This window comes from Pollutimonas bauzanensis, assembly GCF_900129885.1.
In the GTDB taxonomy this organism is placed as follows: Bacteria; Pseudomonadota; Gammaproteobacteria; order Burkholderiales; family Burkholderiaceae_B; genus Pollutimonas; species Pollutimonas bauzanensis.
On record NZ_FQXE01000008.1, the window covers coordinates 83,141 to 140,603 of the forward strand.

The following is a 57,463-nucleotide window of genomic DNA, read 5'->3' on the forward strand; positions in this document are numbered from 1 at the left end:
AGCGGTGTTCACTGCCGTGCAGGCAGTTAAGAAAAAGAACGCGGCCAAGGCGAACATCAAGACGACGTTCACTGCCGTGCAGGCAGTTAAGAAACATTCGGCGTCGATGTTCTCGTACAAGGCAACGTTCACTGCCGTGCAGGCAGTTAAGAAAAGGAACATCGCGGCGCGCAGCGGCGAAACGATGTTCACTGCCGTGCAGGCAGTTAAGAAAATTGGTAGGCAGCAGCGGCCCGAACTATTTCAGTTCACTGCCGTGCAGGCAGTTAAGAAAAGACCCCGTGCCTGTGTGGCGACATTGAGACTGTTCACTGCCGTGCAGGCAGTTAAGAAATTTCGCATTGAGTCACGCTCCTTTCGGGCTTCGTTCACTGCCGTGCAGGCAGTTAAGAAAATCGCCGCGGGACCATGGGGAATGGTTGGCTGGTTCACTGCCGTGCAGGCAGTTAAGAAACAGGCAAGTGGGCGGTCAAAAAACACCGAAATGTTCACTGCCGTGCAGGCAGTTAAGAAACGGATGACCTCTTGCGCGTCGGCGCACCGGCCGTTCACTGCCGTGCAGGCAGTTAAGAAAGAGGAAGATCGCCGCCAGATCGCACGGGATGAAGTTCACTGCCGTGCAGGCAGTTAAGAAAGCCGAGCGGTTGCCGGTGTTGCTGGCCGCCGAGTTCACTGCCGTGCAGGCAGTTAAGAAACTTAAACCATTCCTCAAACGCAGCACGGTCATGTTCACTGCCGTGCAGGCAGTTAAGAAAGGCGGCCTGACATCATGCGCAACTCGCCATCTTGTTCACTGCCGTGCAGGCAGTTAAGAAAAATACCGCAGTAGCTCAAGGAGACAGCTATGTGTTCACTGCCGTGCAGGCAGTTAAGAAAGGGGCGCGCTGGCAGACCGGTGGGGGAATCAAGTTCACTGCCGTGCAGGCAGTTAAGAAAATAAATTCGCATATACCCCTAAGGTATTCCGAGTTCACTGCCGTGCAGGCAGTTAAGAAACCCCAAACGGGGCTATTGTTGTTTTATATTTTGTTCACTGCCGTGCAGGCAGTTAAGAAATATGAAGAGTATAAGGCGGCACACGAAAGAATGTTCACTGCCGTGCAGGCAGTTAAGAAATCGTGGAAGAGCTTTATCTGCGCAAACATCGTGTTCACTGCCGTGCAGGCAGTTAAGAAAATCCCAAACTGTTCGCCCTGGCAGCGCCAGCAGTTCACTGCCGTGCAGGCAGTTAAGAAAGTTCATCTTGTCGCCGTAGCCGGCCAGCGTTTGTTCACTGCCGTGCAGGCAGTTAAGAAAGTTTGTCGACCGGATCGCAGAGCATGCGCTTTGTTCACTGCCGTGCAGGCAGTTAAGAAAACAAGCAATTCGGTGGTCAGCTCGGCTTACTTGTTCACTGCCGTGCAGGCAGTTAAGAAAAGTACAAGGAGCTAAACATGGACACGAATCAAGTTCACTGCCGTGCAGGCAGTTAAGAAAAGAACGGCGTGCGAGTTGGCGCGATTGGTGGAGTTCACTGCCGTGCAGGCAGTTAAGAAAGGATCGTTGCTTGCACAAGTGCTAGTTTCATCGTTCACTGCCGTGCAGGCAGTTAAGAAAATGTCATTCAAGGACGCGGCCCGAATCGCTATGTTCACTGCCGTGCAGGCAGTTAAGAAATTTCGGCAAGGGGGACAAGGGCGACCAGGGAAGTTCACTGCCGTGCAGGCAGTTAAGAAAACGGGGCGTTCGTGTTGCTGACGTGGTGACGTGTTCACTGCCGTGCAGGCAGTTAAGAAATTCCGTGATGCCCAGGGCGGCGCTCACAAACTGTTCACTGCCGTGCAGGCAGTTAAGAAAGACAGCGAACCGCGCGTGATGGAGTCGGCCAAGTTCACTGCCGTGCAGGCAGTTAAGAAATGATTCAGCGCGCGCACCAAAGCGGAATTGTTGTTCACTGCCGTGCAGGCAGTTAAGAAAATCTTGAGATTTCCAATCATCGTCTTCTGGCCGTTCACTGCCGTGCAGGCAGTTAAGAAAATATCTCGCGGCCAAGAAAAGACGAGCCAAGAGTTCACTGCCGTGCAGGCAGTTAAGAAAATTCGGTATGTGCTTTGGAGCGATCACGAGGAGTTCACTGCCGTGCAGGCAGTTAAGAAATCCCTGCTGGCCGGCCGAATGCGCCCGATGCTGTTCACTGCCGTGCAGGCAGTTAAGAAATCGAACACCGGCGACCAATCGGCGGCCTCGAAGTTCACTGCCGTGCAGGCAGTTAAGAAATTGGTGGGGGGTAAGCTGGGGTTATTCCTTTTGTTCACTGCCGTGCAGGCAGTTAAGAAATCGAACACCGGCGACCGCTCGGCGGCCTCGAAGTTCACTGCCGTGCAGGCAGTTAAGAAAATCAGGGGTGTAGACGCCGTTCACCATATTGCGTTCACTGCCGTGCAGGCAGTTAAGAAATAGATTCAAATAATCGCTGGAACCCTTCGCTAGTTCACTGCCGTGCAGGCAGTTAAGAAAGAGCGGCGCGTATGGTGCAGCGATTGCGAAACGTTCACTGCCGTGCAGGCAGTTAAGAAACGCTAGCGGCGCAGCTGGGCGCGATCAGTTCGGTTCACTGCCGTGCAGGCAGTTAAGAAAAATCGAGGTCGCATTGTCCAGGCTCGCCGTCGGTTCACTGCCGTGCAGGCAGTTAAGAAATGGGTGGAGGGTCGCCCCATCCGACGTATAGTGTTCACTGCCGTGCAGGCAGTTAAGAAATATGGCCTTATACGGGATTCCTTGCTCATCAAGTTCACTGCCGTGCAGGCAGTTAAGAAATTGCGCAGCGCACTGCAAGCCGCAGTTGATTGGTTCACTGCCGTGCAGGCAGTTAAGAAAAACTGCAATATTTCCCGTTGAGACGGGAGGAAGTTCACTGCCGTGCAGGCAGTTAAGAAACAAGGAAACGAAATGGAACCAACCAGCAGCACGTTCACTGCCGTGCAGGCAGTTAAGAAAAGATCCAGCCGCCTCCAATCTTGACTAGATATGTTCACTGCCGTGCAGGCAGTTAAGAAAGCTATGCTGGGCGTCAGCCGCAGCATGTTGTAGTTCACTGCCGTGCAGGCAGTTAAGAAATCGCCGACTGCATTACAAACCAGAGGGTCACGGTTCACTGCCGTGCAGGCAGTTAAGAAAGCCGGCTCGACTCGCGATGTCGCAGGGTTTTATGTTCACTGCCGTGCAGGCAGTTAAGAAAGTCCAGGCGCAGCGTGCGGTCATATTCATTGCGTTCACTGCCGTGCAGGCAGTTAAGAAATCAAAGGCCATCAGCGAAGCCATGCCGCAGGGGTTCACTGCCGTGCAGGCAGTTAAGAAAATCACGCACCCGCACTTTGGGCCGGATCCGGTGTTCACTGCCGTGCAGGCAGTTAAGAAAATGTCCTGGGTGCAGGACGCCTCGTTGTCCTTGTTCACTGCCGTGCAGGCAGTTAAGAAAACACCAGGCCCGTGCCTGCGACGCAATCGTCTGTTCACTGCCGTGCAGGTAGTTAAGAAAGGATGGCGTCAGCCGAACTACTACAGTGAACAGTTCACTGCCGTGCAGGCAGTTAAGAAAGAAGTGGAAATGCCCCGATATAATGGCCTAGGGTTCACTGCCGTGCAGGCAGCTAAGAAAATTGGATGACCCACATGCCCAGACCCGCGCTTTCGACAATAGACGTGCAACTGATCCGCGCCGCGGATCTCAAGCCCGTGCCATGGAAAAATGGCTCGGGCATTACACGCGAGATCGCGGCGCAGCCTCCGGGGGCCGCGTTCGACGCGTTCTCGTGGCGCGTCAGCATGGCGGATGTCGCCCAGGCGGGCCCCTTCTCGGTGTTTGAGGGAATCGACCGCATCATTGTCGTCAGGCGGGGCGGCGCCATGGTGATGAACAATACCGCCACCGGGGCAAGGCACATCCTGCGCCCGGGCGAGCCGCTGCGCTTCCCCGGGGAAGCATCGATCGAGGCCGAGCTTCCCGACGGACCCATCCAGGACTTCAACCTTATGTGGCGGCGCGGGCGCGCCGCCGGCCGACTGGATGTCCGCAGGAGCGGCCAGCGGCTGAGCCTGGACCAGGGCAGCGCCGTGCTGCATTGCGCAGAAGGCGCGTACCGCATCGCGGCCCCGGACGCCGGCATCGCCTATGTGCTGGAAGAAGGCGACAGCTTGCGGCTCACGCTGCCCGAGGCCGCCACGCTCGGCCTGGGCATAGAACCGCTACAGGAAGGCGCGATTTTGCTTGATTGCCGCATCGGCGCCGCAAGCGCGGCGGCGGGGCGCTTGTCTATATAATAGAAACCTTTACCGTGAACGATATGCACCATACTATGACGACGGTGCCTCATGGACCCGCATGAAGCGTTTTTCGATGCGCTCGCCAGCCAATACTGGGCCGCAGCCGACGACATGATCGCTCCGGCCCTGCAGGAAAGCCTGTACCGGGCATGCCGGCAGGAATGGGACGCCAGCCATTTCCACGAAGCGCGCATCGGGCGCCAGCACAGTTCATCGCTTGCTCCCGCCATCCGCGGCGATTCCATCTGCTGGCTCTCGCCCGGCCAGGCCAGCCCGGCGGCTGACAATTTCCTGCTCTGGGCCGACGCGCTGCGGCTGGACCTGAACCGCCAGTTCTATGCCGGCCTCAATAGCGCGGAATTTCACTTCGCCCGGTATTCCGAAGGCCGCGGCTACAAGAAACACCTGGACCAGCACCAGAACAATCCACAGCGGCGCATCTCGCTGGTGCTGTATCTGAACCGGCAATGGGCGAGCGCGGACGGCGGCGAACTCTGCCTGTACTCGCCCGACGACAGCGGCCGGGAAATCCAGCGCATCCTGCCGCAGCCCGGACGGCTGGTGCTGTTTCGCAGCGACCTGATACCGCATGAAGTGCTGCCTTGCGGGCAAGCCAGGTGGAGCCTGACGGGCTGGTTCCGCAATGACCGGCCCTGAGGCCGGCCGCGCCGTGGAAAGGCGAGGTTGCGCTATGCGCTATGGCTTCCCGGACTGATGCCAGTCAATGGCGGCCAGCGCCAGGGCGTCGATGGAGTCGCTGATCGTCACGCCCAGTTGCGCGCGCAAGGCATGCGGCACGGCCAGGGGGAGTTCGGTGCAGCCGAAAACAATGGCGTCGGCGCCACGGTCCTGCAGCAGCCTTGCGCAATCCACGGCGGGCGCGTAGGCCTGGTCGATGCGGTTGGCCTTGACATGCAGGATGGAAGGAGTGCAGAAACGCTCGAGTTCGTCGTCGGCCGGCGTTATGCAGTCATAGCCCTGCTCGCGCAGGGCCTGCTGGTACAGCCCCAGCTTCAAGGTGACCGCCGTGCCCATCAGGCCGATACGGCCGCGGTCTATGCCATGGCGGCGCAAATCGGCTATCACCGCCTGCACGATATGCAGCAGCCTCACTCCGGCCGCGGCGGCCAGCTCTTCATACCAGAGATGCGCCGTGTTGCAGGGAATGGCAATGGCCTTGGCCCCGAGGCGCTCCAGCTGGCCCAGGCCATGCGCCATCCAGGGGAAGGGATCCGCGCCCTGTTTCATGTAGCCCGCCGGCCGGTCCGGCACGCGCGGGTCGCTCCATAGAATGGCGGGAATATGCTGCTGCTCGGTCCCGGCCGGCGTCAGGGCCGTCAGGCGAGCCATGAAGGCGGCTCCCGCCATCGGGCCCATGCCGCCCAGCACGCCCAGGAAACGGCCGTCGAATTCGCCCTGCTTCATGGCTGCGCTCAGTGGTGGAGAATCTTGGACAGGAACAACTGGGCGCGTTCGGAACGGGCTTCCAGGTTGCCGAAGAATTCTTCATTCGTGCAGTCTTCGACTATCCTGCCGACGTCCATGAAGATGACCCGGTCGGCCACCTTGCGCGCGAAGCCCATTTCATGCGTGACGACCATCATGGTCATGCCCTCGCTGGCCAGGTCCACCATGACGTCGAGCACTTCATTGACCATTTCCGGGTCCAGCGCCGAGGTGGGCTCGTCGAACAGCATGGCGATGGGGTCCATGGCGAGCGCCCGGGCGATGGCCACGCGCTGCTGCTGGCCGCCGGACAACTGCCCGGGGAATTTGTCCTGGTGCGCGCGCAGGCCGACGCGGTCCAGAAGGCTCGCGGCCCGGGCCGCGGCTTCGCCCTGGCTGCGCCCCAGCACCTTCACCTGGGCCAGCACCAGGTTCTGGGTTACGGACAAGTGCGGGAACAGCTCGAAGCTCTGGAAGACCATGCCTATGCGGGCGCGCAGCTTGGGCAGATCCGTATCGCGCGCGCCCACCGAAATGCCGTCCACGATGATTTCCCCTTTCTGGAAGGGCTCCAGGCCATTGACGGTCTTGATCAGGGTGGACTTGCCCGAGCCGGACGGCCCGCAAACCACCACCACTTCGCCATGGGCGATCCGGGTGCTGCAGTCATCCAGCACTTGCGTAGCCCCGTACCATTTGCTGACGTGCTTGATTTCTATCATTTCAATTCCAACATTTCAATTCAAACCACCGGTCCGGCCGTTAGCGCGCTATGCGCGTGCGCTGCTGCAGGTAGCGCACAAAAAGCGATGCGCCATAGCTGATGATGAAATACACCACGGCAACGAATAAATACATTTCAATCAGGCGTCCATCGCGCTGGGCCACTTTGGTGGCGGCGCCCAGGAAATCGGTGAGCGAGAGCACATAGACCAGCGAAGTGTCCTGGAACAGCACGATGGTCTGCGTCAGCAGGATGGGGGTCATGTTGCGGAAGGCCTGCGGCAGGACCACATTGCCCATTACCTGCCAATAAGTCAGGCCCAGCGCCGAGCCGGCCGCCACCTGGCCGCGCGGCACCGACTGTATGCCCGCCCGCATGATCTCGCAGAAATACGCCGCCTCGAACAGGGTGAACGTGATCAGGGCCGAGGTGAAGCCGCCCACCGATACCGGCCGGCTGGCGCCGGTAATCCATGCGCCTATGTAGGGCACCAGGAAATAGAACCAGAAAATGACCAGGATCAGCGGCAGGGCGCGCAGCAGGTTCACGTAGAGCCCGGCCACCGCGGCCAGCGGCCGTATGCCCGACAGCCGGCACATCGCCAGCAGGGTGCCCAGTATCAGGCCGCCTGTCGCCGACATGGCCGTCAGCTGCAGGGTGAACACCATCCCGTCGCGGAACAGGTAGACCCAGGACCGTTCGATGACATTGAAGTCGAAGCCGTTCATAGCGTGATCTCGGGGGCGGCGGACGCCGCGGCGATGAAGCCGGGCACGGCCAGCCGCCGTTCCAGCATGCCCATGCCGTAGACGACCACCAGGTTGAGGATCAGGTAGAACAGGGTCGCCATGGCAAAGGTTTCGAAGACCTGGAAGCTGAATTCCTGCATGGAGCGCGCGGCGCCGACCAGCTCGAACAAGCCTATGGTGAAGGCGACGGACGTATTCTTGATGAGGTTCAAAAGCTCCGAGGTCAAGGGCGGCAGGATGATGCGGAACGAGGTAGGCAGCAGCACATAGCGGTATACCTGATGCGGCTTGAGGCCCAGCGCGGTGGCCGCCATCTGCTGCCCGACCGGCAGGGACTCGATGCCGGCCCGCACCTGTTCGGCCACCCGCGAAGAGGTGTAGAACCCCAGGCACAGCACGGCGGGAATGAAAATCCCCCAGGGCGGGGCGACATCCTTGATGGCGTCCCCGATCGCGCTGGGCACGAGTTCGGGGATGACGAAATACCACAAGAACATCTGCACCAGCAGCGGCACATTGCGGAACAGCTCGACATAGGCGGTGCCCAGCCGCCTGGCCCAAGGAAGATTGGTGGTTCTGGCGACCCCGACGGCTGTGCCGAAAGACAAAGCCAGCGCCCATGACAAGGCGGCGGTTCCAACAGTCCAGGCCAGGCCGTAGAGCAAGGTGTCCAGATAGGTGCCGCCGCCCGGCGCCTGATTGAAAAAGACGAGCCAGTTCCAGTTGTAATTCATGCGTATGACTACTTACTTATAGTCGTTTGGATCAGGCGAATCGGTGGGGTGGGCAACCACGCGCTTGAGCTGGTCGCTCATGGGCCAGTTGAGATTGACGTTCTTGGGCGGCACGGGCGACTCGAACCATTTCTTGTACATCGTGGCGAGCGTGCCGTCCTTCATCATGGCGATGATCGCATCGTCCACGACCTTCTTGAACTCGGGGTCGTCCTTGGGTTCCATGATCGCATAGGGCTCGACGGTGTAGGCCTTCTTGCTGATCGCCCAATCGGCGGGGTTGCGCGAGGTGGCCACCAGGCCCGCCAGCAGGATGTCGTCCATGAAGAAGGCCGCGGCGCGGCCGTTGTTGACGGTCAGGAAGGCCTCGGCATGGTCTTTGGTGGGGATGATTTTCATGCCCAGCTTCTGTTCATCGTTGGCGTCGGTAAGCCACCTGATATTGCTGGTCCCGGCGGTGGAGACGACGGTCTTGCCTTTCAGGTCGGCGAGATCGTTGTAGCCCGCCGATTTCTTCGATACGAAACGGGTCGCCGTGACGAAAGTCGTCGGCGCGAAGGTCACCTGGGCCTGGCGCTCCTGATTGTTGGTCGACGAGCCGCAGTTCAAGTCCACCGTGCCATTGGCCAATAGGGGAATGCGGGTGGATGAAGTCACCGGCACCAGCTTGACATTGATTTTGTCCATGCCCAGCTTGGCTTTCACCGCCTCGATGACGCGGTAGCAGATGTCCATGGAGTAGCCGATGGGCTTCTGGCTGTCGTCCAGGTAGGAAAACGGAATGGAGGTATCCCGGTGGCCCAGCGCGATTTCGCCGCTGGACTTGATTTTGTCCAGCCTGCCGTCGGCATGCACAGGGGCGATGACGGCCAGCGCCAATGCCGCGCAACAGAAAATTACGGATTTCTTCATAGCTGAACTCCTTGGTGGGTTAGTGTCCTGTTTGGCTAATTCGAGTGCACGAACTAACCAAACAGGACACTAGGGAAACGAGTCTACCGTGTCATGACAGATGATAAAGCGTTTCTTCCAGAAAGAAACCAACGCATTTTCTCGTTTTCCCTGATAAGGCCGGAAGACGGGGCTGGAATCAAGCCTGACCTGAAAGCGCCTGCCGATAGCCGAACAGGCCCACCGACCCGCCGGTATGGATGAACACGACGTTCTCGCCCTTCTTGAAATGGCCCGAACGGATCAGGTCGATGAGCCCGGCCATGCCCTTGCCGGAATATACCGGGTCGAGCAGTATCGCCTCCAGGCCGGCGGTAAGGCGCAGGGCTTCCAGCATGGAGTCAGTGGGCACGCCGTAGCCGGCCCCGACGTAATCCGAATTGGCCACGACGTCCGCGCGCTCCACCGATGCGGCGGGCAGGCCCATGTAGTCGACGGTGGCCTGCACCAGCTTCCAGACGTTTTCTTCCTGCTGCTGCCTGGCGGCGCGCACGCTGACGCCGTAAACGGGTATGCCGCTATTGCTGGCGCGCAGGCCCACCACCAGCCCCGCCTGGGTGCCGGTGCTGCCGGTGGCGTGCACCACATGGTCTATGCGCACGCCCGTTTCGAAAGACTGGTTCAACAATTCCTGCGCGCAGCCGACATAGCCCAGCGCGCCGACGGGATTGGAGCCTCCGCCGGGAATGACATAAGGCTTGTGGCCGGCGCCGCGCAGTTCGGCGGCCAGGTCTTCCATTGCCTGCTGCATATTGCTGCCCGCCGGCAGGCGCGCCACGATCTCGCCGCCCATCAGGCGATCCAGCAGCACGTTGCCGGATTCTTCGTATTCTTCGTTGGCGCCGGCGACCCGCTGCTCGAGCAGGATTTTGCATTTCAGGCCCAGGCGCGCCGCCGCGGCCACCGTCTGGCGAGCGTGGTTCGACTGGACCGCGCCCTGGGTGATCAAGGTGTCGGCCCCCTGCTCCAGCGCCTGCGCCGCCAGGAATTCGAGCTTGCGGGTCTTGTTGCCGCCCGAGGCCAGCCCGGTGCAGTCATCGCGCTTGATGTAGAGATTCGGGCCGTCCAGATGCCTGGTGAGATTGGGCATGAATTCGAGCGGCGTCGGGAAATGGCCCAGGCGGATGCGGGGAAAGGCGGCAAGATGCATAGTGATGGTTCGACTCCAAGCTTGGGGAAAATTCCGTTATCGTACCGGCGGCCGCGCCCTTTGCCTACCATTACATTATTGGAAGCTTATGCAGCGCCGGCCCGGACGGGCGGCCTTATGATTTCAGGGACTTGTCCAGCCATTGCAAGGCGCGCGACCAGCCGTCCTTGGCCGCGTCGGCCCGGTAGCTGGGGCGGTAATCGGCGTGAAAGGCATGCCCGGCGTCCGGATAGACCACAAAGGTGGAATCCTGCGACGCGTCATCGCCCTTGGCCAGGGCCTGCTTCATGGCATCGATGGAATCTTGCGTGATGCCCGCGTCCTGTCCGCCGTACAGCCCCAGCACGGGGCCGTTCAGCTTGGTGGCGATATCGATGGGCTGGGTCGGATGCAAGGGGTCGGCATTGCCCACCAGCCGGCCGTACCAGGCCACCCCGGCCTTGACCTTGGGGTTGTGCGCGGTGTACAGCCAGACTATCCGGCCGCCCCAGCAAAAGCCGGTGATGCCCAGGCGCTCGGCATTGCCGCCATTCTGGGCCGCCCAGGCCACCGTTGCGTCCAGGTCGCCCAGCACCTGCGCATCGGGCACCTTGTTCACCACTTCGCTTATCAGCCGCGAAACCTCGGTATACCGGGAGGGGTCCCCCTGCCGCGAATAGAGTTCGGGCGCAATCGCCATATAGCCTTCCTTGGCCAGGCGGCGGCAGACATCCCTGATGTATTCATGCACGCCGAAGATTTCCTGGATGACCAGGACGACCGGCAGCCCGGTCTTGCCATCGGGCGCCGCCCGGTATGCCGGAACGCTGCCATCGGCCACCGGCACCTTGATTTCACCCACTACCAGGCCCTTCGCATCGGTCTTGATGGCGGTTTGCGCGGCGACCGGGCCCGCGGCCAGGGCAAAGCCGCCGGCCAGGGAGGTCACGATGAAGTCCCGCCTGCTCAGGGCTAGCGGCGGCAACAGGCTGTCAAAATCGGTATCGGGCGAACGGCTCATGGGGATCCCCTTCAAAAAGAAAGCCGGCACACGCGCAGGGGCGGGGCCGGCATATGGCTAGGACTCGGATTTGTGTTCGGGCTTGCCTTTGCGCTTGGTGGAAGCCAGATCGTCGAGTTCTTTTTCGCTCATGGATTTGTACATGGACTTCGATGGGCCCTTGAGCTCGCCCACCTTCGTTTCTCCGCGCTTGGCCGACAGGGCGGCGCCCGCCGCTTTTTGCTGGGCCTGGGATTTTGCTGGCATGATGAACCTCCTGGCATTGGATCCTGGAATGTCTACGGTCTCATTATTCCTGTGCATGGCCGGCATTTCAACCCGCCAGACAGAGAAAATAACACGTAAGCATATGCCATGCCCGGCCAGGCCGGAAAACTTGTGCGCGCACGGCGGCCGCGCTAGGCTTTCAGCGCCTCCCGGACGCCCTGTTCCTGCGCGATGCGCAAGGCGATGTGCGCGAGCGCTTCCTCGACCCGGTCGACAAGAATCAGGCACAGGTCGCCCTCCTCCAATTGCCCGAGAGCCGTGTCTATCGCCAGGAACTCGCCGCGCACATCCTGTATCCGCGTGGTCCGCTGCGCATGGGCCAGGCCCTCGCGCAGCAGGGCCACCACTTCGCCGTCGCCGCGGCCGCGCTGGCACATGTCCTGGTACAGGATCACATCGTCGAAGGCGTCGCCCAGGATCTCGGTCTGGCGGCGTATATCCACGTCGCGCCTGTCGCCGGCCCCGCTGATGACCACCGAACGCCTGGCGGCGGGCATGGTGTCTATCGCCTGCACCAGGGCCAGGATGGCGTCGGGGTTATGGCCGTAGTCCGCGATCAGGGTCGCGCCGCGGTAGGAAAATACGTTGAAGCGGCCAGGCGCCGTTTCGGCATCGCTCACAAAGGAAGCCAGGCCGGCCTGCACGCAGTCCCAGTCCAGTCCCAGCGCCCATGCGGCGCCCAGGGCCGCCATGGTGTTTTCGACCTGGAAGCCGATGGCGCCATTGCGGGTCAGGGGAATGGCGTCCAGGGCGAAACGCCGCTCGAAGCCGCCTTGCGCCAGGACAATGGCGCCATCCTCGACGCACACCACGGGGCGGCCCTGGGCGCGATGCGTCGCCAGCACCGGATGATTGCGGTCGCTGGAAAAGAAGGTGACGGCGCCGGGACAGTTCTCGGCCATGGCGGCAACGATGGGATCGGCCGCGTTCAGCACGGCGACCCCGTCGGCGGCCACGTTCTCCACAATCACGCGCTTGACGATGGCCAGGTCCTCGACGGTGCTGATATAGCTCAGGCCCAGATGATCGCCCATGCCCACATTGGTCACGACGGCGACGTTGCAGCGGTCGAAGCCCAGTCCTTCGCGCAATATGCCGCCCCGGGCGGTTTCGAACACCGCAGCGTCCACATCCGGGTGCAGCAGCACGTTGCGCGCGCTGCGCGGGCCGCTGCAGTCGCCGGTATCGATGCGCTGGCTGCCGATATAGACGCCATCGGAATTGGTCATGCCCACGCGCCGGCCGCTGCCGGCGATCAGGTGGGCGATCAGGCGCACGGTGGTGGTCTTGCCATTGGTGCCGGCTACCGCCACCAGCGGGATGCGGCCGTTCTCGCCTTCGGCGAACATGTCGTTGACGATCGCTTCGCCGACATCGCGGCCCTTGCCGAAAGACGGGCTCAAATGCATGCGCAGCCCGGGCGCGGCGTTGATCTCGACGACGCAGCCGCCTTGCTTGTCCAGCGGCTCGTAGACATTGTCGCTGACCAGGTCCAGGCCGCAGACGTCCAGACCGACCATCTGGGCGGCGGCGACCGCGCCAGCCGCCAGTTCCGGGTGCACGTGATCGGTAACGTCGGTTGCCGTGCCGCCGGTGCTCAGGTTGGCGTTATTGCGCAGGGTCACCAGAGCGCCTTTCTCGGGGATGGAGCCGGCGGCATATCCCTGCGTGGCCATGGTGGCCAGCGCGATATCGTCCAGCTTTATCCTGGTCAGCAAAGTGCCATGGCCTTCGCCGCGCTGCGGATCGGCATTGATCAATTCGACCAGTTGCGCAATGCTGCGCTCCCCGTCGCCCGTGACTTGAGGCGGGTCGCGCCGCGCCGCGGCGACCAGCTTGTCGCCCACCACCAGCAGGCGAAAGTCGTGGCCCGGGAAGTAGCGCTCCACGATGACGTCCGAACCGCGGGCTTCAGCTCCCGCATAGGCGGCCAACACCTGCTCGCGGCCCTGCACGTTGACCGCCACGCCCTTGCCCTGGTTGCCGTCGCGCGGCTTGATCACCACGGGACCGCCGATCTCGCAAGCGGCGGCCCAGGCATCCTCGGCGCTGCTCACGCAGCGCCCGTCGGGCACCGGCACGCCGGCCGCCGCGAGCAGGGTCTTGGTCAATTCCTTGTCCTGCGCGATCGCCTCGGCGATCGCGCCGCTGCGGTCGGTCTCGGCGGCTTGGATGCGGCGCTGCTTGCTGCCCCAGCCGAATTGCACCAGGCTGCCCCGCGTCAGCCGCCGGTAGGGAATATCGCGCTTGAGCGCCGCCTGCACGATGGCTCCCGTGCTGGGGCCCAGGCGCTCGTCCTCGTTGAGCGCGCGCAGCCGCGCCAGCGCGCCGGCCACATCGAAAGGCAGGTCCTGCATGGCGGCCAGGCATAGCGCCTCGGCCAGTTCGAAGGCCAGCCGGCCCACGGCTTCCTCGCTGTATTCGATGACGACTTGATAAACGCCCGGATCTATCGTCAGCGAAGTGCGGCTGTAGGTCAGCAGGCAGCCCACCCTGGTCTGCAGGCACAAGGCGGCGGACGCCAGGGCATGCGCAATCGAATTGGGCTGTTCCTGGCCGGGCGGCTTGAGGATATCGATATCGGGAAAGCGGGCGCGCATGCGGGTTTCAAAGGCGTCCATGTCGCCGATGACGCACTCCGCCTCGGTGCAAGCCACGATGGCTTCAATGACGGTTTGGCGGCACCAGAGATTGGGGCCGCGCAGGGCTCTTACACGTGAAACTTCCATCAGCCAGACTTCCTTATTGCCACAAATGCCGCTAGGGCCGGGTTTTGATCTTGTCGGCGGCGCAGGCGTCAGGCCGGCGCTTCCAATGCCGTCGGCGCACTTTCCGGGAGAAAGCCGACGGACTCGGCCTCAAAGGCTTCTATGCCGGCGCGGATCAGCTCGGCGCCTATGCCCAGCGCCCAGGCCGCGGCCACTGCGGCCAGCACATTCTGGATCTGGAAGGCCAGCAGCCCGGCATTGGTCAGGGGCACGGAGGAGGTCTTGGAGAGCAGAATTTCATCCGGCCCGTGGGCGAGGACGATGTGTTCCTGGCGCACGAAGACAGCGCGGCCGCCCTGGTCCCGGTGCTGGCCAATAACGGCCGAGGCCGCATCCATTCCGAAGAAAATGACTTCGCCGTCGCACAGAGGCGCCATGTCGGCGACCGCCTGGTCGTCCGCATTGAGAACCGCCACGCCGCCCGGCAGCACCACGTCGACCTGGGTGCGCAAGACCTTGGCGACGTGTTCGGCGTCTTGAACGTAGTATTCCGGGAAAGCCTGCGCCGGGTCCAGGTTGGTGACCACGCCCACCTGGCAGCGGTCGTAGGCCAGGCCTTCGCTCAGGATGCTGCGGCAGCCGTTTTCAATGACCGCCGCATGCACGGCGCGGTTGAGCAGCACGCGGCGCCCCGCGGCCCAGTTGGCGCCATCGGTCTTCTGCACGTGCCGGCGCGCGAAAAAGAGCCCGGCGCCGCAGGCCAGGCCGGTGTACAGGCCGCTCAGCTGCAGCAGGTTCGCGACCAGGCAGGCGACCGTGGTCTTGCCTTTGCTGCCGCTGATCCCGACGATGGGGATATGCCCGGTGTCGCCATCGGGAAACAGATGGTCGACGATGGCCCGGCCCACAGGGCGCGGCTCGCCGGCGGCCGGCTTCAAGTGCATCAGCAGGCCCGGCCCGGCATTGACTTCGACGATCGCGCCGCGCTGGCCCGCCAGGGGCTGCGCAATGTCCTCGGCGACCAGATCGACGCCAGCAATGTCCAGGCCCACCACTCTGGCGGCCAGCGCCACGGTCGCCGCCACGCTCGGGTGCACCATATCGGTCACATCGATCGAGACATTGCCATTGCGCTGGATCAGGACCCGCCTGCCCGCGGCGGGAATCGAATCGGGCAGCAGGTTCTGGCGCCTGAGCTCCAGCATGGCAGCCGAATCCAGGCGTATGAAGTTCAGCGGGTGGTCTTCGTCGCGCCCGCGCCGCGGGTCGGAATTCAACTGGCTTTCTATCAGGGCCTGCACCGTGCTGGCGCCGTCGCCCACCACTGTGGCGGCATCGCCGCGCGCCGCCGCCACCATGCGGTCGCCCACCACCAGCAGGCGATGCTCGTCGCCGCGGATAAAGCGCTCGACCACTACGCCGCTGCCTTCGTCGACGGCGATGGCGTAGGCCGTTTCGATTTCGGCCCGGGTCATCAGGTTGGTGAAGACGCCGCGCCCATGGTTGCCATCGCAGGGCTTGACCACCACCGGCAGCCCGATGGCCTCGGCCGCCTCCCAGGCTTCATCCACGGTTTCCACCAGGCGCCCCTCGGGCACCGGCACGCCGCAAGCCTGCAGCAGGCTTTTGGTCAGGTCCTTGTCGCGGGAGATGCTTTCGGCGATTGCGCTGGTGCGGTCGGTTTCCGCCGTCCAGATGCGGCGCTGGCGCGCGCCATAGCCCAGCTGCACCAGGTTGGCTTCGCTCAGGCGTATGGTCGGAATGTCGCGGTCATCGGCGGCATCCACGATGCACGCGGTGCTGGGCCCCAGGCGCAAATCGTCGGTAAGCTCGCGCAATTGCTCGATGGCGCCCGCCACGTCGAACGGCCGGTCTTCGATCGCCGCCATGACCAGATCGCGCGCCGCGTAGAGCGCCGCCTTGGTCACCGGTTCATGCCAGGCGCGCACTATCACCTTGTACACGCCGCGCACCGGGGTCTCGCGCGCGCGGCCCAATCCGCCGGGCATGCCCGCCAGGTTCTGCAATTCAAGGGTGACGTGTTCCAGGATGTGGGCCGGCCAAGTCCCTTGCCGCAGGCGCTGCAAGAAACCGCCGCGCTCGCCCACGCTGCAGCGGTGCTCGACCAGGGACGGCAGCCAGCCGCTGAGGCGCTCGTAGAACCCCGGTATGGTGTTGGATGGATAGTTTTCCAGCTCGCCGATATCGACCCATGCCTCGATGACTGGCCGATAGGCCCAGATATTCGGCCCACGCAGAGACATCATGCTGATGAATTCTATGTATTTCTTTTGCATCTGGAATGTCGAAGGATGTGCCGCGCGGGAACGAAGAAAGGGGGATGAAGCGTATTTAACGGCAATTATTGAGCCAAGTGTTTGCCAAGCCTGCTTAAAGAGAAGAAAATTGCAATGCCAGACGCAAAAAAACCACACTAAAATCCGTCCTCCTTACACAGCAAGACTCTTCAACGTGACAATAGCGCCCCATCCCTTTATAAGTCACCCTACTTGGCGACACGTCACGCGGAACCAATGAAAACAGAAACAATTGATACTGGCTACGTCGCTGACGACTTGCCGGACTCTTGGCGCGCGTCCCTGGCCGACCGGCTTTCCGAGCGGGAAATCGTGATTTCCTGGCTGATGATAGACCTGGACGCCCATTTGCGTTATGCCAGCGGCCTGCTCGTGGTCACCGACCGCCAATTGCTGGCCAAGGGCGCGGGGGATGCCGAATGGCAGGCATGGTCGTTTCGGCCAGGGCTGGCCTTGCGCCACCACGATCACGCCGGCGTCGGCACGCTGGAGCTGCGCGACAGCCATGCGCGGCTGGCCGTCTGGCGCTATACCCTGGGCCACCATGCGGCTGCCTTGCACTGGATCGCCTGCTTCGAACGCCAGCGCGACCTGAAGCTCGGCCTGGCCCCCCCGCCCGCGCGCGAGCCCGAGCCGCATCCGGAGGGCGCCGCGCAAGTGCAGTCGCCCCCTTCCACCTGGGCGCTGCTGCGCCTGTGGCGCTTCGCCAAACCCTACCGCCTGCTACTGTTGACCGGTTTTCTGCTGACGCTGGCCTCCACCGCGGCGGCCCTGGTCGCGCCCTACCTGACCATGCCCTTGATGGACAAGGTGCTGATCCCCTTCCAGAACGGCGTGCCCATCGATTGGCGGCTGGTCCAGATCTACCTGGGCGCCCTGCTCGGGTCCTCGCTGCTGGCCTGGCTGCTGGGCTGGGGACGCACCTATATTCTTGCCTGGGTCAGCGAACGGATAGGCGCCGATCTGCGCACCAGCACCTATGAACACCTGCAGAAGCTGTCCCTGCAATATTACGGCGGCAAGCGCACCGGCGACCTGATCGCGCGCATCGGCTCGGAATCCGACCGCATCTGCGTCTTCCTGTCGCTGCACCTGCTCGATTTCGCCACCGATGTGCTGATGATCGTGATGACGGCCGCTATCCTGATCTCCATCAACCCATGGCTGGCGGTGGTGACCCTGATACCCCTGCCCTTCATCGCCTGGCTGATCCACCTGGTGCGCGACCGCTTGCGGCGCGGCTTCGAAAAGGTGGACCGCATCTGGTCGGAAATCACCAATGTGCTGGCCGACACCATTCCCGGCATCCGCGTCGTCAAGGCCTTCGCCCAGGAACGGCGCGAAGTGGCGCGGTTCCGCGAAGCCAATAATCGCAATCTGGCGGTCAATGACCGGGTCAACCGGATATGGTCGCTGTTTTCCCCCACGGTGACCCTGCTGACCGAAATCGGACTGCTGATAGTGTGGGCCTTCGGCATCTGGCTGGTGTCGTACAACGAGATCACCGTCGGGGTGCTGACCGCCTTCCTGACCTATATCAGCCGCTTCTACCTGCGGCTCGATTCCATGAGCCGCATCGTTTCGTTCACGCAGAAAGCCGCGGCGGGCGCCAAGCGCATCTTCGACATCCTTGACCATGTGTCCAGCGTGCCCGAGCCCGCCAGGCCGGTGCACATCGAGCATGTGCAGGGGCGCATCGAACTGCGCAACGTCGGTTTCCGCTACGGCAACCGCGCCGTCATGCGCGGCATCGACCTGGACATCGCGCCCGGCGAGATGATAGGTTTGGTCGGGCACAGCGGCTCGGGCAAAAGCACCCTGGTCAACCTGATATGCCGTTTCTACGATGTATCTCAGGGGGCGATACGCCTGGACGGCGTCGACATCCGTTCGCTGTCGATCTCGGAATATCGGCGCAATATCGGCCTGGTGCTGCAAGAGCCTTTCCTGTTCTTCGGCACCATCGCCGAAAACATCGCCTACGGCAAGCCGCAGGCCACGCGGCAGGAAATCATCGCCGCCGCGCGGGCCGCCAACGCCCATGAATTCATCCTGCGCCTGCCCCATGGCTATGACTCCCTGGTCGGCGAGCGCGGCCAGGCTTTGTCCGGCGGCGAACGCCAGCGCATCTCGATCGCCCGCGCGCTGCTGATCGACCCGCCCATACTGATACTCGACGAGGCCACTTCGTCGGTCGATACCGCCACCGAGAAAGAGATCCAGAAAGCGCTGGACAATCTGGTGCGCGGCCGCACGACGATTTCCATCGCCCACCGCTTGAGCACTCTGCGCCAGGCCGACCGGCTGGTGGTGCTCGACAGGGGGGAAATCGTCGAAGTGGGCAAACACGACGAACTGATGGCCCGCAACGGACCCTACTTCCGCCTGCACCAGGCCCAGGTGGCCCAGGCGGAAGCCGGCCCCGGCAACGAGGGCTGGGGCGACGACGACACAGAACGAGGCATAGCATGAAGCAGGCGGCCCAAACAACCATGCACCCGCAGGACTTCCGCCTCAGCCGCGACCCTTACGGCCGCCTGGTGCTGGGAATAGCCGGGCGCGTCTACGATACCATCGTGCCGGTGCGCAGCTTTCCCATTTCGGCTCCGGATGAGGGGATTGCGCTGGTGGGCGCCGACGGCTCGGAGCTGGTGTGGATAGACAGCCTGGCGGATCTGCCCGAGGACATCCGCCGCCTCGTGGAAGATGAACTGGCCAGCCGCGAATTCATGCCTGAAATACGCCGCATCCGGCATGCTTCCAGTTTCGCCACCCCCAGCCGCTGGCAAGTGGAAACCGACCGCGGCGAGGCCGTGCTGCTGCTGAAGGCCGAAGAAGACATCCGCCGGCTTTCGGGGTCGACGCTGCTTATCGCCGATGCCCATGGCGTGCAATACCTGGTGCGCGACGTAGCGGCGCTGGACAAAGCCAGCCGCCGCATGCTGGACCACTTTTTATAGGCTCAGCCGGGAAAGACCAGTTCGCAGGTGCCGGGGCGCACGCGCCGCGCGCACTCGCGTGTGGTGTCCACGCAGCCGCCGTCGCGATAGACGCCGCCGGGGTCGCGCAGCCGCAGCATGCGGCCGACGATGCGTTCGACTTCGGCCGGATCCCGCAGCGACTGCGCCACGCGCTCGTCCACGACGTCGTCATCCACCTGCAGCTTGCCGTCGCCGTTGCGATACGTCGCATTGCGCCAATGGAACAGTTCCACGCATTTCGAGATCAGGGTGAAGGGCTGGTCGCGCTTCCAGAAATTGGTGAAAAGCCCATCGCCCAGGTAGAACACCCAGGAGCCCTCGTAGCCTTCGACGTTGGACGAATGCTCGTCGGGATTGCGGAACCAGAGCCGGTCGCCCGGCACGTAGTATTTGGGCGGCAAGGGCTCGCTCATGGACCCGTACTCGTACAGGAACACATCGTGGAACTGCCCCGACATGATGGCGCGGGTTTCCCATTGCCGCTGCAGCTCGGCCAGGACGCGCGGGTTGCAGCGGGCCAGTTCCTGGGCGATGCTCAGCAGGATCACGTATTCGGTCGCCCTATAGCAGGAAAACGAATACAGCTTGCCGGAACGTTCGGGCTGGGTGGTTTTCTGCAAAGCCTCGATCAGCGGCTTGCCGGGCTTGAGCGTAAAGCCGCGGGCAAGATCGTAAACCCAGTAATCCTCGGGCCGCTCGGCATGTTCGGTGTCGAAAGCCAGCGCCGTCCTGCGCGCGTTCCGGACAATATTCTTGCGCACGCTGACGGCCGACATCAGCTCGTCGCAGGAAGGAAATACGAAAGGGACCGGGCTGGCCAGCATGGCCAGCAATATTTCGCGCTCGAGATCGTCGGGCAGGCCATGCGTGTCCAGCTCCAGCTTCCGGCACAGCTGCGTCGTGTCGAAACCGGGCGTCAAGTCGCGCGCGAAGGCGTCGGTGGCGGTGAAGCAGGTAAACCTCCCGCCGTCGCCGCCACCCTCGCTGCTTTGCGCATGGCGGTCCAGGCCAAGGTATTCCAGGCGCTCCTGAAAGCGATCCTGCCCGGCCCCGCCGTCGTGTTGTGTTTCATCGGAAAGCTGGATGCCGCAAAGGCGCAGTTCGGCGGGGTGATTTACCACGTTCATCGGTGAACTCTTCTCTGGAAGCTGCGGGTATCGGTCGACAGGGTAGCGCAATATTACCCCGAAACTTATGCATTTTGCGCCGGAGTTCTTGCCTTGCGGCCGCAATTTCCGGGCGGCGCCCTGCGCGCCATGCGCTCCGGCTTCCTGCCTGGCGGCATACGCTTATAAGTGAAAAATCTTGGACAGCGCCCGGCTATCGCTTTAAGTTGGAAAGCTTTATAACGCATTCAAGAGTCGCCAGCATGTCCGCCACGCTCAGCATAAGCCCCGCATCGGATCTCATCGATGCGCCCCGCCGCATCATTCTGTCGGGATTCACGCCCGGCTCGCTCGTCGAGATCAGCGCCCGCAGCCGCACGAATGACCAGGCCACCTGGGGCAGCCGGGCCGTATTCCAGGCGCATCCCGACGGCACCATAGACCTGGACCGCGATGCGCCGCTGCAAGGCGACTACGAAGGCGCGGCCTCGCAAGGCTTGATCTGGTCGCAAAAATTGCTTACGCCCCCCGCGCCGGCCGGCGCCCCCGGCCAGGACCTCGTGGCGCCCATTTCGATCGCCGTGGAGGCTCGCGGCGAGCCTGGGGAAAGCGCAAGGGCCACGCTGGAACAGCGCTATGCCGCCGAAGGCGTGCGGCGCCTGGAGCTCGAACAGGACGGAATGGTCGGCACGCTTTTCACACCTCCCGGGCCAGGCCCTCATCCCGCCATTGTCTACCTGAACGGCTCCGGCGGAGGCATCAATGAGGCCAATGCCGCCTTGCTGGCATCGCATGGCTATGCGGCGCTCGCCCTCGGGTATTTCGGCGCCCCCGGCCTGCCCAGCCATATTTCCGGCACGCCGCTGGAATATTTCGGCAAGGCCTTGCGATGGCTGCGCGCCCAAGTACAGCCCGCGGGCGGCTTCGTCGCCGTCAGCGGCCAATCGCGCGGCGGCGAACTGTCCCTGCTGCTGGGCGCGACTTTTCCCGATCTGGTGTCCGCCGTCATCGCCTACGTGCCCAGTTCGGTCGTGCATGGCGTCCTGGCCGCCGGCAGGCCCGAAGAAGGCCGCTATGCGCCTGCCTGGACGCTCGCGGGCGAGCCCCTTGCCACCGTATGGGAGGACAATCCCGCCCTGGCGAGCTGGGCCGCCATAGACGGTTCGCCGGAGCCGCGCCGGCAGGCGCAAGCTTTCGTCGATGCGCAGAACAACCCGGCCGCCGTGGCGCGCGCCCGCATTCCGGTGGAAAACATACGCGGCCCGGTGCTGCTGATCTCCGGCGGCGACGATGGGTTCTGGCCGTCCTCGGACTATGCGCGCCAGATAGCGGAACAATTGCGGGAAAACGGCCACCCCCATCCTGTCGAGCACCTGGATTACCCCCAGGCGGGCCATTCCATCCAGCCGCCGCACGTCCCCACGACATTCATCGCCAAGGCCCACCCCGTGTCAGGCGTGGTGCTCACCGCAGGGGGAACGCCGGCCGCCAATGCGCTGGCCAATGCCGACTCCTGGAAAAACGTCCTGCGCTTTCTTGACCATGCCGCAAAAGCCAGCCTGACTACTTGATCTTGAGCGACTGTTCGTAAGGCTTGCTGTCGAGCGCGCTGTCCGGCAAGTCGCCCTTGAGGACGCCGCTTTCCTTGAAAAGCGCGAACATGCGCTTGAGGGTTTCCCGGTCGGCCTCGGTGAACGAAACACGATAGTTCTCATCCCACAAGTCAGCGTAGACTTTCGCCGCGTCATCGGGAAGGTTCGCCGCCTTCTTCACGGCGGCAACGACGCCTTGCGGATTCGCCCGGCCATACTCCAGCGCTTTGCGCAAGGCGACGATGGCCTTGGCGGCGAGCTCGGGGTTCTTGTCCAGCCAGTCAGTGCGCACGACGCCGATAGCGTTGTACGGGACACTATCGCTTTTCGTCAGCTTGCGCCATTCATCGGCAAAAGTTCCCAGCGACCTGACCTTCAAATCCTTGAGCTGGGCGATGGTCACATTGCGCAATGCCGCCGCATCGACTTCCTTTTGCGCCAGGAACTGCACCAGCCGGGGTTCGTTGCCGGGCACCAGCGAAAAATCGCCGCTGCCGATGCCGTAGTTCAGGTTCAATATTGCGCCGGCTATGGCCGCCGTGGAGCTGCCCGCCGGCGACATGGCGATCTTCTTGCCGCGCAATTCGCTCAAGGACTTGATGGGCGAATCCTCCGGCACCACGAACTCGACGTTGGCCGGCTGGGTCGCAAGAATGATCTTCACGGGAACGCCATCGGAGGCCAGGCTGAACGAACCCGCCGCGGGCGAACCGAAGGCCAGGTCTATGGCGTTGGCGGCAATGGCCCGCGTGGTGCCGTTGACGTCCGAGAAATGGACATATTCCACATCCAGGCCCTGGTCCTTGAAAAAGCTGCCGGCTTCGACCACCGACCCGTAGCCCAGGGTCAGGCCGCTGGGCCAATAGCCCACGCGGATCTTCTCGGCATGCGCCGCCGTGGCCTGCACCGCTCCGAACAACAGGGCCGCTACGGCGAAGGGCTTGAAAAATCCGGATATAGTCATAGCGATACTCCAAGGAAAAAATGGGGGGGAAATTCACGCGGGCTCATTGAGCCGCCTTGGCGCGGGCCTGCACTTGCGCCACATCGAATTTGGCAAACTCGGGAACCAGGCTGTTGTCGAAGATCTGGTCCACGGGAATATTCGCGGTATTGAATTCGCCGGACTTGTACATCGCCTCGACAAAATCCCGGATAACGGGCAAGTTGAACTTGCCGAATTCGCGCAGGCTGCCATCGGCATTGCGCAAGGTCCTGTTCATGCGGCGCTTGACCAGGAAAACCGCCTCATCCAGCTGCTTGGCGGCGTCGCCCGTCTTGGGGCGGGATTCGGGCTGCAGGCGCCAGAAAGACTCGACGCACAGCTTGGGATTGGCTTCGCAGGCGATCAGCGCCTTGGTATAGGCGCGGCCGAATCGCGCCAGCAATTGCGGCTGTTCGCGCAAGGTGTCCTGATGCGCGACAAAGCCATTGCTATTCATGTCGCGAAACGTGTCCGGATACGGCAGGCGCCGCAGGGGCGTTCCGCTCAGCTCGAGCATGGCGTGCCAGCTGCTATTGAAATTGAGCGCATCGACGCGCTTTTCCTTCAAGGCCAGGAAGCCCGACCCCAGCACGCCCACGCCCACGATGTCGACATCCTTGCCCGCCGTCAGGCCCTGCTGGCGCAGCAGCGCGCGCGTCGCCGGTATGGTGCCCCAGGTCAAGGCGCCCACACCTATCTTCTTGCCTTTGAGGTCGGCAATGCTGTGGATCGGGCTGTCGGCCAGCACTGCCAGCTCTATTTCGTTGAGCGGAATCGCATTGTAGAAATAGCGCACTGGCAGGGGCGTCTTGCCGGTTTCATAACTGGCCAGCACGGGCTCGGGCAAAGGCAGGCCTATCGTTACCTTGCGCGCCGCCACCTGCGGCAGCATGGCCCCGGCGCCCTGGAACACCACGGTCTTGACCTCTATGCCCTCTTCCTTGAAGAAGCCCAGCTCATTGCCCAGGCCGTATACGCCGCCGCTGTCCACCGTCAAGGGGATGGCCAGCCCCACCGTCACCGTATCCGCCGCCTGCGCGGCAAGGCTGGCGAAGGCGCCAGCGATCAACATCCCCACAAGGCGCAAGCGCGCGCCCGTCGCCACTTTATGTATAAACATCACTTCCCCTTTTCAGGCAGGTATGGACAAATAAGCAACTCAGCTGACCGTGCGCGTTTCCAGACTGCGCGCGGTTTCCCAAAAAACCACCTTGCCGTGCATCCAGCGGATGAACTGCGCCCCTATCACGCCCATCAGCGCCAACAGGAACACCCCCGCGAACATCGTGCTGACATTCATATTCACCGCCGCCGCGCCTATCAGGTAGCCCAGGCCGGCTTCGGATGAAACCAGCTCGCCCACCACGGTGCCTATCAGCGCCAGGGCGATGCCTATCTGCAGCCCCGCGAAAATATCCCCGGCGGCGGCGGGCAGCTTGACATAGCGGAAGAGGTACCAGCGCGTGGCGGAAAAAGCCTTGCATGCGTCGATCAAATCGGGATCGACGCGCCGGATGCCCACGATGGTGTTGACGAACAGGGGGAAAAAGCAGATCAGCACCACCAGCACGACCTTGGAGGCTATGCCGAAACCGAACCAGACCAGGATCAGCGGCGCGAGAGCCACCTTGGGCGTGGCCTGCACGGCCACCAGCAGGGGATACACGAATTTTTCAAAAGTGCGCGATTCCGCCAGCAAGGCGCCGAACAGCAGCGCCAGCGCGCTGCCTATCGCATAGCCTATCAGCGTGGCCGCCAGCGTGTAGCCGATATGGCGCCATATGAGGCCTTCGGCAAACAGCTCGTACAGCGTCCGGGCCACCGCCAGTGGGGTGGGCAGGATATAGTCCGGCATCTGGAAGATCTTTACGGAAAAATGCCAGAGGGCCAGCACCACGAACAAGGTGATGGCGGGGTAGACGATGGAGGTCAGGCGGTGCATGGCGATCTATCCCACAAAATGTTGGCGCAAATGGCGGCATGCCGCGGTAAACGCCGGCTCGGACATGGTGTCCAGCGAGCGCGGCCGCGGCAGATCGACGGCAAAGTTCTCCACGATCCGCCCCGGTCGCGCCGACATGACCAGCACCCGGTCGGAAAGAAAGACGGCCTCCGGAATGCTGTGGGTAATGAACAGCACCGATTTCTTGTCCCGCATCCAGATGCGCTGCAATTCCAGCGTCAATGCTTCGCGCGTCATGGCGTCGAGGGCGGCGAAGGGCTCGTCCATCAATAAAAGCTTGGGGTCGCGCAACAGCATGCGGGCCAGGCCGGCGCGCTGCTGCATGCCGCCGGAAAGCTCCGTGGGATAGTTGTCGGCGAAATCCCTCAAGCCCACCAGATCCAGCAATTCCAGCGCGCGCGATTCCGCCTTGCGCAGATCCCACCCCAGGGTATGCGCCGGCAGCAGCACATTGCCCAGCACCGTTTTCCAGGGCAGCAAGGTCGGCTTCTGGAATGCCACGCCGATATCCTGGCTGGGGCCCTCCACCCGGCGGCCCGCCACGCTGACGCTGCCCGAGCTGGGCGTCAGCAGCCCGGCGGCGACTTTCAGCAAAGTCGATTTGCCGCAGCCCGACGGGCCCAGTATGGTGACGAACTCGCCCGACCCTATGCTGGCGTTCACATCGCGCAAGGCTTCGATGGTGCCGCGGCGCGTGCGGTATACCACCGACAGGTCCTGCACGCCCATCATGCCGGCATCGGGTTGCGCCGCCAGGGCGGGCGCGGCATTCCGGCCCGCTTTCATGCGGCCAACCCGTCGCGTTCCAGCGCCTCGAGCGCGCGCGCCTCGAGCAGCTTTCTGTCGACCTTGCCAGTCGAGGCCAAGGGCAGGGCCGGCACTATCCATACTCGCCGGGGATGCTGGTAGGCCGGCGCGTTGGCCAGCGCATGCGCCTTGACGGCGGCCTCATCCAGCGCCGCCCCCGGGGCGAGCACCACGAAGGCAACCGGCTTGTGCCCTTTGATATCGTCCGGCACGGCGACGACGCAGGCCTGCTGGACGCCGGGCTGCGTTTCCAGGACTTTCTCGACTTCGCCGGGAAAGATGTTTTCCCCGCCGCAGACAAACATATCGTCGTTGCGGCCGACGAAATAGAAGAAGCCGTCCTCATCGCGGCGCAGCACGTCTCCGGTGACGTAGTAGCCGTCATCGGTGATGGCGCCGACGATGTCGGGCCTGTTGTGATAGCCCAGCATGATGCCGGGGCTCCTTAGCTGCAGCACGCCCTGGTCCGCCTCCCGTCCTTGTTCGTCGACCAGGCGGATGTCGACTTGCGGATGCTTGTAGCCTATGGACAGGAAGGGCTGCGCCTTGCCCTCGGGATGAGGCCCGAAGGTCACGGGACCGCCCTCGGTGGTGCCATAGGAATTGATGATCCTGGCATGCGGCATGACGGCCCGTATGGCTTCGAGCAGGGCCGCGCTCGCCGGCGCCGATCCCATGCGGACCACCTGCACCGAAGACAGATCGGCGCTTGCCAATGCCTCTTGCTCGCGCAGCATCATCGCCATCATCGGCGGCACCGAAGTCAGCCAGGTGGCCCGATAGCGGCTGGTGGCATGAATGTAGGCGCGCGCGTTGAACTGCGGCAGCAGCACTATCGTGCTGCCTCCGGCCAGCGCCAGCTGGCACAGGGCCAGGGCGTTCATGTGGTACATCGGCGCGGCCACCAGATAGCGCTGGTCCGCCAGATCCTGGCCGCCCAGTCTTGTCTTGACCACCCATAAATGGCTACGGTGCGACAGCTTCACACCCTTGGGCTTGCCCGTCGAGCCGGAGGTATACAGGAACAGCGCCACGTCCCGCGGGCCCGGCGTCACCGTCGCGAAATCGCCATGGTCCAGCATGGCGTCGAAGCCATCCGCGCCATCGCCGCCGAACTCGACCACCGGCAGGCCGGCCGGCGCATTGGCGCGCCGCTCGCTGTCGCAAAACACCAGCTTCGCGCCGCTGTCGGCAATCACGAAGTCGGACAATGCGCGCGGAAATTTGTAATTCACGGGCACGACCGTAATGCCGGCGCGCAGGGCGCCCATCAGCAGCGCCAGGAATTCGCCGCTGTTGGCCGACAGCACGGCTATCCTGTCGCCCGGCGCCAGTCCGCGCTTGCGCAGGCCCCGCGCCGCGGCCCGCGCAAGCGCATCGAGCTGCCCATAGGTGTAGCGCGTTTCGCGCTGCGCCTCATCCAGCGCAATCAGCGCCAGGCGGTCGGGCGAAACCGAGCGCGGCGCGAGATCGCCCAGATTGACCGCCTCAAAAAGAGTCGTTGCCATCAATGAAATCCAGTAGAGAGTTGAACCCCGTCAGGTGGACGGCGCTGCGCCCTTCCACCTCGCGGTGGCGCACGCCATCGCCCGCCGAGGCCAGGGCGCGGGCGATGGCCCGCGGGTCCCGCAGCCGCAAGCCGATGGCGCCAAAAAAGCTGGATCGGCCCAAGGCGTCGCAGGCCAGGTCGCCGTAGCGGCGCGCGTAATCTTCAGGGCTGGTCACGACGATGGCGTAGCGCGCGCCGCTGATGCGCAGCTCTCCATGTTCCCCCGGCGCGCCGACCGCGCCGCCCGCCACCTGCGCATAGCGCAGGGCGTCATCTTGCGGCCGCTCGCTGACGACCAGCAGGCCGGCCAGGCCGGTGACCGTGTTGGCGTGCGTCTGCCACGGCTCGCGCCAGATCAGTTGCGGCGTCAGATGCTGGCAAAAATACACGCGTCCCGCCGCGAATTGATCGGCCTGGAAGCGCACCGTGCGAAAGCCCGCCTCGAAGCTTGCGCCATCGATCTCGACCGGGCGGGAAAAGGCATGCAGGGGCTGCAGAGCCTCCCCCCTGGCCGTCAAATCCCGGTGCACCGCATCGGCATCGCCGGTGCTGAAAACCAGGCCGTCTATGCCGGCGGGATTGTTCAACACCTCTTCGCGCAGCTTGCCGCCGTCAGTCGGCAAACCGATAAGCTCCAGATAGTCGTCCTGGAACACCATCAAATGGTTGACCGACCCCATGGCATGCCTGCCACGCGGCGTAAGCGTGAAGCCCAGCGCGGCGAACAGCTGCGCCGCGCGATCCGTCGCGAACCTGGTATTGATCACCAGGTGGTCCAGGGGCATGGCCTGCGGGGTCGCCATGGTCAAGCCTGCTTGGGGGGAGTCGTCGCGTAAACGCCGCGCCCGCTGGCCACGAGTTTGCCGGCGCTATCCAGGACCCGCGCTTCGGCGACCGAGAATTGCCCGCCGAACTTGATCACCTTGCCGTGCGCGGTGAGATCGCCGCGGCCCGCGGGACGGTGGTAATCCACCCGCAAGTCGACGGTGGGAACCCCGCGCCCCGTCGACGACACCAGCGCCCAGTCGGCGGTCAAGTCCACCAGCGCCGCCAGGATGCCGCCATGGGTATAGCCGATATCGGGGTTGACCACCCATTCTTCGCGCCATGCGGCGGTCAAGGTGATTTCGCCCTCGCCCACCGACAGCACCTTCAGCCCCAGCCACTGGTGGTAAGGGCCGCGCAGCAGCTTGGCTTGCACTTCGCTCGCGGTGAGCGCTACTTTTGCTTCAGACATATCGAACCTTTATTCCAGAATTGATGTCAGGGGGCGACCACGACCTTGCCCAGGACCGTGCGGTCGGCCAGGGACCGCAAGCCTTGCGCGGCCTGCTCCAGCGGCAGCACCTTGTCGATGATGGGCGCGATGCGGCCTTCGTCGATCAAGGCCAGCAAGGCTTTCAGGTCTTCGTCGTAAAAGCTGTTGGAACCCTTGATATTGATTTCAAAGCTCCATACGTAGCGCAGGTCTTCCTTGGGATCGTGGCCGGCGGTCGCGCCGCAGACCAGCAGGGTTCCGCCGCGCTTGATGCACTTGAGCGAAGGCACCCAGGTATCGCCGCCGGTGAAATTCACGACCACGTCGACGCCGCCCTCGTAGTTGCGTCGCTGCGGCTTGCCGTAAGTCTGAATGGCCCACTTGGAAAAATCGGTTTCTTTATAGTCGACCACATGATCGGCGCCGGCCTGCTTGAGGCGGGCGGTTTTCTCCGCCCCGCTGGCGCAGGCGATCACCTCGGCGCCCAGCAGCTTGGCCAGGACCACCGCCGCCGTGCCCACCCCGCCGCTGGCGCCCAGGATCAGGACCTTGTCGCCGGCCTTGACGGTTTTGTGCGTGATCAGCATGCGGTGCGCCGTGCCATAGGCCACCGGCAGCGCGGCGGCCTGCTCGAACGTCACTTTTTCAGGCATGGCGATAAGCTGCTCGGCGGTCACCAGGCAGTACTCGGCCATGCCGCCGTCCAGCATTTCGCCCATCAGGCCTTTTTGCTTGTTCAGCGGATTCACCAGCACGCGGTCGCCGACCTTCCAGCCGGCGACGCCGGCGCCGATCTCGGCGATCTCGCCGGCCAGGTCCAGCCCTATCACCACGGGCAAAGGCACTTTGATGCCGGGCATGCCCTTGACTGTGAAAACGTCGTGATAGTTGAAGGAGGAAGCGCGCACGCGTATCAGCACATGGCCAGCCGTGACTTCGGGTACCGGCTTGTCGGCAACCAGCGATAGTTGGTCAAAATCGCCGTGCGCATTGAGCACCAGCGCCTTCATAGTTCGAGGCATGGAAAAATCCTTTGATTGTTGAAATGTGAAAATAGAACCGGGCTAGGCCTGGGTTTGACGCCGCCAGCGGAACAGCCGCGCCTCGATGGGCTTGAGGACCGAGAACTCCAGGATCACCATGAGCGCCACCAGGGTGATCGTCCAGGCGAATACCTGGTCGGTTTGCACCAGGTCGGCGGCCTGGCGCAGGCGGTACCCCACCCCATTGGACGAGCCTATCGTCTCGGCCACCAGCGAAACCCGCCATCCGAAGCCGAAGGCCAGCCGCGCTCCCGAGAAGAAATCGGGCAGGATGGTCGGCAGATAAATCTTGCCGATGACTTGCGCGCGGCTCATGCGGAAACTGTGCGCGAGTTCGACCAGATCCGCGCTGACGGTCTGCGTGCCGCGCCAGACATTGGTCAGGATCAGGGGCATGGCGGTCATGAAGACCACGAAAATCGTCGTGCTGTTGGAGATGCCGAACCAGATGAGCGCGAAAATCGCCCATATCGCCGAAGAAATCGTATTGGTGACAGCCAGCACCGGCTCGAAGAAATCCCCCAATGCGCGGTTGCTGCCCAGCACCAGACCCAGCACCGAGCCGAATACCGCGGCCAGCGCGAAGCCGGCAAGCACGCGCCAGAACGTGATGCCCAGATCGAGCCAGAATGAGTCCGTGTGCAGCAGGGACAGCCATGCCTGCCCCACCCTCATGGGACCGGGCAGGACATAGGCGGGCATGCCGCGCGCGGCCAGCGACCATATGCCCAGCAGCAAGGCCACCAGGGCCAGCCGTTTCAATACGGTGGCCGAAACCTTGCGCCATTCGGCGACAGGCGCCTGTATCGTCATGGAATTCGCTATTGCGCTATACCAAGGCGCGCAAGGCCCGCAACTGCTCGCCGACCGCGCGGTCGGCGGGCCGGCGCGGCTGCGGCAGGTCTATAGGCACGATGGCGCGCACGCGGCCGGGCCTGGGATGCAGGACGACGACTTCATCGGCCAGCACCACGGCTTCCTCGATGTCGTGCGTCACGAAGACTATTGTTATGCCGCGCTCTTGCTGCGCCTGAAGCAATTCGGCGTGCATTTGCGCGCGCATTCCCGGGTCGAGCTTGGAAAACGGTTCGTCCAGCAACAGGATGCGCGGCTCTTTGACCAGGCTGCGCGCCAATGCGACGCGGCTGCGCATGCCGCCCGAGAGGGCATTGGGATAAGCATCGTAAAAGCCGACAAGCCCGACGGCCGCCAAAGCCTGCTCGGCGCGTTGCCGGCGTTCGGCCCGTCCGACCCGCTCGGCCTCGAGGCCGAACTCGACGTTTTCGAGCGCCGTGCGCCACGGCAGCAGGCGGTCATCCTGGAATAGATAGCCCACCCGCTTCCAGTCAGTGAAATCGCGGGCGCGTATGCCGTCCAGATAGATGTCGCCCTGATCCGCGGCCAGCAAGCCGGCGATCATGTTCAGCAAGGTGCTCTTGCCGCAGCCCGAGGCGCCCAATATGGCGGTCACCCGGCCGCGCGGCACGGTGAAATTGATGTCGTCCAGCACCCGCAGGGCCGGCGCATCTGCGCGGGCAAAGGTTTTCCCGACCGAGGAAACGCGTATCGCGGTGTCTGCCGCAAGCGCCGCCGCATCGGGCACAGCTGCTGTCGGTAGATCAAATAAGGCGGACATGACGGGCCAATAGGTGAGTAACTTAATAACCGGCAGATATTCCGACGGGGATGCTTATAAGTTTAGTCATCGATAAGCTTAGGTAAAACTATCATTTTTTTATTAGCTTATATGTCAAGAATTAGCGTCGATACTGTCGACGCTTGATCGGCGGAAATCTATTTTCTCCATGTTTCTTGACTTTTATTTTGTTTCATAACACACTTGTACGCACAAGCGGATAAGTAAGGTAAAAACCAATCCAAGCCGCAAGAACGCGCGCCCCGAGGCGGGCGCGCAAAATGAAACAGGAGACAAGGCGCATGTCCAGCCATGCAAAGATTTCCGGAATGGCCAAACATGCGCAGGTGTCCCGCGCATTGCTGGACGACATCGCCCGCGGCAAATATGCCCTGGGCAGCCTGTTGCCTTCCGAGCCGGCGCTGGCGACATCGTTCGGCGTCAGCCGGCAGACCATACGGGCCGCGCTGAGAACCCTGCGCGAGCTGGGCCTGATCGAAGGCCAGCAAGGCATAGGCAGCTTCGTGCGCGCGGCGCAGCCCACCGCCCGTTATGCCTATTCGTTCGACTCGGCGGTGGATTTGCTGCAATACGCCGTCAGCACCAGTGTGGACGTGCTGTCATGTGAAGAAATCGTGCTCAGCGAAGCACAGGCGCTCAGTTTGAAAAGACGGCCAGGCGAGCGCTGGTGGCAGGTGCAGACGGTCAGGAAACCCCTGCAGGACCATGCGCCCATCGCCAGCTCCCGCATCCTCGTGCCCTATGCCTACGGCTCGGTGCTGCAGGATCTGAGCCGCAGCCGCGAACCCATCTTCGCGCTGATACAGCAGCAGATGGGTGAGACCATCACTGAAATCTGGCAGGACATATCGGCCACCAGTGTGAGCGCCGCCGATGCCGCGCTGCTGGGCGTGCCGCCCGGATGTCCCGGTCTGTCCATCGAGCGGCGCTATTTCGGCCGCAATGGCGAACTTTTCGAAGTGTCGCACTCCATCCATCCCGCCGATACATTCAATTATTCGATGCGCGTGCGCCTGGCGCTGCCCGAGCGCGACGCCCCCGCCCCTCACACAGCCGCGGCGCCCACGCCGCCGACACCTCATGTTTAATCAGCTTCTGGCGGGACTGCGCGTCCTGGACCTCACGCAAAATGTCGCCGGCCCATTCTGCACGCAAATCCTGGGCGATTTCGGCGCGCAAGTCATCAAGATCGAACGCCCGGCTGGCGGCGACGACACGCGCAATTGGCGTCCGCCCGAAATAGCCGGCCAGTCGTCCACCTTCATGGCGCTCAACCGCAGCAAGCGCAGCATATGCGTGGACCTGGGCACCGAATCCGGCGCCCAAATCGTCAGGAAGCTGGCGCTTGACGCCGACATCATCGTGCACTCCATGAAGCCTGGCAGCGCCGAGGCCCTGGGCCTGGGGCCGCAACCGCTATGCGCGGCCAATCCGCGCCTGATCTACTGCGCCATCAGCGCCTTTGGCGAAAGCGGGCCATTGGCCCATCTGCCCGGCTACGATCCCCTGATGCAGGCCTTCACGGGGATCATGAGCGTGACCGGCAACGAAGGCGACGATCCGGTGCGCGTGAGCGTCTCCCTGGTGGACATGGGCACGGGCCTGTGGGCGGCGCTGGGCATCTTCGCGGCCATCATGTCGCGCCAGCAGACCGGCCGGGGCGCGCAGGTCAACGCCAGCCTGCTCGAAACCGGCATGTCCTGGATGACGGTGTTTGTCGCCGGCTACCTGGCCTCGGGCGCGCTGCCGCGCAAGCTGGGTTCGGCAATGAGCATGGCCGCGCCCTATGAACTGTTCCGTACTCGGGACGGCCATGTCTTCATCGCCGCCGGCAACGACAGGCTGTTCGGCAAGGTGTGCGAGGCGCTGGGCTGCCCCGGACTGGCCAGCGACCCCCGCTACATCGTCAATTCCGACCGGGTCGTCAACCGCGAGGCCTTGCGCGCCGACCTCGAAGCGCATACCACGCGCATGAGCGCCGCCGATGCCGTGTCCGCCCTGCGCGCCGCGGGCGCCCCGTGCAGCGAATTGAACACCGTCGCGCAGGCCATGGACCACGAGCAAGTACGGACGCTCGGGATGATCGCGGACCTGCCCACCCCCGCCGTCCCCGGCCTCAAGGTCGTGGCCCTGCCCCTGCGGGTGGACGGCGAGCGCGTGGGCAGCATGTCGGCGCCGCCCGGGCTGGGCGCGGATACCGATGCCGTTCTTCAGGAATTGGGAATCAGCGCAGACGAAGTGGCCCGCCTGCGGCGCGAAGGCGTCATCGCCTGACCCCTTATGCAAACCCATCGCGCCAAGCGATGCTTTCAGACAAGAGACCATGAACTTCAATTACTCGGACACCCAGCAGGAAATCCGCAGCGCGGTCGCCGCCCTTTGCGCCAGGTTCGGCGAAGACTACTGGCGCCAGTGCGAAGAGAGCGGCGCCTACCCGGATACCTTTGTGCGAGCGATGACCGAGGCCGGATGGCTGGCCGCCTTGATTCCCGAGGCCTATGGCGGCTCGGGCCTGGCGCTGCTGGACGCCTGCCTCATTCTTGAAGAAATCAATCGATCAGGCGGCAATGGCGCCGCCTGCCATGCGCAGATGTACACCATGGGCTCAGTCTTGCGCCACGGTAGCGAAGCGCAGAAGAACCGCATCCTGCCCCGCATTGCCGATGGCAGCCTGAGCCTGCAGGCCTTTGGCGTCACCGAGCCGGACGCGGGGTCCGACACCTTGCGCATCAAGACCTTTGCGCGGCGGGTGAACGGCGGATACGTGATCAATGGCCAGAAAATCTGGACCTCGCGCTACCTCCAGTCGGATCTCTATCTGCTGATCGCCCGCAGCACGCCCTACGAAGAGGTCAAGAAAAAGACCGACGGCCTGAGCCTGTTTCTGGTGGACATCGAACGCGCCGGGAGCGCTCTGAGGTCCACGCCCATCAAGACCATGCTCAACCATCACACCAACCAGGTGTTCATCGACAACCTCGAGGTCAGCGACGAGGACCGCATCGGCGAAGAAGGCAAAGGCTTTCATTACCTGCTCGATTCGCTGAATGCGGAGCGGCTCCTGGTCGCCAGCGAATCGATAGGCGACGGCAAGTGGTTCGTGAGCAAGGCCTCGCGCTATGCCTCCGAGCGCGTGGTGTTCGACCGGCCCATAGGCGCCAACCAGGGCGTGCAGTTTCCCATCGCCCGGGCCCATATGAACATCGAGGCGGCCGAACTGATGCGCAACCGCGCCGCGACCCTGTTCGATAATGGCGAGCCCTGCGGGCCGGAAGCCACCATGTGCAAATACCTGGCCTCGGAAGCGGGATGGGAAGCCGCCGAGGCGGCCATGACCACCTTCGGCGGCTATGGCGTCGCCGCCGAATATCACATCGAGCGCAAGTGGAAGGAGAGCCGGCTGTTTCGCACCGCTCCCATTTCCAACAATCTGGTCCTGGCGCAGGTCGCCCAACATATTCTCGGCATGCCCAGGTCGTACTGAGGCCGGATTCCCATGGCTTATGAAACCCTGCTCATAGAAAACGCCGACTCGGCCGGCGAAATCGCCGTGCTGCGCCTGAACCGCCCGCAAGCGATGAATGCCATGAACACCCGGATGTTCCTCGATATGCGCGCAGCCCTGCGGGAGCTGCGCGAACGGGCGGACCTGCGCTGCGTGATCCTTGCCGGCAGCGGCCTGAAGGCATTTTCGGCGGGCGGCGACCTGAAGGAGCGCAATGGCATGAGCGACGATACCTGGCGCCGCCAGCACGAATTGATCGAGGAAGCGTTCCTGGCCGTCAAGGACTTCCCCCTGCCCATCATCGCGGCAGTGGAAGGCCACGCTCATGGCGGCGGGCTGGAGCTGGCATTGATGTGCGATTTCATCGTGGCGGCGGAGTCGGCCCAATTTTCCCTGGCCGAGGTCAGGCGCGGCATCATGCCGGGCGGCGGAGGCATACAGAACCTGGTGCGCGCCGCGGGCATGAGGCGCGCCAAGCAATACCTGTTTACCGGCGACCGCTTCGATGCCGCGCAGGCCCATGAATGGGGCGTCGTCAATGAAATCACCGCCGCGGGGCAGGCCGTCGAAGGCGCGTTGGCCATTGCGCGGCGCATCCTGCAGGCGGCGCCCATGTCGGTCCGGTATGTGAAGCTCGCCGCCTCGCGCGGCGGCGAGGTCGACTTCCACACCGGCTATGCCATGGACATCGCCGCCTACAACGTGCTCGTGTCTTCCGCCGACCGCCTTGAAGGCGTACAGGCCTTCAACGAAAAGCGCCCGCCGCGCTGGTCCAATCACTAAAGGGCAGCCATCATGGCCATCACCCAGCAGCTTGCCGAATTTGTCCTTGCGCCATCCGGGCGGCTGGCGCCCGCAGCCGTGCGAGCCCGCGCGGCGCGCTATATCGCCGATACCCTGGCCGTGACCATTGCCGGCTCCGCAGAAGCGGGGCCGCGCGCGCTGGAAAAAGCCATACAGCCCTCGGGCGACGCCGGCGCGATAGGCGTTCCATGGAACGCCTATCGCTACCGCGCAGCGGACGCCTGCCTGCTGTACGGCATGGCGGCGCATATCCTGGATTACGACGACGTCAGCATGCTGGCCGTATGCCATCCCAGCGCGCCCGTCGTATCGGCGCTGTGCGTCCTGGCTCCCAGCGTTCCCGCCAGCGGCGCGCAATTCATCGACGCCTATATCGTCGGCACCGAGGTGTCGATCCGTTGCGGCCAGGCCATGGGCTTTCGCCATTACGACCTGGGCTTTCACGCCACGGCCACGCTGGGTTCGCTGGGCGCTGCGGCGGCCTGCGCCCGCCTCCTGGGCCTGAGCCTCGCCCAGACCTGCCACGCCCTGGCCATCGCGGCCAGCCTGTCGGCGGGCATACGCAAGAATTTCGGCAGCATGGTCAAGTCATTGCATGTCGGCCAGGCCGCCGCGCATGGCCTGCAGGCCGCGCGCCTGGCCAATGCCGGCATACAGGGCGCCGCCGAAGCCCTGGAGGATGGCGGCTGGCTCAAGGCGTTTTCGGGCGGCATGACCGACCATTGGCCGGCGGATCTGAAGCTGGGCCAGCCTTTTGCCATCGACGATCCCGGCTTCGAGCAGAAACGCTATCCCTGCTGCTACCTGATGCACAAGATCATCCAGGCGACGCTGGCCCTGCGGCGCCAGCATGGCTTGTCGCTGGATGGCCTGGAAAGCGCCCGCATCGATATGTGCCGCGGCGGCGCGACGCCCTTGATCCACCCCTTGCCGCGCAACGGCCTGAACGCCAAGTTCAGCGGCCCATACGCTGTCGCGGGCGCGCTGGCCGACGGCCGGGTCGACCTGAAAAGCTTCGAGGACGATGCCGTGCTGCGTCCCGCCATCCAGTCCGCGATGGCCGCCACCAGCCTGGTGGAAGGCGATATCGCCCCCGCCCAGGGCAGCGACCTGGGCAATGCGCCGGTCACGGTAAGCCTGGCGTATGGCGATGGGCGCCGCTATGCGCATACCGTCACGCTGTCGCCGGGATCGGTCCAGGATCCGCTAAGCGATGCCGACCTGCTCGAAAAAGCGCGCGATTGCCTGGCGCGCGGCTTGCCCGATACGTCCGCCGACACCGCCCGGGCATGGTTCGAGGCGGGCCTGCGGCTGGACGCCCGCCCATCCGCCCGCGAGTGGCTGGGCGGATTGCGCCACGATAACTGAAGTCCATATAAAAAAACCCACGGAGACCAACCATGAAAACCTCTATACGCCGCAAGCTGATCATCGCGGGCCTCGCGGCCGGCCTGTCGGCATCGTTCCCGCTGGCGGCAAGCGCCGCCGACAGCGCCACCATACGGGTGGCCTACAACCTGCCCAAGGATCACGCGACCGGCCTGTATTTTGAAACCCTGGCCAAGAAGATCGAGGAGCTCACCGCAAGCACCGCGCTCAAGCTGAAAGTGCGCACTTTTCCCAACGGGCAGCTCTATAACGATACGCAACTGCCCGATGCCGTGAGCACCGGCGCTGTCGAAATCGGCCAGATGAACATCGGCTTCATGAACGGCCCGGGCACGGAATCGCTGCGCATCTGGGGCCTGCCCTTTCTTTACAACTCCTGGGAAGCCCTTTGGGCGACCGAAGACAACCCCGCCTTCAAAGGCGCGTTCGACAGGCAGTTCGGCAAGTTCGGCATGCATATGCTGGGCTGGGTGCAATATGGACTCGTCGAATTCTATGCAAGCAAGCCCATCGCCCTGCCTGCCGACCTGAAAGGCCTGCGGATGCGCGCCTTCGGCGTCGACACCAGCATGCTGATCCGGGACCTGGGCGGCTCGCCGGTCAGCCTGAGTTCGCAGGAAATGTATCAAGCCGTGCAACGCGGCACGATAGATGGCTTCATTACCGGCCCGACCTCGGTGTATTCGCGCAAGCTTTATGAAGTCACCAAACACGGCACCGACATTGGCATCAATTACCTTTCCTTCATGGCCACCGCCAATCTCGAATGGTGGAACAAACTGCCTGACGACACCCGCAAGGCCGTCGCCGCGGCCTCGGACATCGCCCAGACCACCGCCCGCGAGCGCGCCAAGGAAGATGACAGGATAGCCAAGCAGCACTTGAAGGAGCTGGGAGTCAGCGTGTCGGAACTCAGTCCCGAGCAGCGCCAGCAATGGGTGGACGCCTCCAAGGGGCTTTATGACGCTTACCGAGAAAAAGCGGGAACGGAAGGCGCCGAGCTGCTGAAAATCGTCGAGGCCGCCGACAGGCAGCAGGCCGCCAAGTAAAACCGGGCCTAGCAAAAGGAGACAGACATGGGCATAGTGGCCAAGATAATAGGGCTCGCCAACAAGGGAGTGACAGGGCTGGGCATCGCGGCGCTGGGTGTGCTGCCGCTGATCGTTTTCTATGACGTGACGGCGCGCTACGTGTTCAACGCGCCCACGATCTGGGCCACGGAAATCTCCATCTACCTGCTGCAGCTGCTGGTATTCCTGCCCATGGGCCTGTTGCTGGGAGAAAACTCGCACATCAGGTCGACGCTGCTGACCGACAAGCTCTCGCCTCGCGCCCAACGCGCCCTGCATCTGCTTTCGCTGGCAATGGTCGCCTTGCTGGCCGGCTGCATCACCTGGCTGGGTTGGAAGCTGACAGCCCACTCGTGGCATCAGTCGCAAGTGTCGGCCACCCTGCTCGCCATACCCTTGTGGCTGCCCAATGCGCTGATTCCTTTGGGCGGATTGCTTCTGCTCATCAACGCGCTCGGTGGCCTGATAAGCCCGCCCGCCGAATTCAAATAATCTCTCGCCGAAGGATTGCGAATATGGACTTTCTTACCATCGGCGTATTGCTGGCCACGCTTTTGCTGTTTCTCCTGCTGGGCGTGCCGGTCGGGTTCGCGCTGGGGCTGGCGGGCGTCGCCGCCATCCTTACCATCGGGCCGTCTTTCCTGATACAAATCCCGCTGACGATCACCAAGTCATTTTCGGATGTCGTGCTGATCGCCATCCCCTTATTCATCCTGATGGGCGAGATCCTGTATCGCGGCAAAGTGGGCCAGCAATTGTTCGATACCGCCAACGTCTGGCTGGGCCGGCTGCGCGGCGGCACCGGAATGTCGGCGGTATTCGCCTTCACCTTCTTCGCCGCCATCGTGGGCTCGAGCATGGCTTCGGTCCTGACCATAGGCAAGATTGCCATCCCTGAAATGGAGCAGCAGGGCTACAGCAAGCGGCTTACCTACGGCCTCACCGCAGTGGGCGGTTCGCTGGGCATACTCATCCCCCCCAGCATCCCCTTGATCATCTACGCATCGCTTACCGACGTTTCGCCGGGCCAAGTTTTCATCGCCGGGTTCCTGCCTGGCTTTTTTATTGCGGGCTTGCTGGCGGCATGGGTCTTCTGGAAAGCGCCCCGGACCAGCAAAGCCCCCGCCTTCAACTTCAGGAAGGCCTGCCGCGCCACCCTGCACTCGGTGCCCGACCTGCTGCTGCCCATAGTCATCCTGGGCGGAATTTACGCGGGCATCTATACCCCCACCGAAGCCGCCGCCATCGGCGTCATCTATGCCCTGATATTGACCATGGCCGTGCGCCGCACGATATCGTTGCGCGATCTGCCCGCCGTGTTGACCGATACCCTCAAAAGCAACGCCATGCTGCTGACCATAGTCCTGGGAGCGCTGGTGTTCGGCTCGGCCCTGACGCTGATCGGGCTGCCCCAGATGCTGGCCGAAGCCACCCAGGCGGCCGCCATGCCGCAATGGGCGGTGATGCTGATGTTCGCCCTGATCTGGCTGGTGATGGGATGCTTTCTGGAGGTCATTTCCATCATCCTGATCACCGTGCCGGTGTTTTTCCCCATTGCGCAGGCCGTGGGCATAGACCCCATCTGGTTCGGCATCTTCATGGTGATCAACATGGAAATGTCGGTGATCACGCCGCCAGTGGGTATGAACCTGTTCGCGATCAAGTCGATACTGCCCAATGAAACCCTGGGCGCGATCACGCGCGCGGCCGTGCCTTCGCTGATCATCCTGCTGATAGGGCTTGTCGTCCTTTGGTTCTTCCCCGGCATCGCGCTATTGCTGGTGCGCCATGCAATATAAGCGGGCCTGATAAACAAGGCCTGACCCGCCTCCCGCGCCTGCCCCGCTTCCGCCGCTCCGCGAAAGCGGCGGCGGATGCAGCTCCCCTCGCTATGTCCCGCCTTGCGGCCGCGCAGTATGACCGCCGGCGGCGCGGCGGCGTTCGCCTGCCCGCCCCGCACAGCGGCGCTTGCCGCCGCGCCGCGATTTGATTTGACAGACAAATCGCCTGGCCCGTAAAATAATAGAACAGCGTTCTATCTTAAAGAATCAATACGTCCCTGGAGACAAGTCATGGCCAGCAACAAGCAATTTCAAAAAACGAACCGCTACGCTCCTGTGCTCAGCCGCCGCAGCGTCCTGAAAGCGGGAATGGCGACACTTGCGATCCCCTTCATGGGGGCAAGTTCCGCCGCCTATGCCCAGCAGGAAGCCTGGCCGAACCGCGCGGTGCGATTCGTGGTGCCCTTTTCTCCGGGCGGCGCGGCGGACACTTCGGCGCGCACGGTAGGGCAGAAAGTCGGGGAAATCCTGGGCCAGTCCATTATCATCGAGAACCGCACCGGCGGCAACGCCGTGGTGGCGGCGCTCACCGTCTTGCAGGCCCCCAAGGACGGCTATACCCTGATCTGGGATGCGGCCAATCAGCTCACCAACCCTTTGCTGGTCAAGAACCTCAAGTTCGACTACGAGACCGCTTTCCAGCCTATCACCATGGCGGTGCGCGTGCCTCAAGTGCTGGCGGTGCGCCAGGACTTTCCCGCCCAGACGCTCAAAGAATTCGTGGACTATGTAAAAGCCCATCCCAATGCGGTATCCTGCGGCACGCCGCCATCCGGCGCCATGGCCCATCTGGCGCTGGTGCATTTCCAGAAGCTCAGCGGCATGCAGATGATCCATACGCCATACCGCGGCGGCGCGGATGCCGGCCGCGACCTGATGGGCGGCCAGATCGATTCCGCCCTCATCACGCTTTCAACAGCGCGCGGCGCGCTGGAAATGGGGAAAATCCGCATACTCGGCCTGACCAGCCTGGAGCGCAGCCCCGCATTTCCGAATATTCCCACCATCGCGGAGCAAGGCTACCCCGGCTATGACATGGACGACTGGTTCGGCCTGTTCGCCGCCGCCGGCACGCCGGACGCGGTCGTGACGCGCGCCCAGGCCGCCGTGGCCGAGGCCGCGCGCGACCCGGCGCTGATCGCCGCGATCGCCCCGACAGCCGCCGTGCTGGTGGCCAACACGCCGCAGGAATTCACCGCCTGGCTGGCACAGCAGCGCAAGCTACTTGCCAAGCTTATCCAAGACGCCAATATTTCCATAGGTTAACGATGACAACGACCGCCAATTCCAACCGCAGAATCATCTATGCCAAGCGGCCCACCGGCATGCCCACCGTGGACTGTTTCCAACTGGTGACGGTTCCCATGCCGCAGCCGGGCCCGGGCCAGGCGCTGGTGCGCAATGACTATTTATCCGTCGATCCCTACATCCGCATGCGCATGGAAGAGAAGGACTCCTACACGTCGGTCATGAAAGTGGGCGAAACCCTCGTCGGGCGCACCGTGGGGCAAATCGTTGCGAGCCAGATCGCGGGCTTCGAGGCGGGCGACTGGGTGGTGGGACGGCTGGGCTGGCAGGATTACAGCGTGGCGGAGGCGGCGGACTTGCAGAAAATCGACATCGATGCGGCGCCCGCCACCGCCTATCTGGGGTCGCTCGGCTCGACCGGCATCACCGCCTGGGTGGGCTTGATGGAATTCGGCAAACCCAAGCCCGGCGAAACCGTCCTGGTTTCCGCCGCATCCGGCGCGGTGGGCAGCGTGGTCGGCCAGTTGGCCAGGCAGCAAGGCTGCCGCGTGGTGGGCATCGCCGGCGGGCCGGCAAAATGCGCCGTGGTGCGCGAGGAATTCAATTTCGACGACTGCGTGGACTACAAAGCGGACACCTTTGCCGCGGACCTCGCGCGGGCGGTGCCGCAAGGCGTCGACGTATACTTCGACAATGTCGGCGGGCCCATCCTCGATGCGGTATTGCCGCTGCTCAATAATTTCGCGCGCATTCCCCTTTGCGGCCTGGTGTCCCAGTACAACGCCACCGAACCCTACGGGATCAAGAATTTCCGCGAACTCTTCAATCACCGCGTCACCTTGCGCGGCTTTGTGCTCTCGGACCATAAAGACCTGTGGCCGCTGGCCAGCAAAAGCCTGGCCCAGGCCTATGCCGCGGGGCAGCTGAAGTACCGCGAGTCCATCACCGATGGCCTCGAGAACGCGCCGCGCGCGTTCATAGACATGCTGCACGGCTCCAACGTAGGCAAGCAACTGGTGCGCCTGCGCGCCGGCGCCTGACCATTTTCAACCCGACCACTCACGGATCACACTCGATGGAACATGCCCGCTCGTTCATTGCTGGCCAGTATTACACCGCGGCCGGCATGCCGCTCTCGCCCGTCTTCAACCCGGCGACAGGCGCGCAGATCGGCCAGGTCGATATCATCCATGCCGCCGGCCTCGACGCGGCGCTGCTGGCCGCCTCCAGCGGATTCGAATCGTGGAGGCGCACTTCGGCCTATGAGCGCGGGCGCATACTTCAAGCCGCGGCAAGCCTCATCCGCGAGCGCAAGGAAGCCATCGGGCGGCTGATGACGCTGGAACAAGGCAAGCCTTTGGCCGAGGCCATCGGTGAAGTCGCGACCTCGGCCGACAATATCGAATGGATGGCGCAGGAGGCGACACGCGCCTATGGGCGGCTGCTGGTGCCGCGCACGGCCGGCATCACGCAGGCGGTGCAGCGCGAACCCATAGGCCCCGTGGCCAGCTTCTGCCCGTGGAATTTTCCCGCCCTGACTCCAGCGCGCAAAATCGCCGGGGCTTTGGCCGCCGGCTGCTCGCTGATCCTGAAGCCGTCGGAAGAAACCCCATTCACGGCGGCGCATATCGTCCGCGCATTCATCGACGCGGGCGTTCCGGCGGGCGTGCTGAATCTGGTCTATGGCAAGTCCAGGCAGGTTTCCGCCCATCTGATCGCCTCGCCCGTCATACGCAAGATTTCATTCACCGGTTCCACGGCCGTAGGCAAGGAACTGCTCGCGCTCGCGGCGCAAGGCGTCAAGCGCGCCACCATGGAGCTCGGGGGCCATGCGCCGGTCGTGGTGTTCGACGACGTCGATCCCGTCGCCGCGGCCCGGCAGGCCGTGATCGCCAAATTCCGCAACGCCGGCCAGGTTTGCACCAGCCCCACCCGCTTCTATGTGCAGGCCGGAATCTATCCGCAATTCCTCGAGGCCTTCGTCGCTGCGGCGCGCGCCATACAGGTAGGCGACGGCATGGACCCGGCCAGCCAGATGGGGCCGCTGGCCAATGGCCGGCGCGTCGATGCCATGGAACTGCTGGTGGCCGATGCCGTCAAGCACGGCGCGCGCCTGGAATGCGGCGGTTCGCGCCATGAAGGCGCGGGGCATTTCTTTGCGCCCACCGTCTTGTCCGGCGTGCCCGAATCCGCGCGTATCATGTACGAAGAGCCCTTCGGCCCGGTCGTGCCGCTTGCTCCCTTCGACACCTTCGAAGAAGTCCTTGGCCGTGTGAACGCGCTGCCTTTCGGGCTGGCCGCCTACGTAATGACCCGCTCGCTGGCGCGCGCCTCGGCAATGAGCGATGCGCTGGAGGCGGGGATGGTGGCCGTCAACCACTACACCGTGTCGACGCCTGCATCGCCCTTTGGCGGCGTCAAGGAAAGCGGCTACGGTTCGGAAGGCGGCATCGAAGGCCTGGATGCCTACCTCACGAGCAAAACTGTGACCCAGCGCGTCGCCGGCGCCGATCTTCAACCTGCCTGAGCCCCTTGATCATGACTACGCTTTTATTTGGAACGCCCGTCCTCTTCGATCACGGCGCGCGCCGCGCGCTGCCGGCCGAGCTGGCCCGCGCCGGCGTCAAGCGTCCGCTGTTCGTGACGGACAAGGGAGTGATGGCCGCGGGCGTGTTCGGCCAGGCCATAGAGGCCCTGCCCGATGCCGCCGGTTTTCCGGTCTTCAGCGAAGTCCCCGTCAACCCCACCGAAGCCGCGGCGCTGGCGGGGGCGGCAATGTATCGGGAACAGCATTGCGACGGCGTGATCGGCATAGGCGGCGGCGCGGCGCTGGATCTGGCCAAGGCCGTCGCCATTCTCGCCGTCAATGCGCCGCCGCTATGGGACTATTGCAATCGGCACGCAGCCGCCAAGGACATACGCAATTGCCCGCCGCTGATCCTGATGCCCACCACCGCCGGGACCGGCAGCGAAGTCGGGCGCTCGGCGGTGATTGTCTTCGACAATGGGATCAAGGCCGGCGTGCGCTGCCCGGAGATCGTCACCATGGCGATCTGCGATCCAGACCTGACCTTCGCGCTGCCGCCCTCGATAAGCGCCACGACAGGCATGGATGCGCTGGCGCACTGCATTGAGACCTTCTGTTCGCCGGCCATCAATCCTCCGGCCGACGCGATCGCGCTCGACGGCATGAAACGCATCTTCGATCACATCGAACGCGCGGTCAGCGATGGCCGCGACGCGGCGGCGCGCTGGAACATGATGATGGGCTCGGTGGAAGGCGCCATGTGTTTTCAGAAGGGAATGGGCGCCGTGCATGCTTTGTCGCATCCGCTGGGCGCCCTGGGCTATCACCACGGCACGCTCAATGCGGTGCTGCTGCCGCACGTCCTGGCCTGCAACCTGGATGCGCTCGGCGGCAAGGCCGACAGGATGGCGCAGCAGGCGGGCCTGGCGTCGGGGCGCCAGTTGCCCGAGGCGGTAGCGCGGCTGACCGCCGCTATTCATATCCCGCCCCGCCTGCGCGACCTCGGGCTGACCCGCGCGGATCTCGGTCCCATTGCCGGGTCCGCGCTGCAGGACAATGCCCATAAGACGAATCCGCGGCCCTTGCAAGGCCGCGATTACGACGCCATTTTGCTGGCGGCATTCTAGATGCCGCCACACCGGAATACTGCCTATGTCCCAATTACTGATTAGCGAAGTCGCCCCGCGGGACGGCCTCCAAAGCATCGCCAGCGTCATGCCGACCGCCGACAAATGCCGCTGGATACAGGCCCTGGCCGAAGCCGGCTTGAAGGAGATAGAAGTCGCCTCGTTCGTGCCCGCCAGGCTGCTGCCGCAGATGGCCGATGCCCGCGAGGTGGTGCAGTTTGCGCGCGGCATCGCCGGACTGCAGGTGGCCGCGCTGGCGCCCAATATCAAGGGAGCGCAGGCGGCATTCGAGGCGGGAGTGCACAAGCTGACCTTGCCTGTCTCGGTCAGCGAGGCCCATTCGCTCGCGAATGTCCGCAAGACGCACGCCCAGGCCATCGAGGAAGTCCGCCAGGTGGTTGCCCTGCGCAATGCCCGCTACCCGGCGGTGGCCATCGAGGCAGGCATGTCCACGGCTTTCGGCTGCACGATCTCGGGCGCCATCGGGGACGACCAGGTGATGCGCCTGGCGCATGCCGTGGCCGAATGCGGCGTCGATGAAATCGGCCTGTCGGATACTTCGGGATACGCCAATCCCGCCCAGATCCGCCGCCTGTTCCGCCGCCTTCAGCAGGAATTCGGCGGCAAGGCCGGCGGCGCGCATCTGCACAACACCATGGGCCTTGGACTGGCCAACGTGGTGGCGGCGCTGGACGTCGGCGTCACCACATTCGATTCCAGCCAGGGCGGCATAGGCGGCTGCCCGTATGCGCCGGGCGCCAGCGGCAATATCGTCACCGAGGATCTCGTCTTCATGCTCGAAGCCATGGGCTACGACACAGGCATAGACCTGGACAAGCTGCTGGCCGCCCGCCAGATCCTGGCCAACGCCCTGCCCGGCGAGGCGCTATATGGCCATACCGCCGCGGCGGGCCTGCCCAAGAATTTCCGCCAGGCGGCTAGCGCCTGAAATGAGCCGGCGCAGCCTTCAGGCGGCAAACCAGGACGGCAAGACCACGGAACAATAGGGCTGCCGGCCGGCTAGAGCGCCGCGCCGAACCGGCCCGCGCCGCCCAGCTGGATGCTGATGGTATCCGCCGCCGCCTTGACGGCGTCGGCGAACTCGGACTTGAGGCGCGAGGTCGGCATCGTCAGGGTGACGGCGCCGACCAGTTCCTTGCGGCCATTGCACACCACCGCCGAGACCCCGGACAGCTCCGGCAGGCGGTCGCCCTTCAATACGATGAAGCCATCGCGCCGGATCTGATCGTAAAGCTCGCCTTTGGCGCCAAGAAAGGCGCTCAGCACGCGCCCGCCCGAACCGCGCTCCAGGGGCAGCACATCGCCCTCGCTGGTGTGGTAGCGGATGGCCTGCGGCGAATCCACCCGGTGCACGCAAACCCGGTGTCCGCCCCGGACGATATGGAAGGCGGCGCTTTCGCGGGTTTGCGCCACCAGTTCGCGCAGCACGGGCATGACCACGCCCCCCAGGGAAAACGCCGCGGCATACACGCTGTTCAAACGGCCCACCTCATAGCCCAGCGCATAGCGGCCGTCCGCGGTTTTTTGTACCAGCCCGCCGTGCTCCAGCGAGGCCAGCAAGCGCAGTATCGTGCTCTTGTACAAGCGCGAGCGCTCGGAAAGCTCCAGCAAGGTAAGTTCGGAATCGCCCGATTTGAACGCCGCGAGCAGGGAAATCGCCCGATCGACGGCGGCAACGCCGCCCGGCGCGGGATTCGTGTCCGCCACGGAAAGAGAAATGGCTTTTTTCGGCATTTTCATCCGTCCCAATATTTTGAATACACAAGCGCCGGCCCCAGCGCAATGCCCGAAAGACGCTTGCGAGCCGAGCATGATACCAGTAGCCGGCGGCGGTTCCCGATGGCGGCCGTACGATTTTATAACGAGCTTGCGTTATGGCGAGCCTGCGCCACCCACACGCCGCGCCGCTTGACAATGTGCATATGCACACAATATACTTTCCTGATGACTATTCCCATCGCCCAAGTCTGCAACTGCTTCGCCGCCCGCCAGGCGGCGCGATTCATTACGCAGCTTTACGAACGCCATTTGAGCAAAGCCGGCATCACAGGGTCGCAATACACGATACTCGCCGTCATCCAGTCGCGTCCCGGCATCGCCATGGCGGAACTGGCCCACGAACTCGTAATGGACCGCACCAGCCTGGTGCGCGCCCTGAAGCCGCTGCTGAGTAACGGCTACGTTACAGCTGCGCCCGGCCCGAACGCCGGGCGCAAGATGGCCTTGTCGCTATCTTCCAGCGGGCTGGAAAAATTCCGGGAAGCTGGCCCGCACTGGCAAGCGGCCCAGCGGGAATGGGAGCTCATGGTCGGCAGCGAGCGCGCCAAGGCGCTGCGGGAAGAGCTGATAGCCGTCACGCGCATGTGAATAAACCCCAAGCTGCGATCCGAAGCCCGGCGGGGCATTTTTTCAGCGCATGAATGTGCATATGCACAATTGACTCAGGAAAAGGAAACCCATGTTGAGCACCACAAGCCGGATCGGTCTGTTCGGCGCGATCACCGTATCGGCAACCGTCGGTTTGGCCGGCTGCCAAAAGCCCGCGGCCGCTCCGGAAACATTGGCGAGGGTGGCGTATTTCTCCGCCGCGCCCGCGGCCGGGGACGGAGCCAGCTACACCGGCGTGGTCCGCGCCCGGACGGAAAGCAGCCTGGGTTTTCGCGTGCCGGGCAAAATCCTCGAGCGCCTGGTCGATCCCGGCGACACGGTAAAAGCCGGCCAGGCCCTGATGAAGCTCGACGCAACGGATTACGGCCTGGCGCTCGCCGCTTCCAGGGCATCGATACAAGCGGCGCTCGCACGCCATATACAGGCCTCGGCCGATGAAGCGCGCCTGCGCAAACTGCTGGCGTCCGGGGCCGTATCGGCACAGGCATACGAACAGGCCAGGGCCGCCGCGGACACCGCCTCGGCGCAACTCGACGCGGAGCGCGCGCAGGCGCGGCAGATCCAGCACCAGGCTGACTACGCCGTGCTGCGCGCGGACAAGGACGGCGTCATCATGGAAGTGCCTGTCGAACCCGGCCAAGTGGTAAGCGCCGGCCAGACGGTGGCCAAAGTGGCCCGCCAGGGCGCCAGGGAAGCACAGGTCAGCATACCCGAACAGGCGCTGGCCCTGACCCGGCGCCCGGCGACGGCGACCCTGTACGCCCAGCCGGCGGTATCGTTCGGCGCGGCGCTGCGCGAGCTGTCGGCGGTGGCCGACCCCCTGACCCGCAGCTATCAGGCCCGCTATACATTGGCCGGCGCCGGCGAACAGGCGCCGCTGGGCGCCACCGTGACGATACATCTGGCCGGAAATTCCGCCGCCGGCTCCATGGCCATCAGTGCGCCGGTCAGCGCGCTGATCGACAAAGGCCAGGGTCCCAGCGTCTGGGTGATCGATGACAAGAGTTCGACGGTGCAACTGCGCCCCGTCAAGCTTGCAAAGCTGGGCGAAGAAACCGTCGGCATTTCATCCGGCATCGCGGTAGGCGAACGCGTGGTGGCCTTTGGCTCCCATCTGCTCGAGGCGGGCCAGAAGGTCGAACTGCTGTCGTCCATCAATGTGGACGGCGGATCATGAGCGGCTTGAATCTGTCCGCATTCGGCGTGCGCGAGCGCGCCATCACCTTATTCCTGATCCTTGCCATTGCCGTGGCCGGCGCGTTCGCATTCATTAAGCTGGGTCGCGCCGAAGACCCCAGCTTCACGGTGAAGATCATGACGATCTCGGCGATCTGGCCGGGAGCGACCGCCGGGGAAATGCAGCAGCAGGTGGGCGACCGCCTGGAAAAGCGCCTGCAGGAGCTCGATTATTACGATCGGGTGGAAACCGCCGCGCGGCCCGGGCTCATCACCATGAAGCTCTATCTCAAAGACTCGACTCCGCCGGATGCGGTCCCGGAACAGTTCTACCAGGTGCGAAAAAAACTGGGCGACGAAGTCATCAGCCTGCCGCGCGGCGTCATCGGGCCGGTAATCAATGACGAATATTCGGATGTCTATTTTTCGCTGTTTTCCCTGGAGGCGAAAAACCTTTCCCACCGGCGACTGGTGGCGCAGGCGGAAGTGTTGCGCCAGCGCCTGCTGCGGGTGGGCGGCGTGCAGAAGGTCAATATCCTGGGAGAGCAGCAACAGAAGATCTATGTCGAGATCTCGCACCAGCGGCTGGCCACGCTGGGCATCAAGGCGCAAGCCCTTTTCGACGCCCTGAACCAACAAAATAATCTTGCCGCCGCGGGCTTTGTCGAGACCGCCGGCCCGCGCGTATACCTGCGCCTCGACGGCGCCATCGACAGCGTCGAGACGGTAAAGGCCATCCCGCTCGTGGCCGGCGGACGGATACTGAAGATAGGCGACATCGCCGACGTGCGGCGCGGCTACGAAGACCCGCAAACTTTCGCCATACGCACGCAGGGCGAACCGGCGCTGATGCTGGCGGTGGTGATGAAGAAGGGCTTCAATGGCTTGAAGCTGGGCAAATCGCTGGAGCAGGAAGCGGCGGCCATCGAAAAGACGCTGCCTCTGGGAATAACCTTCTTCAAGGTGTCGGACCAGGCGCGGGCGATAAGCGCCGCGGTCGATGAGTTCATGATCAAATTCTTCATGGCCCTGGCCGTCGTCATCGTGGTCAGCCTGGCGACGCTGGGTTTCCGGGTCGGCATTGTCGTGGCGGCCGCGGTTCCGCTTACGCTGGCGGCGGTATTTCTCATCATGCTGGCCACCGGCCGGGATTTCGACCGCATCACATTGGGCGCCTTGATTCTTTCGCTGGGCCTTCTGGTCGACGACGCCATCATCGCCATTGAAATGATGGTGGTGAAAATGGAAGAAGGCATGGACCGCGTCGCCGCCGCCACATTCGCATGGGGCGCGACCGCGGCGCCAATGGCCTCGGGCACCCTGGTGACCATCATCGGCTTTCTTCCGGTTGGCTTCGCCCGCTCCACCGCGGGCGAATACGCCGGAAATATATTCTGGGTGGTGGCCTTTTCCCTGGTCGCATCATGGGTGGTGGCGGTGCTGTTCATTCCCTATCTGGGCGTAAAACTGCTGCCGGCCATCAAGCCCAAAGCGGGCGGGCATGCGGGCATCTACGAGACCAGGAACTACCGGCGCCTGCGCTCGCTGGTGCGCTACTGCGTCGATCACAAATGGCTGACCGCCGGTATCACGGTCGGCCTGTTCGGTCTTTCGGTGGCAGGGGTGGGGTCGGTCCAGAAGCAGTTCTTCCCGAATTCGGAGCGGCCCGAACTGACGATAGAAGTCAATCTTCCGCCGGGCAGCGCGTTCGGCGCGACGGACGCCGCGATACGCAAGATCGAAGCGGCGTTGCAGGCCGAACCGCAAGCCGGAATCATCAGCAGCTATATCGGCCAGGGCGCGCCGCGCTTCTTTCTTTCAGTGAATCCCGAATTGCCGAACCCGGCTTTCGGCCAGATCATCGTGCTGACGGAAGATTCCGCGGCGCGCGACCTTCTGAAAGCCAGGATACGCAATATGATCGCGGCGGGAAAATTCGCCGAGGCGCGCGTGCGGGTCAGCCAGTTCCTCTTTGGCCCGCCGGTGCCCTTCCCGGTCCTGTTCCGCGTGGTCGGGCCGGACCTGGACAATCTGCGCGCCGTCGCAAAGCAAGTGCGCGCCATCGTTGAACAGAATCCCGACATGCGCGGCGTCCACCTCGATTGGGGCGATCGCGCGCCCACGCTGCGGCTGGTGCTGGACCAGGAACGCCTGCGCCTGCTGGGCCTGACGCCCCGGGAATCGGCCATGCAGCTGCAGGCGCTGCTCAATGGCTCGCCATCGACCCAGGTCCGGGAAGGCCTGCGCTCCGTCGAAGTGGTGGTCCGCAGCCCCCTGAAAGAACGCCGCGGCCTCAAGGATATCGGCGACATGACATTGACGACGCAAGACGGCCGCGCGGTGCCGCTGTCCCAGGTGGCGAAGTTCGAAACCCGCATGGAAGACGCGGTACTCAAGCGCTATAACCGCGAGACCTATATCGCCGTGCAGGGCGACATTCGCGACGGCGCGCAGCCGCCCGACGTGACCAGGGCGATTCTGCCCGCGCTCGCCGCCTTGAAGGCCCAGCTGCCCGAGGGCTACCGTATCGACACCGGCGGTTCCGTCGAGGAAAGCGCCAAGGCTGACGCGGCTTTGGGCGCCCTGTTTCCGCTGATGATCATTCTCATGCTGACAGTGATCATGATCCAGGTGCGGTCGTTCGCGACCATGTGGATGGTGTTTGCAACGGCTCCGCTGGGGCTGGTCGGCGCGGTCCCCGCGCTGCTGCTGTTCCATCAGCCCTTCGGCTTCAATGCGATCCTGGGCTTGATCGGGCTGGCGGGCATCCTGATGCGCAACACGCTGATCCTCGTCGACCAGATCCGCCACGACCTGCATGCCGGCCTGTCCCCTTACGACGCGGTCATCGAGTCGACCGTCCGGCGCGCCCGGCCGGTGATCCTGACCGCAGCGGCGGCGATGCTCGCGTTCATTCCACTGACCCATTCCGCCTTCTGGGGCCCCCTGGCCTATGTGCTGATAGGCGGCGTCGGCGTCGGCACCGCCCTGACGCTTTTGTTCCTGCCGGCCCTGTATTCGCTTTGGTTCCGAGTGCGCCGCGGCGATCCGGCGCGATCCGGGCAGGCAAGCGGCACTCAACCCGCCACGGAATATCCTCAATGAAATCGCAGAACACGCAAGGAGCGGCGTTGCTGATCGCCGCGGCATTGATCCTGCCGGGGTGCTCGCTGGCGCCGGCCCATGAGCGCCCCCCGCTGCCCGTGCCCGATGCGTGGCCCGCCGGGCTTGCGGCCAGCGGCGTGCCGTCGCCCGCGGCGTCCGCGGATGAAATCGCCTGGGAGGATTTTTTTCAGGACGACCGGCTTAAACAGCTGATCCGCCTTGCCCTGGACAACAACCGCGACCTGAGGGTCGCCGCGCTCAACATCGACAGAGCGAGGGCGCTTTACCGCGTGCAAGCGGCGGATCGGCTTCCTGGCGTGAGTGCTGCCGTCGACGGCAGCCGCCAGCGCATTCCCGGCGACCTGGCGCCCGGCGGCAGCCCCGTGATATCACGCAGCGATGCCGTTGGCGTCGGCGTCACATCTTTTGAACTGGATTTTTTTGGCAGGGTGCGCAATCTGAACGCGGCGGCGCTGGAACGCTATCTGGCGACGGAGGAAGCGCGCCGCAGCGCGCATATCGCATTGATCGCCGAAGTGGCAAGGACATACGAAGCGCTGATCGCCGACAAGCAGCTGCTTGCGCTGAGCCGCCGGACCATCGAAAGCCGCGGCGACTCTTACTTGCGGCAGCGCGATCTGCGCCGTCAGGGGGCGAGTTCGGAATATGATCTGCGCCAATCCGAGTCATTGCTGGAAGCCGCGCGCGCGACCCTGGCGCAGCAATCCCGGCAGAAATCGCTGGATGAAAACGCGTTGGCTCTATTGGTGGGCGCAAACCTGGACCAAGCGCTCCTGCCCGGCGACGACGCTCGCGGCGGGCGAAATGCGCTGGCCGACATTCCCGTCGGCCTGCCTTCCGACCTGCTCGCGGCCCGGCCCGACATACGGCAGCGCGAAGCATTGCTTCGCGCCGAGAACGCAAACATCGGCGCCGCGCGCGCCGCCTTCTTCCCGCGCATAGCGCTCACGGGCAGCCTGGGTACGGCCAGCAGCGAACTATCCGGCCTTTTCGACCCGGGATCCGGCGCCTGGAGCTTCATGCCCCGGCTCGTGCTGCCGATTTTCGACGGGGGCCGCAACCGCGCCGGTCTCGGCGTCGCCAAGGCCGATCGCGGGATCGCCATTGCCCAGTATGAGAAGGCCATCCAGGAAGCATTCCGCGAGGTCGCCGACGCGCTGGCGGGCCGCGCCACGTTGAGCGCGCAGCGGGATGCTGTCCGGGCCCAAGAGGCAGCCGAACAGGTGCGTTTCGATCTATCCAGGCAGCGCTATGAAGCCGGCTACTCCAGCTATCTGGAATTCCTGGATGCGCAGCGCGAACTGTTCGCGGTCCAGCAGCAGGCGATTGCCGTCGGCCTTGCGGAATTGCAGAACCGGATCGGGCTTTACAAGGCGCTGGGCGGCGGCTGGAAAAAGTAGCCGGCGGGCCGGCGGATATGCCCCGTCGGTGGCATGCCCGCTTGCGCCGGCGCGCGCCAGGCGCGGCGCTGGGCCGGCCCGGCTCCGCGCCTTATCGCCCGGCCGGCTGCGCCTGCTGATTGGCCGCCATGCGTACGCATAGATCGAAGGCTTGCTGCAGCCCCTCGATATTGGCGATGCCCTTGCCCGCGATATCGAACGCGCTGCCGCTGGCCGAAGTCACCACCGGCACCGGCAGGCCGCCATGCAGCGTGACACCCTGGTCGAAACCGATGAGCTTCATGGCGATCTGGCCCTGGTCGTGGAACATCGACACGACGGCATCGAAGTCGCCGCGGCGGGCCGCGATGAAGACCGTGTCGGGCGAATAAGGGCCGCGCGCGTCCAGGCCCAGCGCTTGCGCCTGCTTGACCGCGGGCGCGATGACCTCGATTTCTTCCATCCCGATCGAACCACCGTCGCCGGCATGGGGATTGAGCCCCGATACGGCGATGCGCGGCTTGGCCACGCCCGCCTGGCGCAGCGCGGCGTCGACGATTTTCACGGCCTCGCAGATGCCTTCGCGGGTGATCAGGTCGGCCACCTCGCGTATCGGCACATGCGAAGTGACGCGCGACGTCCACAAGTCGCCGGTGATGTTGAATTCGGAGACGAAGCCCGGCACCTGCAGGCTTTGCTGTATGTGGCGCAGCTCGTCTTCCTCGGTCAGGCCGCCCAGCCGCAGGGAATGCTTGTTCAAGGGCGCGAAGACTATGCCTTCGCATTCGCCTCGCTTGACGGCGTCCAGCGCCGCCTCCAGCGCCAGGAAAGAAGCCCGGCCCGCATCGACGGTGCACTCGCCGCGCGCCGGCAGCTTGCCCCGCAGCCAGTCGTGTTCCAGCACCGTCACCCGGCCGGGCTCATAGCGCACGCTCTCCAGGTCTTTGACGACCAGCGTGTCGATCTCCATGCCGGCAACGGCTTGCGCATCCGCCAGCATTGCCGGATCGGTAATCAGCAGCAGGTCGGCCGCATCCCGGTTGTGCTGGCGCGCCAGCAGCTTGACGGCCATTTCCGGGCCGACGCCGGCGGGGTCGCCCAACAGGACGGCAAGGCGGGGGCGTTTGATACTCATGGTTTTTCCTTTACTCTTTCTTGATGCCGGAATCGACAAGCAATTGACCGTAGCGGTCGTATTCTTTCTGGTTCATCGCGGCAAACTGTTCGACGCTCATGAGTTCGATCTCACCCCCCAGCGCTTTGATGCGGGCCTGCACCTCCGGGGTTTCAAGACTCTTGGTCAGTTCGTCATGCAGCCTGGCGATGATGGCGGGCGGTGTGCCGCCGGTCGCGAAAAGGCCGTACCAGGTATTGACGTCCGCGCCGGTTATTCCCTGTTCCGCCAGCGTGGGAACATCGGGCAGGGCGGCCGAACGCTTGGGCGAAGTGACCGCCAGGGCGCGCAATTTGCCGCCGACGATTTGCGACATGGCCGACGACGTGGAGTCGAACATCATGTCGACCTGGCCTGAAATGACGTCCATGTGCGCCTGCGAGCTGCCTTTGTAGGGAATATGGATGGATTTTGCGCCCGTGGCCAGATTGAAGGCCTCGGCGCCGACATGCTGCGTACTGCCGACGCCGGAGGAGGCGAACTTCAATTCCCCCGGCTTGGCTTTCATGGCGGCCAGGACATCCTGCACGCTTTTATAGGGGGAGCTGCTGGACACCACCAGCACATTGGGCATGATCGCCACCAACCCTACCGGCTGCAGGTTCTTGAGGGGATCATAGGACAGCTTGATCAGGTGCGGCGCAATCGCCTGGCCGGTATTGGTGGCGACCAGCAGAGTCAGGCCATTGGGTTCGTCGCGCGCGGTCAGGCCCGCGGCGATCGTGTTCGAGGCGCCCGGGCGGTTTTCCACCACGACGGCCTGCTTCAGGCCCGCGGAGAATTTTTCGGCCAGGACGCGCGCCAGAATATCCGTGCCGCCGCCCGGGGAGGCGCCGACCAGGATGCGCATGGGCTTGCTGGGGAATTCTTGCGCGGCGCCGATGGACGGGCCGGCCAGCGCGGCCAGAGCCAGCGCACAGGGCAGGACAGCGTGCAGCAGGGAACGGTATGTCATGAAGGGTCTCCTTTTCTATTGATCCTCCTGTGTATCCGGGGGCTGGGGAAAGCTTAAAGGAATCAGACATTCCATTCCAATAGAATTTCACGAACTATCCATATACATTTATATATAATGCGGTATGTCCGACGCCTCTCCTCCGCCCTCCCTGCTGCTGCGCCTGCGCACCCGCCAACTGGCGCTGCTCAGCATGCTCGATGCCGAACGCAATCTGGGCCGCGCGGCGGCCGCCTTGAACATCAGCCAGCCCGCCGCCAGCAAGCTGCTGCAACAGGCGGAAGACACCTTCGGCGTGCCGCTGTTCGAACGCCAGGCGCGCGGCATGGCGCCCACACCCTACGGGGAAGTCCTGGTCCGCTATGCAAGGCGCATGTTGATCGATTTCGGCTTCATGCACGAGGAAATGGTGGCCCTGCACTCCGGCCTGCAAGGGACGCTGCGGATAGGCAGCGTGCCGGGCGCCATACCCCAGCTGCTGGCGCCCATGCTGGGCGAATACAAGCGCCGCCATCCGCGCGTGGCGGTTTCGGTCACTGTGGATACCAGCAACGTCATGATCCGCCAACTCGCGCGCGGCGAGGTCGATCTGGTGCTGGGCCGCCTGACCCAGGGACAGGGGCACAGCGAAGGCGATTATGTCAGCGCCCCGCTGCTGGAGGAGGCGCTGGTCGTGGTGACGCGCGCCTCGCACCCGCTCGCCGCGCGGGCCAGCGTTTCCTTTGGCGACCTGATGGCCATGGAGTGGATACTTCAGCCGCCCGGCGCGCCCCAGCGCATCCGTTTCGAAGCCGCGCTGCAGGAAGCCGGCGTGACCACGCAGCTGAACATCACCGAAACGGCTTCGACCATCGTCACCACCGCGCTGCTGGAAATTTCAGACATGGTGGCCGTGATGCCCGCTTCCCTGGCCGACCACTACGGGCGCCTGGGCGTCCTGCGGGTACTGCCGGTGGATTTGTCCATACGCTTGCAGCCCATACATCTCATCACCCGCCAGAATCAAGGCCTTTCCCCTGCCGCCGCGCATTTCGTGACGCAGATGCGCAGCCATGCGGGCTGCGCATAGTGAATGGCCAAACCTCGTTGGGGATTATGATCACTGTCATGCTCTCCTTGAACTTCAGGCCTATCCATGATCAATACGACCGCCCTTTTCATCCTGGGCCACGCCGGAACCGGCAAATCATTCCTGACTCGCCATTTCATTGAGCAGCAGCGCGACAGGGGCATTGCCTGGTGCGTCCTGGACAAAGATGTGGTCAGTGAACGCTGGTCGGGGCCTTTCCTGAAAGCGCTGGGGCAGGACGCCAACGACCGGGACAGCCCGCTGTTCAAGGAAAAGGTGCGCGATCTCGAATATCTGAGCACGCTGCGCATTGCCCAGGACCAGCTCGAACTCGGCTTGAATGTGGTCTTTCCCGGGCCGTGGAGCCGGGAATTGGCATCATCCGCCCTGTTTTCCACAGAAGCGCTAGGGCTCCCCGCGCAAGCGCGCCTGCGCCATGTGTGGCTGGAATTGCCTCTGGCGGTTCGCAGAGAACGCATTGCCAGCCGGGCCGACCCGCGCGACCAATGGAAACTCGACCATTGGGACGCTTACACCGGCGCCCTGCAACGACCCGCGGCAGTCCAGGACGGCCGCGTTCCCATCATGGACGCCAGCCTTCCGCTGGCGGAGCAGATCGGCCTCCTGGACGCGCTCGTCCGTTGATAAGAGGAGCTACCGCCAAAGGTTGCCCTGAATATGCCGAGGCCTTCCAGCGGATCTTTCCTTCCACGGTGCAATGGCTTGGCTGAAGGCAGTAAACCGATATTGGCGTTCATGGCCAGTTCAGGGAGTCGGGACGCGGTATCATGGCAGCCGCCGCCGGTAATTCTTCTATTCGTGCAACGCGGCGCGGACCACAGTACGATACGGGTCAGTTTGAACACCAGGAGTTTCCGACAGACAAATGGAAAAAAAGCCTACCGCACTCGACCCTGAATTTTATTCCACGGCTCCCGAGCCCCTCAAGCGTCTGCGGACGATCGTTCAACGGGTTATCGCCAAGAACAACGATCAGCCGTCACTCGTCATAGAAATCGCGTCCATGGTCGGCGCCGAGATACTTTACGGTATACGCAAGCGTGGCAGCGATCTGAACTCGGTGGAAGTGGCCCGCCATTTCAACAGCAGCCGCACTCCCGCGCGGGAGGCGATCCTGCTTCTTGAAAAAGAAGGGCTGGTGGAAGTGCCTCCGCGGCGCCGTCCTCGCGTAGCGATCATGACGCTTTCCGATATCAAGGAGCTATATGGCGTGCGGGCCGCGATCGCGGGCATCGTCGCCGCGGAGGCTTCGATACATGCCACGGATGAAGAACTCCAGGATCTGCTGGACTTCATTCCCGAAATCGAAAGGGCGGCCTCGGATAGCGACAGCGAACATTTTTACTGGGCCAA

The 57,463-nt window shown here is 63.7% G+C and carries 48 protein-coding genes, 1 pseudogene and 1 CRISPR repeat array (1 of these 50 only partly in view); of the genes and pseudogenes, 25 read left to right on the forward strand and 24 right to left on the reverse strand.

Annotated features, from left to right (window positions below):
* Positions 1–6 precede the first annotated feature (6 nt).
* Positions 7–3,637: direct repeats of the CRISPR family, unit length 28 nt; unit sequence GTTCACTGCCGTGCAGGCAGTTAAGAAA.
* Positions 3,638–3,651: 14 nt separating this feature from the next.
* Both BUB23_RS15415 and BUB23_RS15420 read left to right on the forward strand, forming a co-directional pair.
* Entirely contained in the window at positions 3,652–4,299 is a 648-nt protein-coding gene (locus tag BUB23_RS15415; protein ID WP_073104538.1) for a HutD/Ves family protein, read from the forward strand.
* Between the two features lie 51 nt (positions 4,300–4,350).
* Entirely contained in the window at positions 4,351–4,959 is a 609-nt protein-coding gene (locus BUB23_RS15420; RefSeq protein ID WP_073104320.1) for a 2OG-Fe(II) oxygenase, read from the forward strand.
* Positions 4,960–4,998: 39 nt separating this feature from the next.
* On the opposite strand, the gene cuyB is transcribed toward BUB23_RS15420, so the two are convergent.
* The 10 genes and pseudogenes from cuyB to BUB23_RS15470 form a co-directional block, all read right to left on the reverse strand.
* Positions 4,999–5,727, reverse strand: coding sequence for a cysteate racemase (gene cuyB / locus BUB23_RS15425; protein WP_073104322.1), 729 nt, complete (start codon positions 5,725–5,727; stop codon positions 4,999–5,001).
* An 8-nt stretch (positions 5,728–5,735) separates the two neighbouring features.
* The gene (locus BUB23_RS15430; RefSeq protein WP_073104324.1) at positions 5,736–6,470 is read right to left on the reverse strand and encodes an amino acid ABC transporter ATP-binding protein; all 735 of its coding nucleotides are present in this window, start codon (positions 6,468–6,470) and stop codon (positions 5,736–5,738) included.
* A gap of 40 nt (positions 6,471–6,510) precedes the next feature.
* Positions 6,511–7,200, reverse strand: a complete 690-nt coding sequence (locus tag BUB23_RS15435) for an amino acid ABC transporter permease (protein ID WP_073104325.1) — start codon at positions 7,198–7,200, stop codon at positions 6,511–6,513.
* Positions 7,197–7,955: an amino acid ABC transporter permease gene (locus tag BUB23_RS15440; RefSeq protein WP_073104326.1), complete on the reverse strand. Its 759-nt coding sequence runs from the start codon at positions 7,953–7,955 to the stop codon at positions 7,197–7,199. The genes BUB23_RS15435 and BUB23_RS15440 overlap by 4 nt, the downstream gene beginning before the upstream one ends.
* A 12-nt stretch (positions 7,956–7,967) precedes the next feature.
* Complete coding sequence (locus tag BUB23_RS15445; RefSeq protein ID WP_073104328.1) at positions 7,968–8,867, reverse strand: amino acid ABC transporter substrate-binding protein; 900 nt, start codon at positions 8,865–8,867, stop codon at positions 7,968–7,970.
* A gap of 178 nt (positions 8,868–9,045) precedes the next feature.
* Positions 9,046–10,056 carry a D-cysteate sulfo-lyase gene (cuyA, locus tag BUB23_RS15450; RefSeq protein ID WP_073104329.1) on the reverse strand — a complete coding sequence of 337 codons (1,011 nt, stop codon included), beginning with the start codon at positions 10,054–10,056 and terminating at the stop codon, positions 9,046–9,048.
* A 115-nt stretch (positions 10,057–10,171) separates the two neighbouring features.
* Positions 10,172–11,056, reverse strand: a complete 885-nt coding sequence (locus BUB23_RS15455; RefSeq protein ID WP_073104330.1) for a dienelactone hydrolase family protein — start codon at positions 11,054–11,056, stop codon at positions 10,172–10,174.
* Between the two features lie 57 nt (positions 11,057–11,113).
* Positions 11,114–11,302, reverse strand: a complete 189-nt coding sequence (locus BUB23_RS15460; RefSeq protein ID WP_073104331.1) for a DUF3008 family protein — start codon at positions 11,300–11,302, stop codon at positions 11,114–11,116.
* Positions 11,303–11,454: 152 nt separating this feature from the next.
* Positions 11,455–14,052 (reverse strand): cyanophycin synthetase, encoded by a 2,598-nt coding sequence (gene cphA, locus BUB23_RS15465; RefSeq protein ID WP_073104333.1) that lies wholly within the window; start codon positions 14,050–14,052, stop codon positions 11,455–11,457.
* A gap of 116 nt (positions 14,053–14,168) precedes the next feature.
* Positions 14,169–16,328 (reverse strand): annotated as a pseudogene (locus tag BUB23_RS15470) (cyanophycin synthetase); the annotation flags it as partial.
* 237 nt (positions 16,329–16,565) lie between these two features.
* On the opposite strand from BUB23_RS15470, the gene BUB23_RS15475 reads away from it, so the two are divergent.
* Together BUB23_RS15475 and BUB23_RS15480 are read left to right on the forward strand one after the other, a co-directional pair.
* Positions 16,566–18,821, forward strand: coding sequence for a cyanophycin metabolism-associated ABC transporter (locus tag BUB23_RS15475; RefSeq protein ID WP_073104334.1), 2,256 nt, complete (start codon positions 16,566–16,568; stop codon positions 18,819–18,821).
* Positions 18,818–19,309, forward strand: a complete 492-nt coding sequence (locus tag BUB23_RS15480; RefSeq protein ID WP_245801292.1) for a cyanophycin metabolism-associated DUF1854 family protein — start codon at positions 18,818–18,820, stop codon at positions 19,307–19,309. The genes BUB23_RS15475 and BUB23_RS15480 overlap by 4 nt, the downstream gene beginning before the upstream one ends.
* A 2-nt stretch (positions 19,310–19,311) precedes the next feature.
* Here the strand turns inward: BUB23_RS15480 and BUB23_RS15485 are convergent, their stop codons facing one another.
* Complete coding sequence (locus BUB23_RS15485) at positions 19,312–20,457, reverse strand: hypothetical protein (protein ID WP_073104335.1); 1,146 nt, start codon at positions 20,455–20,457, stop codon at positions 19,312–19,314.
* A 242-nt stretch (positions 20,458–20,699) separates the two neighbouring features.
* Here BUB23_RS15485 and BUB23_RS15490 point away from each other — a divergent pair, with 242 nt between their 5' ends.
* Positions 20,700–22,007 carry an acyl-CoA thioesterase/bile acid-CoA:amino acid N-acyltransferase family protein gene (locus tag BUB23_RS15490; protein ID WP_073104337.1) on the forward strand — a complete coding sequence of 436 codons (1,308 nt, stop codon included), beginning with the start codon at positions 20,700–20,702 and terminating at the stop codon, positions 22,005–22,007.
* Here the strand turns inward: BUB23_RS15490 and BUB23_RS15495 are convergent.
* From BUB23_RS15495 to BUB23_RS15540, 10 genes are read right to left on the reverse strand one after another with little or no spacing between them, the layout of a single operon-like run.
* Entirely contained in the window at positions 22,000–22,992 is a 993-nt protein-coding gene (locus tag BUB23_RS15495; RefSeq protein WP_073104338.1) for an ABC transporter substrate-binding protein, read from the reverse strand. The genes BUB23_RS15490 and BUB23_RS15495 overlap by 8 nt on opposite strands.
* A 43-nt stretch (positions 22,993–23,035) precedes the next feature.
* Positions 23,036–24,133, reverse strand: a complete 1,098-nt coding sequence (locus tag BUB23_RS15500) for an ABC transporter substrate-binding protein (RefSeq protein ID WP_073104340.1) — start codon at positions 24,131–24,133, stop codon at positions 23,036–23,038.
* Between the two features lie 39 nt (positions 24,134–24,172).
* Positions 24,173–24,955 carry an ABC transporter permease gene (locus tag BUB23_RS15505; RefSeq protein WP_073104341.1) on the reverse strand — a complete coding sequence of 261 codons (783 nt, stop codon included), beginning with the start codon at positions 24,953–24,955 and terminating at the stop codon, positions 24,173–24,175.
* 6 nt (positions 24,956–24,961) lie between these two features.
* Positions 24,962–25,762, reverse strand: coding sequence for an ABC transporter ATP-binding protein (locus tag BUB23_RS15510; protein WP_143161002.1), 801 nt, complete (start codon positions 25,760–25,762; stop codon positions 24,962–24,964).
* Positions 25,759–27,291 carry a class I adenylate-forming enzyme family protein gene (locus BUB23_RS15515; RefSeq protein ID WP_073104342.1) on the reverse strand — a complete coding sequence of 511 codons (1,533 nt, stop codon included), beginning with the start codon at positions 27,289–27,291 and terminating at the stop codon, positions 25,759–25,761. Before BUB23_RS15515 ends, BUB23_RS15510 begins: the two co-directional genes overlap by 4 nt.
* Positions 27,272–28,135, reverse strand: coding sequence for a VOC family protein (locus BUB23_RS15520; protein WP_073104344.1), 864 nt, complete (start codon positions 28,133–28,135; stop codon positions 27,272–27,274). Before BUB23_RS15520 ends, BUB23_RS15515 begins: the two co-directional genes overlap by 20 nt.
* 2 nt (positions 28,136–28,137) lie before the next feature.
* The gene (locus BUB23_RS15525; RefSeq protein ID WP_073104345.1) at positions 28,138–28,569 is read right to left on the reverse strand and encodes a PaaI family thioesterase; all 432 of its coding nucleotides are present in this window, start codon (positions 28,567–28,569) and stop codon (positions 28,138–28,140) included.
* Between the two features lie 26 nt (positions 28,570–28,595).
* Entirely contained in the window at positions 28,596–29,600 is a 1,005-nt protein-coding gene (locus BUB23_RS15530) for a zinc-binding dehydrogenase (protein ID WP_218599032.1), read from the reverse strand.
* Between the two features lie 54 nt (positions 29,601–29,654).
* Positions 29,655–30,446 carry an ABC transporter permease gene (locus BUB23_RS15535; protein ID WP_073104348.1) on the reverse strand — a complete coding sequence of 264 codons (792 nt, stop codon included), beginning with the start codon at positions 30,444–30,446 and terminating at the stop codon, positions 29,655–29,657.
* A gap of 16 nt (positions 30,447–30,462) precedes the next feature.
* Complete coding sequence (locus tag BUB23_RS15540) at positions 30,463–31,269, reverse strand: ABC transporter ATP-binding protein (protein WP_073104349.1); 807 nt, start codon at positions 31,267–31,269, stop codon at positions 30,463–30,465.
* A 302-nt stretch (positions 31,270–31,571) separates the two neighbouring features.
* On the opposite strand from BUB23_RS15540, the gene BUB23_RS15545 reads away from it, so the two are divergent.
* From BUB23_RS15545 to BUB23_RS15605, 13 genes are all read left to right on the forward strand, one after another.
* The gene (locus BUB23_RS15545; protein ID WP_073104351.1) at positions 31,572–32,378 is read left to right on the forward strand and encodes a GntR family transcriptional regulator; all 807 of its coding nucleotides are present in this window, start codon (positions 31,572–31,574) and stop codon (positions 32,376–32,378) included.
* On the forward strand, positions 32,371–33,564 hold the full coding sequence (locus tag BUB23_RS15550) for a CaiB/BaiF CoA transferase family protein (protein ID WP_073104352.1): 1,194 nt from the start codon (positions 32,371–32,373) through the stop codon (positions 33,562–33,564). The genes BUB23_RS15545 and BUB23_RS15550 overlap by 8 nt, the downstream gene beginning before the upstream one ends.
* A 49-nt stretch (positions 33,565–33,613) precedes the next feature.
* Positions 33,614–34,774, forward strand: a complete 1,161-nt coding sequence (locus tag BUB23_RS15555; RefSeq protein ID WP_073104354.1) for an acyl-CoA dehydrogenase family protein — start codon at positions 33,614–33,616, stop codon at positions 34,772–34,774.
* A 12-nt stretch (positions 34,775–34,786) separates the two neighbouring features.
* Positions 34,787–35,578 (forward strand): enoyl-CoA hydratase/isomerase family protein, encoded by a 792-nt coding sequence (locus tag BUB23_RS15560; RefSeq protein ID WP_073104355.1) that lies wholly within the window; start codon positions 34,787–34,789, stop codon positions 35,576–35,578.
* 12 nt (positions 35,579–35,590) lie between these two features.
* Positions 35,591–36,967, forward strand: a complete 1,377-nt coding sequence (locus BUB23_RS15565; RefSeq protein WP_073104357.1) for an MmgE/PrpD family protein — start codon at positions 35,591–35,593, stop codon at positions 36,965–36,967.
* A 32-nt stretch (positions 36,968–36,999) separates the two neighbouring features.
* Positions 37,000–38,037 carry a TRAP transporter substrate-binding protein gene (locus BUB23_RS15570; RefSeq protein ID WP_073104358.1) on the forward strand — a complete coding sequence of 346 codons (1,038 nt, stop codon included), beginning with the start codon at positions 37,000–37,002 and terminating at the stop codon, positions 38,035–38,037.
* 27 nt (positions 38,038–38,064) lie between these two features.
* Entirely contained in the window at positions 38,065–38,550 is a 486-nt protein-coding gene (locus BUB23_RS15575) for a TRAP transporter small permease (RefSeq protein ID WP_073104360.1), read from the forward strand.
* 23 nt (positions 38,551–38,573) lie between these two features.
* Entirely contained in the window at positions 38,574–39,857 is a 1,284-nt protein-coding gene (locus tag BUB23_RS15580; protein ID WP_073104361.1) for a TRAP transporter large permease, read from the forward strand.
* A gap of 273 nt (positions 39,858–40,130) precedes the next feature.
* Complete coding sequence (locus BUB23_RS15585) at positions 40,131–41,165, forward strand: Bug family tripartite tricarboxylate transporter substrate binding protein (RefSeq protein WP_073104363.1); 1,035 nt, start codon at positions 40,131–40,133, stop codon at positions 41,163–41,165.
* A gap of 2 nt (positions 41,166–41,167) precedes the next feature.
* Positions 41,168–42,187 (forward strand): NADP-dependent oxidoreductase, encoded by a 1,020-nt coding sequence (locus tag BUB23_RS15590; RefSeq protein WP_073104364.1) that lies wholly within the window; start codon positions 41,168–41,170, stop codon positions 42,185–42,187.
* Positions 42,188–42,222: 35 nt separating this feature from the next.
* On the forward strand, positions 42,223–43,674 hold the full coding sequence (locus BUB23_RS15595; RefSeq protein WP_073104366.1) for an NAD-dependent succinate-semialdehyde dehydrogenase: 1,452 nt from the start codon (positions 42,223–42,225) through the stop codon (positions 43,672–43,674).
* Positions 43,675–43,685: 11 nt separating this feature from the next.
* Positions 43,686–44,801, forward strand: coding sequence for an iron-containing alcohol dehydrogenase (locus BUB23_RS15600; protein WP_073104546.1), 1,116 nt, complete (start codon positions 43,686–43,688; stop codon positions 44,799–44,801).
* Positions 44,802–44,826: 25 nt separating this feature from the next.
* Complete coding sequence (locus tag BUB23_RS15605) at positions 44,827–45,750, forward strand: hydroxymethylglutaryl-CoA lyase (RefSeq protein ID WP_073104368.1); 924 nt, start codon at positions 44,827–44,829, stop codon at positions 45,748–45,750.
* A gap of 71 nt (positions 45,751–45,821) precedes the next feature.
* On the opposite strand, the gene BUB23_RS15610 is transcribed toward BUB23_RS15605, so the two are convergent.
* The gene (locus BUB23_RS15610) at positions 45,822–46,556 is read right to left on the reverse strand and encodes an IclR family transcriptional regulator (RefSeq protein WP_073104548.1); all 735 of its coding nucleotides are present in this window, start codon (positions 46,554–46,556) and stop codon (positions 45,822–45,824) included.
* A 210-nt stretch (positions 46,557–46,766) separates the two neighbouring features.
* On the opposite strand from BUB23_RS15610, the gene BUB23_RS15615 reads away from it, so the two are divergent.
* The 4 genes from BUB23_RS15615 to BUB23_RS15630 all read left to right on the forward strand — a co-directional run bounded on the left by BUB23_RS15615 (position 46,767) and on the right by BUB23_RS15630 (position 52,912).
* Positions 46,767–47,189, forward strand: coding sequence for a MarR family winged helix-turn-helix transcriptional regulator (locus BUB23_RS15615; RefSeq protein WP_073104552.1), 423 nt, complete (start codon positions 46,767–46,769; stop codon positions 47,187–47,189).
* Between the two features lie 91 nt (positions 47,190–47,280).
* The gene (locus BUB23_RS15620; protein ID WP_073104370.1) at positions 47,281–48,387 is read left to right on the forward strand and encodes an efflux RND transporter periplasmic adaptor subunit; all 1,107 of its coding nucleotides are present in this window, start codon (positions 47,281–47,283) and stop codon (positions 48,385–48,387) included.
* On the forward strand, positions 48,384–51,491 hold the full coding sequence (locus BUB23_RS15625) for an efflux RND transporter permease subunit (protein WP_073104372.1): 3,108 nt from the start codon (positions 48,384–48,386) through the stop codon (positions 51,489–51,491). Before BUB23_RS15620 ends, BUB23_RS15625 begins: the two co-directional genes overlap by 4 nt.
* Positions 51,488–52,912: an efflux transporter outer membrane subunit gene (locus BUB23_RS15630; RefSeq protein WP_073104374.1), complete on the forward strand. Its 1,425-nt coding sequence runs from the start codon at positions 51,488–51,490 to the stop codon at positions 52,910–52,912. The genes BUB23_RS15625 and BUB23_RS15630 overlap by 4 nt, the downstream gene beginning before the upstream one ends.
* Before the next feature lie 91 nt (positions 52,913–53,003).
* Here the strand turns inward: BUB23_RS15630 and BUB23_RS15635 are convergent, their stop codons facing one another.
* The gene (locus tag BUB23_RS15635; protein WP_073104378.1) at positions 53,004–54,026 is read right to left on the reverse strand and encodes a PdxA family dehydrogenase; all 1,023 of its coding nucleotides are present in this window, start codon (positions 54,024–54,026) and stop codon (positions 53,004–53,006) included.
* Positions 54,027–54,036: 10 nt separating this feature from the next.
* On the reverse strand, positions 54,037–55,020 hold the full coding sequence (locus BUB23_RS15640) for a Bug family tripartite tricarboxylate transporter substrate binding protein (protein WP_073104382.1): 984 nt from the start codon (positions 55,018–55,020) through the stop codon (positions 54,037–54,039).
* A gap of 124 nt (positions 55,021–55,144) precedes the next feature.
* On the opposite strand from BUB23_RS15640, the gene BUB23_RS15645 reads away from it, so the two are divergent.
* The 3 genes from BUB23_RS15645 to BUB23_RS15655 all read left to right on the forward strand — a co-directional run.
* Positions 55,145–56,089, forward strand: a complete 945-nt coding sequence (locus tag BUB23_RS15645; protein ID WP_073104384.1) for a LysR family transcriptional regulator — start codon at positions 55,145–55,147, stop codon at positions 56,087–56,089.
* Between the two features lie 66 nt (positions 56,090–56,155).
* Positions 56,156–56,734 (forward strand): P-loop nucleotide/nucleoside kinase family protein, encoded by a 579-nt coding sequence (locus tag BUB23_RS15650; RefSeq protein ID WP_073104386.1) that lies wholly within the window; start codon positions 56,156–56,158, stop codon positions 56,732–56,734.
* A gap of 241 nt (positions 56,735–56,975) precedes the next feature.
* On the forward strand, positions 56,976–57,463 hold the 5' portion of the coding sequence (locus tag BUB23_RS15655) for a GntR family transcriptional regulator (protein ID WP_084136056.1). It continues 304 nt past the right edge of the window; 488 of the gene's 792 nt are visible here — the first part of the coding sequence; the start codon lies at positions 56,976–56,978; its stop codon lies off the right edge, out of view.

Bases quoted from the DNA above. Each gene is read 5' to 3' on its own strand.
- BUB23_RS15415 (WP_073104538.1), top strand. From the start codon at position 3,652: ATGCCCAGACCCGCGCTTTCGACAATAGACGTGCAACTGATCCGCGCC.
- BUB23_RS15420 (WP_073104320.1), top strand. From the start codon at position 4,351: ATGGACCCGCATGAAGCGTTTTTCGATGCGCTCGCCAGCCAATACTGG.
- cuyB (WP_073104322.1), bottom strand. From the start codon at position 5,727: ATGAAGCAGGGCGAATTCGACGGCCGTTTCCTGGGCGTGCTGGGCGGC.
- BUB23_RS15430 (WP_073104324.1), bottom strand. From the start codon at position 6,470: ATGATAGAAATCAAGCACGTCAGCAAATGGTACGGGGCTACGCAAGTG.
- BUB23_RS15435 (WP_073104325.1), bottom strand. From the start codon at position 7,200: ATGAACGGCTTCGACTTCAATGTCATCGAACGGTCCTGGGTCTACCTG.
- BUB23_RS15440 (WP_073104326.1), bottom strand. From the start codon at position 7,955: ATGAATTACAACTGGAACTGGCTCGTCTTTTTCAATCAGGCGCCGGGC.
- BUB23_RS15445 (WP_073104328.1), bottom strand. From the start codon at position 8,867: ATGAAGAAATCCGTAATTTTCTGTTGCGCGGCATTGGCGCTGGCCGTC.
- cuyA (WP_073104329.1), bottom strand. From the start codon at position 10,056: ATGCATCTTGCCGCCTTTCCCCGCATCCGCCTGGGCCATTTCCCGACG.
- BUB23_RS15455 (WP_073104330.1), bottom strand. From the start codon at position 11,056: ATGAGCCGTTCGCCCGATACCGATTTTGACAGCCTGTTGCCGCCGCTA.
- BUB23_RS15460 (WP_073104331.1), bottom strand. From the start codon at position 11,302: ATGCCAGCAAAATCCCAGGCCCAGCAAAAAGCGGCGGGCGCCGCCCTG.
- cphA (WP_073104333.1), bottom strand. From the start codon at position 14,052: ATGGAAGTTTCACGTGTAAGAGCCCTGCGCGGCCCCAATCTCTGGTGC.
- BUB23_RS15475 (WP_073104334.1), top strand. From the start codon at position 16,566: ATGAAAACAGAAACAATTGATACTGGCTACGTCGCTGACGACTTGCCG.
- BUB23_RS15480 (WP_245801292.1), top strand. From the start codon at position 18,818: ATGAAGCAGGCGGCCCAAACAACCATGCACCCGCAGGACTTCCGCCTC.
- BUB23_RS15485 (WP_073104335.1), bottom strand. From the start codon at position 20,457: ATGAACGTGGTAAATCACCCCGCCGAACTGCGCCTTTGCGGCATCCAG.
- BUB23_RS15490 (WP_073104337.1), top strand. From the start codon at position 20,700: ATGTCCGCCACGCTCAGCATAAGCCCCGCATCGGATCTCATCGATGCG.
- BUB23_RS15495 (WP_073104338.1), bottom strand. From the start codon at position 22,992: ATGACTATATCCGGATTTTTCAAGCCCTTCGCCGTAGCGGCCCTGTTG.
- BUB23_RS15500 (WP_073104340.1), bottom strand. From the start codon at position 24,133: ATGTTTATACATAAAGTGGCGACGGGCGCGCGCTTGCGCCTTGTGGGG.
- BUB23_RS15505 (WP_073104341.1), bottom strand. From the start codon at position 24,955: ATGCACCGCCTGACCTCCATCGTCTACCCCGCCATCACCTTGTTCGTG.
- BUB23_RS15510 (WP_143161002.1), bottom strand. From the start codon at position 25,762: ATGAAAGCGGGCCGGAATGCCGCGCCCGCCCTGGCGGCGCAACCCGAT.
- BUB23_RS15515 (WP_073104342.1), bottom strand. From the start codon at position 27,291: ATGGCAACGACTCTTTTTGAGGCGGTCAATCTGGGCGATCTCGCGCCG.
- BUB23_RS15520 (WP_073104344.1), bottom strand. From the start codon at position 28,135: ATGGCGACCCCGCAGGCCATGCCCCTGGACCACCTGGTGATCAATACC.
- BUB23_RS15525 (WP_073104345.1), bottom strand. From the start codon at position 28,569: ATGTCTGAAGCAAAAGTAGCGCTCACCGCGAGCGAAGTGCAAGCCAAG.
- BUB23_RS15530 (WP_218599032.1), bottom strand. From the start codon at position 29,600: ATGAAGGCGCTGGTGCTCAATGCGCACGGCGATTTTGACCAACTATCG.
- BUB23_RS15535 (WP_073104348.1), bottom strand. From the start codon at position 30,446: ATGACGATACAGGCGCCTGTCGCCGAATGGCGCAAGGTTTCGGCCACC.
- BUB23_RS15540 (WP_073104349.1), bottom strand. From the start codon at position 31,269: ATGTCCGCCTTATTTGATCTACCGACAGCAGCTGTGCCCGATGCGGCG.
- BUB23_RS15545 (WP_073104351.1), top strand. From the start codon at position 31,572: ATGTCCAGCCATGCAAAGATTTCCGGAATGGCCAAACATGCGCAGGTG.
- BUB23_RS15550 (WP_073104352.1), top strand. From the start codon at position 32,371: ATGTTTAATCAGCTTCTGGCGGGACTGCGCGTCCTGGACCTCACGCAA.
- BUB23_RS15555 (WP_073104354.1), top strand. From the start codon at position 33,614: ATGAACTTCAATTACTCGGACACCCAGCAGGAAATCCGCAGCGCGGTC.
- BUB23_RS15560 (WP_073104355.1), top strand. From the start codon at position 34,787: ATGGCTTATGAAACCCTGCTCATAGAAAACGCCGACTCGGCCGGCGAA.
- BUB23_RS15565 (WP_073104357.1), top strand. From the start codon at position 35,591: ATGGCCATCACCCAGCAGCTTGCCGAATTTGTCCTTGCGCCATCCGGG.
- BUB23_RS15570 (WP_073104358.1), top strand. From the start codon at position 37,000: ATGAAAACCTCTATACGCCGCAAGCTGATCATCGCGGGCCTCGCGGCC.
- BUB23_RS15575 (WP_073104360.1), top strand. From the start codon at position 38,065: ATGGGCATAGTGGCCAAGATAATAGGGCTCGCCAACAAGGGAGTGACA.
- BUB23_RS15580 (WP_073104361.1), top strand. From the start codon at position 38,574: ATGGACTTTCTTACCATCGGCGTATTGCTGGCCACGCTTTTGCTGTTT.
- BUB23_RS15585 (WP_073104363.1), top strand. From the start codon at position 40,131: ATGGCCAGCAACAAGCAATTTCAAAAAACGAACCGCTACGCTCCTGTG.
- BUB23_RS15590 (WP_073104364.1), top strand. From the start codon at position 41,168: ATGACAACGACCGCCAATTCCAACCGCAGAATCATCTATGCCAAGCGG.
- BUB23_RS15595 (WP_073104366.1), top strand. From the start codon at position 42,223: ATGGAACATGCCCGCTCGTTCATTGCTGGCCAGTATTACACCGCGGCC.
- BUB23_RS15600 (WP_073104546.1), top strand. From the start codon at position 43,686: ATGACTACGCTTTTATTTGGAACGCCCGTCCTCTTCGATCACGGCGCG.
- BUB23_RS15605 (WP_073104368.1), top strand. From the start codon at position 44,827: ATGTCCCAATTACTGATTAGCGAAGTCGCCCCGCGGGACGGCCTCCAA.
- BUB23_RS15610 (WP_073104548.1), bottom strand. From the start codon at position 46,556: ATGCCGAAAAAAGCCATTTCTCTTTCCGTGGCGGACACGAATCCCGCG.
- BUB23_RS15615 (WP_073104552.1), top strand. From the start codon at position 46,767: ATGACTATTCCCATCGCCCAAGTCTGCAACTGCTTCGCCGCCCGCCAG.
- BUB23_RS15620 (WP_073104370.1), top strand. From the start codon at position 47,281: ATGTTGAGCACCACAAGCCGGATCGGTCTGTTCGGCGCGATCACCGTA.
- BUB23_RS15625 (WP_073104372.1), top strand. From the start codon at position 48,384: ATGAGCGGCTTGAATCTGTCCGCATTCGGCGTGCGCGAGCGCGCCATC.
- BUB23_RS15630 (WP_073104374.1), top strand. From the start codon at position 51,488: ATGAAATCGCAGAACACGCAAGGAGCGGCGTTGCTGATCGCCGCGGCA.
- BUB23_RS15635 (WP_073104378.1), bottom strand. From the start codon at position 54,026: ATGAGTATCAAACGCCCCCGCCTTGCCGTCCTGTTGGGCGACCCCGCC.
- BUB23_RS15640 (WP_073104382.1), bottom strand. From the start codon at position 55,020: ATGACATACCGTTCCCTGCTGCACGCTGTCCTGCCCTGTGCGCTGGCT.
- BUB23_RS15645 (WP_073104384.1), top strand. From the start codon at position 55,145: ATGTCCGACGCCTCTCCTCCGCCCTCCCTGCTGCTGCGCCTGCGCACC.
- BUB23_RS15650 (WP_073104386.1), top strand. From the start codon at position 56,156: ATGATCAATACGACCGCCCTTTTCATCCTGGGCCACGCCGGAACCGGC.